This is a genomic window from Actinoplanes hulinensis (genome assembly GCF_019429605.1).
Classification (GTDB): domain Bacteria; phylum Actinomycetota; class Actinomycetes; order Mycobacteriales; family Micromonosporaceae; genus Actinoplanes; species Actinoplanes campanulatus.
Genome location: NZ_JAHXZI010000001.1, coordinates 293466 through 349727 on the forward strand (window position 1 = coordinate 293466; position 56262 = coordinate 349727).

Consider the following 56262-nt stretch of genomic DNA (forward strand, 5'->3'; position numbering starts at 1 on the left):
GAGGAACCCATGTTCAGCAACCCCCGTCCGGGCGAGGAGCCCACGTGCGACTGCGGTGCCCGGCTCGACGCCGAACACCCCGAGCGGTGCCGGAAGTGCTCCGCCCGGAATCGGTGGCAGCGGCGCCGGGCCAACGCGGCAAGGCGCAACGGTCCCGGCCGCAAGGGGCGCCGCACGACGGACCGGCGGCGGCCCGCGTGATCGTCTCCGTCTCGGCCGTCCTGCTGCTCGGCGTCTTCGTCTATCTGCTCTGGCGGTACGCCCGCCTGCCGCTCTGGCAGGCCGCGATCTGTGCCCTGTTCGGCTACCTGCTCGCGGCCTCGTCACTCGGCCCCGGCATCGCCGACGGACTCCAGAGCCTCGCCCGCTTCATCTCCGGACTTCACCTCTAGGAAGGGGAATCCATGACGACCACCCGCCATCGCGACGGTTGGGTGATGGTCGGCATGGCGGTCGCCGCCGCCTCGGCGGCGACCGCCAGCTTCACCGGCCTGCGCGGACTGGCACTCGCGGCCGGCTGGCCCGAGCGGCTCGCCTGGTTGCTGCCGCTCACCATCGACGCGTACGCGATGACGTCCACCCGGGTCTGGCTCGCTCCGGGCCGATCGCGCAGCGGTCGCGGCTACGCGCAGGCCAACGCCATCGGCGCGATCGGCGCGAGCATCATCGGCAACGCCGTCTACCACATGCTCACGGTCGGGCTGCTGACCGTGAGCTGGCCCATCGTCGTCTCGGTCGGCGCGGTCCCGGCCGCGGTCCTCGGACTCACCGCGCACCTGCACGCCCTCCGCTCGGTCCACCCGGAGGAGGCGAACCGGCCGCGTGAGGACGGTGCACGGTCCGGGACCCGGGACGGGACCGAGGACGGGGCAGGAAATCAGTCCGCCCCCGTCCCGGAGACCCTTGCCCGGACCGGTCCCGAGTCCGGTCGCCGGTCCCGGCGCCGTGCGAAACCTCGGACCGACGACCAGCTCATGGCCGCCGCCCGAGAAGCCGACGCCCGCTACCGCGCCGGTCACGACGGTCACCCCATCACCAGGGACGCGCTCCGCACCGCCCTGCGCATCGCCGGCCCCCGGGCGACCGAACTCCGCCGACGGCTCACGGCCGAGTCGAGTGAGCCGACCCCAGCCGCGACATCCGACCGAAAGGAGGCGCAACCCGCCACATGACCACACACCCCGAAAGCCCGCGACCCGTCCTCGACGAGGAGACCATCTGGACCCACCTGCACACCGCGCTCAACAGCCGAACCCCGCTCGACGTCTGGACCGCCGTCGCCGACGTTCCCGTCCTGCTCGCCGAGGTCGAACGGCTCCGTCGACTGCTGGCCTGGACCCGGATCGAGCACGCGAACCTGTTCGCCGCTGCCCGAGCCACCCTTGCGGCGCACCGCGACGGCGAGGACGACGCGCTCTACTACGTGCGCGACGAGGTAACCGCGCAACGAGACACGCTGATCACGGCAGGCCCTCAATGAGGGCCTACGGCCGACGGCACCGGCGCTGGCGCCGTCACGGGCAACCGCTCCTTCTGGTCGACGACCGGCCCGGCCTGATCGACGTGCTCGCCGCACTCGGCCGGTGCGCATATCGGTACCGCTCCGAACTGGCCCCGCTCACCCTCGCCGCCGCCCTCGACCTGACCGCCCTGTGGCTGCACGCCGCACACTCGCGCGGCTGGGGTTGGGCGCTCGTGGTCACCGGTGCGGCGGCACTGCTCGCCTTCCTGCGCGGTGTGCCATGGGGCGCGACCCGGTCCGAGGAACGCACCTACGCCACGGTCGTGACCGTCGTCGGCGGTGGATGGCTCACCGCCGCCACCGCCCTCGGCCCGGGGCAGCGGCCTATACAGATCCTCCTGTTGGTCGCGACGGTGACCGGCGGCATCCCGTGGTGGGCGCATCGGCGGCGGCGAGCCCGGGTCCGCGTGGACCGCACCATCCAGGCTTGGCCCGACCTGGCCGAACAGATCGGCCTCGCGGGTTCCCGGGTGCTGTCGGCGGTGGTCGACGTGTGGGGCTGGCGAGCCAGGATGACACTGCGCGCCGGGCAGACCGTCGCGGATGTCATCGCCCACGTCCCCGCGATCGAATCCGGGCTCGGCACCCGGCCCGGCGCGGTCCGCGTCGAACCGGACCCGGCACACGCCGGCCGCTTCGTCATGCGGGTGCTGGCCGAGGACCCGCACGCCAACGCCGTGCCGTGGCCCGGCCCGGCCGCCGGATCGGTCAGCGATCCGATCCGGCTTGGCGTCTTCGAGGACGCGACTGATGTTCGGGTCCCGATGCTGCGGCGGCACGTGCTCATCGGCGGCATCGCCGGGGCCGGCAAGAGCGGCATCCTCAACGTCATCATCGGCAACCTGGTCGCCTGCCCGGACGTCGTTCTCTGGGGCATCGACCTCAAGGGCGGCATGGAACTACGCCCGTGGGCGCCCTGCCTGGCCAGGCTCGCCACCACCCCGACTGAGGCGGCGGCGATGCTGCGAGACGCCGTCCAGGTGCTCGAAGCGCGAGCCCGCGCGATGGGCGACAGCTCCGCACGGCTCTGGCTCCCCACCGAGCGAGCCCCCGCTCTGGTCATCGTGATCGACGAGTACGCGGAACTCGCTGACCACGCACCCGCCGCCGTCGAGAGCGCCGACTCGGTCGCCCGGCGCGGCCGCGCGGTCGCCGTTACCCTGCTGGCCGCCACCCAACGCCCGACCCAGCAGGCCATGGGCAAGGGCGCCGTCCGCTCCCAGATGGACGTCCGGCTGTGCCTACGCGTCCGTGAACGCCGGGACACTGACCTGATTCTCGGCCAGGGCATGCTCACGGCCGGCTGGCACGCGCACACCCTCGACGCACCCGGCAAGTTCCTCGTCTCGGCCGAAGGGTTCGGCCAGCCGCGCCGAGCCCGCGCCTACCTGGTCACCGACGAGAACGTCCGCGCCTGCGCCGAGCGCTACGCCCCTGAACGCCCCGACCTGGACCAGCTCTCCGCCGACGCAATCGAAACGGGCGCCGACGACGTCCTCGACCCCGACCTCCTCCCCGGCACCGACCCGGAGGACACGTTCTGGGCGGCCCTGGCCGATGCCCCTGATCAGGGACTCTCCGTCCCGCAACTCATGCAGCTCACCGGAATGAGGCGCACATGGATCTACGACCGACTTCAGGTTCACGCCACCGCCGACCGCGTCGTCCAGGTCAACCGGGGACGCTGGCGAGCCGCCGATGCGTAGTGCGGAACGTCCGCGCGGACGTCCGTACCCCCGCGCGCGTCTGCGCACCGATTCGCGCGGACGGACGACGGACGGACATCCGCCCGGATGACGAGACCGGCACCCCGATCCGAGCGCCGCCGCCCACGGCGGCAGATACGCCGCATCAGCATCGACCCTGACGTCCTGGCCCGCGTGCTCGCCGTGATCGCCGAGGACGTCGTCCGCAAGTCACCACCACACCAGGATTGAGGAGGAAATACATGGCCTCGCGTCGCAAGCGGGCATTCAGCTACCTGCGCGTGTCCTCGGCCGGGCAGGTCAACACCGACTACGACCCGGAAGGCATCTCCCTGCCGGCCCAAAGGTCGGCCATCCAGCGCCGTGCCGCCGAACTGGACGCGGAGATCGTCACCGAGTTCGTCGAGCCCGGCCGCTCCGCTACGACCGTCGACCGCAGGCCGGTCTTCCAGGAGATGATGGCCCGGCTCAAAGCTGAGAAGGGCGTCGACTACGTGCTCGTCTACGCCCGCTCCCGGCTGCACCGCAACTCGATCGATGCCGCCATCACCAAACGCGACCTCCGCAAGGCGGGCGTCACCCTCATCTCGGTCATGGACTACACCGAGGACTCGGCGATCGGCGACCTGGTCGCCACGGTGCTCGACGGCGTCAACGAGTACCAGTCCCGGGCCTCGGGAGCCGACATCGCGTACAAGATGGGTCAGAAGATCGTTCGAGGTGGCTCGGTGGGCCGGGCGCCGATCGGCTACCTCAACGTCCGGGAGAAGTTCGAGGGACGAGAGGTACGCACGGTCGCCGTCGACCCGGTGCGCGGCCCACTGGTCCGGATGGCGTTCGAGCTGTACGCGACCGGTAAGTACGGGTTCCATGCGCTGATCGCGGCCCTGAGCGACGCCGGTCTGCGCACCCGGCCGACCAAGCGGTACCCGGCGGGAACCCCGCTCTCGCTGAACTCGCTCGGCAACCTGCTCCGCGACCGGTACTACCTCGGCTACGTGGCCTACCGGGAGGTCGAATACCAGGGGCGGCACGAACCGCTGGTCGCACCGGAGGTCTTCGACCGGGTGCAGCACATGCTCGAAACTCGCCGCGCCGGTGGGGTCCGCGAGCGCAACCACAACCACTACCTCAAGGGCGTCGTCTGGTGTCATCGCTGCCATCGGCGGCTCATGATCATGCGGGGCAAGAGTCACACCGGTGACCTGCACTTCTACTACTTCTGCCGGGGCCGGCAGCAGCACGCCTGCGACCTGCCCTACCTGCCCGTCGCCCGGGTGGAGACGGCGGTCCTCGACAACTACGCGACGATCATGCTGCCCGCCGAACTACGCGAACAGCTCACCGGAAGGATCGCCGACGTGCTGTCCGAGTCGGCCGGTATGAGCGCCGAACTACGCGGCCGGGTGAAGGAGCGACGCGCCCTCCTCGACCGGCAGGAGGATCAGTTCCTCGATCTGGTCGGTGACCCGGACTGGCCACAGGAGAAGATCGGGGCTCGGCTCCGGAAGATCCGCGACGAGCGGGACCGGCTCGCCCGGCAACTCGACGACTCGGACGCTCCGCGGCTCGACGAGGCTGCCGAGACGATGCTGTACCTGCTCGGTCTGCTCGGCGACCCGCGCGAGTTGTACCGCCGTGCCGGGCAGCGCGGGCGCCGTGTACTCAATCAGGCGTTCTTCGCCCGGATGTACTGCGACAGCGACGAGGCCGGGCCGTATGTCGCGGCCGACGAACTCTCGGATCTGGTGTTGCCGCTGGTCAACAAGGCGAGAAACGAAAGCGGCACCGCCCGGTTGAGCGGTGCCGCCGTGGGTTCAAGTAAGAACCCTCTTGTGGAGGTGCCGGGAATCGAACCCGGGTCCTTCGTTGCTTTGTCAGGGCTTCTCCGAGCGCAGCTCACTACGTCCCTACTCGGCCCTCCGACTCACGTGAGCAAGTTCGGACGACGGGCCCAGTCACTGATTGATCTCACCGCAAGGTCCCCGTGACCGGGACCTATTGGCCAGCCTCCTAGCTGATGCCGGCAGCTGGGACGGAGGCGCTCCCAGACCGACAGACCACGCTACTTGCCTCAGGCGGCGAGAGCGTACTGGTCAGCGTCAAACTTTTCGTTGGCGCTTATAGGTTTCCGACGACCGATTCTCGAGACGACGTCGGCTTCCTCGGCTCGCTTCCCCTGTCTCCACGTACGAAGTCGAAACCAGTCACCCCCATGTCCATGTCACAGCGTCGCAATCTTAGCTCACCCGGCAACTGCCGCCACCGATGGCACAGGTGACCGGCTTCACCAGGTCGTTCAGATCCTTCTCGGCCTGGAATCCGACGCTGACCGAGGACCCGCCGGCGAGCGACTTGCCGCGCAGGGTGACGGTGTTCCCGCTGATGCCGGCCGTGGCGTTCCAGGCGCCGCGCAGTTCGATCCCGCTGCCGGAAGGGTAGGACAGCGTGACGGTCCAGTCCCGCGCCGACGTGCCGTTGTTGGTGACCCGCAGCGCGGCGATGAAGCCGTCACGCCAGGAGGCGCTGGTGGAGTAGGTGACCGACAGGTCGGCTGCGGCCGGGGAGGAGCTGGTGCGCGACGGCGACGGGCTGGGCCGTCCGGTGCTCTTCGACGGTGAGGGCTTGGCCGAGGTGGCGGCCGACCGGGACGGGGACGGCGACAGCGACGCCGACGCCGAGGGCGACGCCGAGGCCGACCGCGACACGGACGGCGAGGGGGACGGCGCGGTCGACACCGGCGACGACTCGGTCACGGGGCTGCTGGCGGGCAGCGAGCCCTCGGCCGCCTGGAGATCGGCGGTCGGCAGGACCAGCAGCGGATCACCCGGGTCGGCGGAGCCACCCGAGCGGAACGCGATCCAGCCGACCAGGGCCAGCAGGACGGCGGCGGCCAGACCGAGGACCGATCGGGCCAGGATGAACTGACGTGCGGCGTGCTTCGACAACGGGCGGGTCTCCCTCGGGATAGGGGAAGATCAGCGACAGGTGATGATCAGCGGTGGATGATCAATAGGCCGGGCCGCGCAGAATACCCCGTCAGTCCATGCCCTTCGCACGGCGGCCCATCGCCCGGTTGATCTCCCGCTGGGCGTCCCGGCTGGCCATGTCCTGACGCTTGTCGTAGCTCTTCTTGCCCTTCGCCACCCCGAGTTCGACTTTCGCGTACCCGTTGTGGAAATAGACCGCGAGTGGCACCAGGGTGACGCCGTCGTCGCGCATCTTTCCCAGCATCTTGTGGATCTCTTCGCGGTGCAGCAGCAGCTTCCGGGGGCGCCGGGGCTCGTGGTTGGTCCAGGTGCCCTGCGTGTACTCCGGGATGTGCATGCCGTGCAGGTAGATCTCACCCTCCCGCTCGTGGCCGAACGCGTCGACCAGCGAGGCGCGCCCGGCGCGCAGCGATTTCACCTCGGTGCCGGTGAGGACCATGCCGGCCTCGTAGGTGTCCAGGATGGTGTAGTCGTGATACGCCTTGCGGTTGGAGGCGACGAGCTTGCGGCCCTGTTCGCGTGGCATGACCGCGGACCTCCCGTTTGTATGAACCCGAACGGAAAGAGTACCCGGGCTTCAGCACAGGCAGCCGGGCAGGTAATAGAGCGGATTGCGGGGCGCGCCACCGAATCGCGTCTCGAAGTGCAGGTGCGCCCCGGTGGAGGCGCCGGTGCTGCCCACCCGGCCGATGATCTCGCCACGACGGACGTACTCGCCCACCGAGACATAGATTTTGGACTGGTGTGCGTAGCACGTGGTGAACCCGTGCCCGTTCATCCGTCCGTGGTTGATGCACGTGTACCGGCCGTAGCCGCCGTTCCAGCCGGCCTGGATGACGCGTCCGGACGCGGCGGCCCGGATCGGGCTGCCCGAGCCGGCCGCGAAGTCGGCGCCGGCATGCAGTTGCCACACCCGGTAGTAGGGGTCGTAACGGTTGCCGTAGTCGCTGCTCTTCCAGCCGTGGACGGGCATCAGCAGGCGGCCGCCGGAATAGCGGCTGCCGACGCCGGACCGGTTCTCCCAGCCGCGCATGGCGGCGCGGACCCGGTTCTCCGCACGCACCGCGGCCCGGTACTGGGCCAGCACTCCTGCGCGTTGTGTCTCGGCGGCGCGCAGCGCGGCCCGCCGGGCCAGCACCAGCTCGTTGACTTCCTGCTGGGCGCGGAGTGCGGAGGCCTGCGCGCTCCGCGCCGCCCGGAGCCGGTCGGCGGCGGCGGCCTCGGCGGCCTCGGCGGTCCGCTTCGCGGCGCCGGCCCGGTCCTGCGCGATCCGGGCGGTCCGGCGGGCCGCGGTGAGCGTACGGACCTCCCCCTGCTCCTGGTGCATGAGGTGTTCGACCAGTCCGAGGCGGTCCATCAGATCCTGCGGCCCGGTCGCCCCGGCGAGCAGGTTGAGCCGGTTGAAGGTGCTGCCCATGTAGCTGGCGCGGGCGATCTCCTCGACCCGTTCGCGGGCGGCGTCGACCCGGCTGGCGGCAGCCGTGTACTCGCCGGCGACCCGCTGATGACCGGCCCGGGCGGTGTCGGCCTGCCGCCGGGCGGTGTCCGCCTCGACCCTGGTCGCGATCACCACGCCGCGCGCGGTGGCCACCCGTTGCTGAGCGGCCGGCAGAGCGGCGGTGGCGCGGGCCAGGCTGCTCGCAGCGGACCGGGCATGGGCGCCGGCGCTCTCCAGGAGCGCCTCGGCACGGCGGACGGCACGGGCCGCGTCGTCGGCCGGATCGGCCGCGGCGGGCACCGGCACCGCCAGCATGAACCCGAACAGGGCGAAGAGGCAGAGGCAGGCGGCGATCAGGCGATCAGGTCGGCAATACCCCACGGCGCCACGCTACCCCGACCAATCATCCGCAAAGCCCCAAATCGCCCGATAGCCGCAACCCTGGACAGGGCTGCGGCTATCGGGACTTACACGTACTTGTGCGGCGTCAGACCTTGAGGTAGAAGCGCAGGGTCACCCAGGCGGTAACCGCGCTGAACAGCGAGGCGACACCGGCCAGCAGCGGCAGCATCAGCCACACGTTGCCGTTGGGGATCGGCGTGAGGATCGTGGCCAGCGCCTGAAGCTTGGTGTCCAGCACGATGATCTTGCTGACGAAGAGCGCCACGAAGCCGAGGATCGAGCCGATCAGGCCGGCGACCACCGCCTCCAGCACGAACGGCGACTGGATGAACCAGTTCGACGCGCCGACCAGTTTCATGACCGCGACCTCGCGCCGCTTGCTGTACGCCGCCACCTGGATGGTGTTACCCACCAGCAGGAGCGCCGCGACCGCCATGAAGCCGGCCACCACCAGCGCCATCACCTGGATCGAGTTGAAGACCTTGAAGACCTTGTCGAGCAACTCGCGCTGGTCGATGATCTGCCGGATGCCGGGCTTGCCCTCGACCGCCTTGGCGAACTCGGCGTACTTCTCCGGGTTGCTCAGCTTGACCCGGTACGACTCCGGCAGGCTGTTCGAGCCGACCGCGTTCACGAAGTCGGGCGTGTCGGCCCAGAGCTTCTGGAAACGCTTGAGAGCGTCTTCCTTGCTCTCGTAGGTCTTGGAGATCACCAGCGAGCTGCTGTCGATGGCCTCGTCGATCGCCAGCTTCTGAGGCTCGGTAACGTCGTCGGTCAGGAAGATCGAGACCTCGATGTTGCCGTAGTAATACTCCTTCATCTGGTCGACCTGCATATACAGCAGCACGCTGGCGCCCAGCATGGTCAACGAGACCGACATGGTGATGATCATGGCGATCGTCATCGTGACGTTCCGCCACAGGCCCACCAGGACCTCGTTGAGGATGTACTTCACGCGCATCGGGGGGATCCTTCCAGGACTCCGCGTGTCACTGCTTCAGCTTTCCGTACGTGGGCGGAGCAAGGCCTACCCGTAAACACCGCGCGCCTGGTCCCGGACGATCCGTCCGCTCTCGATCTCGATGACGCGGCGGCGCATCTGGTTGACGATGTTGGAGTCGTGCGTGACCATCACGACGGTCGTACCGGTCCGGTTGATCCGGTCCAGCAGACGCATGATCTCGATCGAGGTGTCCGGGTCGAGGTTACCCGTGGGCTCGTCGGCCAGCAGGATCAGCGGACGGTTCACGAAGGCACGGGCCACCGCGACACGCTGCTGCTCACCACCGGAGAGCTCATGCGGGTACCGGTGCTCCTTGCCGCCGAGGCCGACCAGCTCCAGGACCTCGGGCACGACGCGCCGGGCGACGGCCTTGGTCTTGCCGATCACCTCAAGGGCGAAGGCGACGTTCTCGTACGCCGTGCGGTTGGGCAGCAGCCGGAAGTCCTGGAAGACGCAGCCGATCGAGCGGCGGAAGTGGGGAACCTTCCAGGACCGCAGAGTGGTCACGTCCTTCTGATTCACCACCACCTTGCCACGGGTCGGGGAGACCTCGTGCAGCAGCAGCTTGATGATCGTCGACTTACCGGAACCGGAGGGGCCGATGAAGAAGACGAACTCACCCTTCTCGATCCCGACGCTGACATTGTCCAACGACGGCCGAGACGCCTTTGGGTACGTCTTCGTCACGTTCTCGAGCAGAATCACGGGACTGGAGTCTACGCGGTGTAACGAAATCGCCAACCCCACCGGGGTCGGGAATATTCACGAGCTGCGGTAACACCGGGAACGGGCACAACCCGGCCTGACCCAGCGTTCAGGTCAGGTTGCGCACGGTCACGGATCAGCCTATGAGGCGAGCTGGTTCTGCTTCCGCCAACGGATGCCCGCCTCGATGAAGCCGTCCACTTCGCCGTCGAAGACCGACGAAGGGTTGCCGGTCTCGAACTCGGTGCGCAGATCTTTCACCATCTGGTACGGGTGCAGAACGTACGAACGCATCTGATCGCCCCATGATCCGGTGGTGTCCAGCTTCAGGCCGGCCATCTTGGCCTCCTCCTCCTGGCGCTTCCGCTCCAGCAGCCGGGCCTGGAGAACGCGCATCGCGGCCGCCTTGTTCTGCAGCTGCGACTTCTCGTTCTGGCAGGAGGCCACGATGCCGGTGGGGATGTGGGTCAGCCGGACCGCCGAGTCGGTCGTGTTGACGCTCTGCCCGCCGGGACCGGAGGACCGGTACACGTCGACCCGGATCTCGTTCTCCGGGATGTCGACGAACTCGGTCTGCTCGACCACCGGCATCACCTCGACGCTGGCGAAGCTGGTCTGCCGGCGGCCCTGGTTGTCGAACGGGCTGATCCGCACCAGGCGGTGGGTGCCGGACTCCACGCCCAGGGTGCCGTAGGCGTACGGCACCTTGACGGCGAAGGTGGCCGACTTGAGGCCGGCCTCCTCGGCGTACGACGTGTCGTAGACCTCGGTGGGGTAGCCGTGCCGTTCCGCCCAGCGCAGGTACATCCGCATCAGCATCTCGGCGAAGTCGGCCGCGTCCACCCCGCCGGCGCCGGCCCGGATCGCCACCACGGCCTCACGGGCGTCGTACTCACCGGAGAGCAGAGTGCGGACCTCCATCTCCTCGATCGCCTTGTTGAGGGTGGCGACCTCGGTGCCCACCTCGGCGATCGAGTCGGCGTCACCCTCGGCCTCGGCCAGCTCCAGCAGCACCCCGGCGTCGTCGAGACGGGAACGCAGGCGCTCCAGCTTGGAGAGCTCGCCCGAGATGTACGCCAGGCGGCTGTTCACCTCCTGAGCACGGGCCTGGTCGTCCCAGAGGTCCGGCGCGGAGGCCTGCTCCTCGAGGTCCGCCTTGTCCCGGCGCAACTTGTCGACGTCCAGGACGTTCTCGATGTTGCGCAGGGTCGCGTCGAGGGACTTCAGTTGCTCGGGAAAGTCGGCAGCGGTCACGACACTCAAGACTACGCCGCCCGGCCAGAATGCTGGCCGGGGCGGGTCCGTTCATTCGGTCGGGACGGCTTTGAGCCAGGTGAGCGCGGCCTTGTGGTAGGCGACCGCGAACTCCAGGGCGGCCGCGCCGTACTGGTCACCGTTCTTCTTCGCCTCCTTGGCCTGCTCCTTCGCCATCCCCATGGCCTCGGCGTGGTACTGGTTCGCGGACGTGTAGAGCTCCTGCAACTGGTCGCCGGAGTGCTGCTGACCGAAGGCGACCCGCAGAGCGACCGGGTTGCGCAGCGCGTCCCGGCCCGGGCTCTCGGCGAGCCACCTACTGAAGGCGCGCTTGCCGGAGGCGGTGATGGCGTAGGGCTGACTGGATCGGGGACCCGGCTTACCGAGGCGGACGTACCCCATTTCAGCCAGTACGGGCAATTCGCGGTAGACCTGGCTGCGCGTCATCGACCAGTAGGGCCCGAGGCGGCGTTCGGCAGCCGCCATCAGCTGACCGCCGGTCATCGCCCCCTCGTGGAGGAGACCGAGGAGGGCAGCCGCCGTCGGATTGATTTGGAAGTCGGGCATGCCTTCTAAGCTGCCACTTTGTCGCGCCGCCGTCCAGGATTTAGCCTGATCCGTCCAGTTTGCGCCTCCACAAACGACTGTCCCGCACAGACAGTCCGACAACGAGTGAGCGGTCCTGGCGATTCCGCCTCCAAATACCCGTTGACCAGGTAATATGGTGCACCCAAACGGTCAGACGGCGTGTTGCGGGCATGATTCCGGCAAAAAGGCGGATACTGCCGTGCTAAACCAGACAATCCGATCCAACCGCCTCATTCATCACCCTGAAGCGGGTCTGTGGGCGCATCCCTGGTGCGGATGACGCCACCGGGTCGGGGGTCGAACGTCTCCTTGACGCTCCGAGGGGGTGCCCACCGGAGCAGGTTGCCGGCGTCGCATCTCGCCGACGGCCGCTCAGGTGTGTGCAGCTTCGCCGGTTACCCTGAGCCCCATGACTGACCGCCAGACCGCCGCCCCGGAGACCGTCGAGGAATCCCGGCTCACCGTGGCGCTGCTCGCGGCCGCCGCCCTGGCCTGGACCGGCGCGATGCTCTGGTCGGCCCGGGCCACCATCACCGGCCGGGCGGATGCCGCGATGGAGGTGACCTCCACGGCGTACGCGCTGCCCGGCGCGGTCACCGCCGACCTGGTCGCCGGCTCGGCCGTGGCGCTGCTGGTGCTCACCCTGATCAGCGCGCGCCGGCCGCTCGGTCCGACCGCCCGGTTCGCCGTGGCGACCGGCACCGGCCTGGTGGTCGGGCTGCTCAGTGCCATCCCGATCATCACGATCAACACGGCCGGCACGATCTACGCGGTCGTCGGGGGCACGGTGGCCGCGGCCGCGACGATCGGTGGCGCCCTGGCCGGCCTGCGGATCCCGTCGGTGATCGCCGCGGCCGGGGCGGGCTCGGTCGGCGTCTTCCTGGTCGGGTTCGTGCTGAACCTTTTCCAGTCCCCGGTGCTCGACGCCTTCGGGGCCGACGACACCGCGTCGTCGGCGCAGGCGGCACAGTGGTTCTCCTACAGCCAAGCGGCGCTGAGCGGTCTGGCGGCCGGCCTCATCGCGTACTTCATGCTCCGCCGCCGCGCCGGGCTGCGCTGGCCGCTCTACGCGCTGGCCGGCGCCGGCCCCGGGCTGCTGCTGGTGATCGGCGAGCTGCTGGCCCGCACCGCCGGCGCCGAGGTGCTCGAGCTGGCCGGCAAGGTCAGTGAGCTGGAGCAGACGGTGCAGCAGATGCTCAGCTCGGCCCGGCTCAACAACGGGCTCATCGTCGTCTTCGTCGGCGCGCTCACCGCCATCTTCGCGGTCGGCCGGACCCTCGGCCCGGCCCGCGACTCCGACGACGACGAGCCTCAGGCCAGTTCGTCCAGCTCGGAGACGGCGTACCACTCCAACTCGTGATCCTCGGCGCCGTCGACGGTGAACTGGGCGTCCGAGTCACCGGCCAGCGCCTCGTCGACCACCTCGGCGGCGGCCGCCACCGCCTCGACCGCCTCCGTCCCGTCGACGTGGATGCTCGCGAGCTCGGCCAGGCTCACCGGTTGCGGGAGCCGGACCGTGCTCGACCCCAGCTCGGTGTCCTCGCTGGTCAGACCGGCGGCCGGGACGTCGGCCGAGACCACCACCCGGCGGCGCGGCGCTGACGGATCCTGCCGCAGCAGTCGCAGGGCATCCTGGGCGGCACGGGTGAAGGCGACGTACTCCAGCTCCTCCTCGTCGCCCTCCGCGTACCACTCCCGGAGCGCGGGCGTCACCGCGTGCGCGATCAGCGTCTGATCGCCGAGCCGCCCACCGGCCCGCAGGACGGTGAGCATCGGCAGCGTGGCCGGCACGTAAACCCGGACCAGGTCGGTGATCGGCACCGTCATTCCTCCTGCACTCGGCGGTCGGGCGAGCACAGTACACCGTCATCTCGGCCCGGACATGTCCCATTCCATCAGGAGTCTCCGGATCGGGTTCGCACCGGGTCCGCCGGACGCCATCGGTGGCAAACTGAGGCCGTCGAAAGGAGGAGCCGTGCCGGAGCCCCGTTTCCTGCTGCTGTCCGACGTGGCCACCGAACTGAACGTCTCGGACTCGCAGGTCTATCACATGGTCCGCAGCGGCGAACTGCCCGCGATCAAGATCGGTGGGCGCGGTCAGTGGCGCGTCGAGCGCTCCCAGCTGGAGAAATACATCCAGGAGAGGTACGCGGAAACCGCCGTGTGGGTGCGTGACAACCCCCTGGCCGACCGTGAGGCGGAATGAGCGGTCGGCGGCTTTTGCGCCTCTTCCCGGATCGATGATCGACCGTTGACCGGCCGAAGGCACCTGGACGAGACTTCAGCTCATCGAATGCAAACGGAGGCAAACGCAAGGATTGGCGGTGGCGATGCGATCGACGGTCGAAATGGCGCCCACGGGAAGCCGTCCGGCGATTCGGCTGCGCCCGGTTCCCCGGTCCGACCCACCTTTCGACGACGAGTCCGCGCCCCAGGTGTGGGCGCCGTCCCGGCAACCGGCTCTGGAGTGGCCGGCCAACGCGCAGCGGGCACCCCTGGGGCCACCGCCGGCGGCCCCCGCCGTGGCCGGAGCCTCCGGTGACGCGAGGCTCGCGGCCCGGCGGTTCGTGCACCTCTGCGTCGAGGTCCTCAACGGGTTCCGGCCAGCCGCACACCTGCGCCGGATGGCACTGCCCGCAGAGGCCGCCGACGTGGTGGCGAAGGGCCTGGCCGGGGCGCGCCGGGCCGCCGAGCTGCGCCGGGTGGGCAGGCCGCGCACCCGGCCACCACGCCGCCACGCCCCGGTCGCGGTGCTGCGGTTGCGGCTGTGCGAGCCGCGGCCCGGCGCTGTCGAGGCCGCGGTGACCCTGGTCACCGGCGAGCGGACCTGGGCGATCGCCTTCCGGATGGAGCTGCACCAGCAGACCTGGGCCGCCACCGCGCTCCTGATCATCTGACGGCGCCCACACTCCCGGGGCGACCGTCAGCAACCGAAGCGGCGGTCGTCCCGGGTCTCACCATGCCTGTCCGCGCCCACCCGCCCCTCCCCGCCTCGCCATCTTTACCGAGCCCAGCCGCTGTGCGAGCGGACGCGGGCGGGCGCAGGCCGGCGCGGGTGGGCGCGGCGGACAGGAACGCGGAACGGCCCGCGTGGGCCGGCCGGAGCCGGGCCACGCGGGCCGTTCGGGAGTGGATCAGGCCGTGCCGGGCCCGCCGTGGCAGCGCTTGTACTTCTTGCCCGAGCCGCAGTAGCAGGGGGCGTTGCGCGAGGGACCGTTCGACTCCGACTGGGAGGCCGAGGACCGGCTCGGCGAGCCGGCGCCGGTGTGCGCCGGGCTGGCCGGGACGGGCGATCCGCCGGGACCGATCTGGACCGGCGCCGACTCCTGCTGGATCACCGGGCGGCCGGCGCCCGCCTCACCGTCGATGGCCGGTGCGGTGTACTGGAGGTTCTGCGGGCGTTTGGAGCCGCCGAGACCCTTGGCGTGCACCTCGACCCGCTCGGAACCGCCGTCCCCCTCCGGCTCCTCGCCGGCCCTGGGCAGCTCGTAGGCCTGGCTCGGGTCGACGGTGACGGTGGGCTGCTCCTCGACCTGGACCTCCAGGTTGAAGACGAAGCCGACCGCCTCCTCCTTGATGCCCTCCATCATCTGGTTGAACATGTCGAAGCCCTCGCGCTGGTACTCCACCACGGGGTCGCGCTGGGCGTAGGCCCGCAGGCTGATGCCCTCCTGGAGGTAGTCCATCTCGTAGAGGTGCTCACGCCACTTCCGGTCGATGACCGCGAGCAGCACCTGGCGCTCCAGCTCACGCAGCGCCTCGGCGCCGAGCTCCTCCTCGCGGGAACGGTAGGCACCCTGCGCGTCCTGCTTGAGCTGTTCGACCAGGAACTCCTGGTCGATCGAGCCCTTCTCGCCGCCGGACTCCTCGACGATGTCGTCGATGGTGACGGTGACCGGGTAGAGCCGCTTGAGGTTGGTCCAGAGCTGGTCCAGGTCCCAGTCCTCGGCGTAGCCGTCGGCGGTGGCCACCGTGACGATGTCGGCGATCACGTCGTCGATCATGTGGGTGACCTGCTCGTGCATGTCCTCGCCGTCGAGCACGCGCTTGCGCTCGGCGTAGATGACCTGCCGCTGCTTGTTCATCACCTCGTCGTACTTGAGGACGTTCTTGCGGATCTCCGCGTTCTGCGCCTCGATCTGGGTCTGCGCGTTGCGGATCTGCTTGCTCACCATCTTCGACTCGATGGGAACGTCCTCGGGGATGTTGAACCGCTCCATGACCGCCTCGACGGCGCCGGCCCGGAACCGCTTCATCAGGTCGTCCTGGAGGGACAGGTAGAACCGGGACTCACCCGGGTCGCCCTGCCGGCCGGACCGGCCGCGGAGCTGGTTGTCGATGCGGCGGGAGTCGTGACGCTCGGTGCCGAGCACGTAGAGCCCACCGGCGGCCTGCACCTCGGCGGCCTCCCGCTCGGTGGCCTCCTTGACGAGCGGGAGCACCTCTTCGAGGGCCTTCGCGTACTCCTCCGGGTTCTCCACCGGGTCGAGGCCGCGCTGGTGCAGCTCGGCCGCGGCGGTGAAGTCCGGGTTGCCGCCGAGCAGGATGTCGGTGCCACGACCGGCCATGTTGGTCGCCACGGTGACCGCGCCCTTCCGGCCGGCCTGGGCGATGATCGTCGCCTCCTGGGCGTGGAACTTCGCGTTCAGCACGCTGTGCGGGATGCCCTTGCGGCGCAGCAGCTGGGAGAGGATCTCCGAGTTCTCCACCGAGACGGTGCCGACGAGGACCGGCTGGCCGGTGGCGTGCCGCTCGGCGATGTCCTCGATGACCGCGTTGAACTTGGCCTTCTCGGTCTTGTAGATGACGTCCGGGTGGTCGATCCGGATCATCGGGCGGTGCGTCGGGATGCTGACGACGCCGACCTTGTAGACGCTGTTGAACTCGCCGGCCTCGGTCTGCGCGGTACCGGTCATGCCGCCGAGCTTCTCGTAGAGGCGGAAGTAGTTCTGCAGGGTGACGGTCGCCAGGGTCTGGTTCTCCTGCTTGACCTCCACCCCCTCCTTCGCCTCGATGGCCTGGTGCATGCCCTCGTTGTAGCGGCGGCCGTGCAGGATGCGGCCGGTGAACTCGTCGACGATCAGGACCTCGCCGTCGGGGCTGACGATGTAGTCCTTGTCGCGCTTGTACAGCTCCTTGGCCTTGATGGCGTTGTTCAGGTAGCCGACCAGCGGAGTGTTCACCGACTCGTACAGGTTGTCGATGCCGATCCGGTCCTCGACCTTGGCGACGCCGCGCTCGGTGATCGCGATGGTGCGCTTGGCGTGGTCGACCTCGTAGTCGCCCTCGCCGTCCTTGCCCGACTGGAGGCGCGCGACGATCTGGGCGAACTCTCCGTACCACCGGGCGGAGTGCTCGGCCGGGCCGGAGATGATCAGCGGGGTCCGGGCCTCGTCGATCAGGATGGAGTCGACCTCGTCGACGATCGCGAAGTTGTGCCCGCGCTGCACCAGCTCGGTCTTCGACCACGCCATGTTGTCGCGCAGGTAGTCGAAGCCGAACTCGTTGTTGGTGCCGTACGTGATGTCACACTCGTAGGCTGCGCGGTGCTCGGCGGACGGACGGTTCGGCAGGATGACGCCGACGGTCAGGCCGAGGAACACGTGCACCCGGCCGACCCACTCGGCGTCACGCTGAGCGAGGTAGTCGTTCACCGTGATGATGTGCACGCCCTGGCCGCTCAACGCGTTGAGGTAGGCCGGGAACACGCCGGTCAGGGTCTTGCCCTCACCGGTCTTCATCTCCGGGATGTTGCCGAAGTGCAGCGCGGCGCCGCCCATCAACTGGACGTCGTACGCCCGCTGGCCGAGCACCCGTTTGGCGCCCTCCCGGGCCACCGCGAAGGCCTCGGGAAGCAGCGAGTCGAGCGACTCGCCCTCCTGATAGCGCTCCTGGAACTGCTGGGTGCATTCGCGCAACTCGTCATCGGTCAGGTCGACATAGTCGTCCTCGATCGAGTTGACCGCTTCCGCGATCGCCTTGAGCCGTCGCACCATGCGGCCTTCGCCGGCGCGAAGAATCTTTTCCAATATCGACACGGGTCAACGCTCCCCTAGACAGTCTGCTGAACCATCGTAGGCACCTTCTCCGTGGACCTGTGACCCGAGCCTCCCGTGAAACTCACAAAAGGGGCGAAATACGCCATGAAGTTCGCTGACAGCGCATCCTCCGACTCATTTGCAAGCTGTTTGGCGCCCGGGCGCGTCCCGGACGAGGATGTCCCCGTGGATCAGAACAGCGAAGTGCGGCTCGAGGACGCGGGCGACGGGGCGTACGAGATCGTCGGCACCCGGTCCGGTGACCGCCTCGGCCGGGTCGTCCTGACCGGGGAGCGGGTGACCGTCGAGGTCGTGCCAACGGCCCGGCGGCGTGGCGTGGCGACGACCGCGCTGCGCGAGGTGAGCCGGCTCGCCCTGCGCGACCGGGAGCGGCTGGAGTTGCTGATCCCGTGGGACAACCCGATCGCCCTGCGGCTCGCGCTGGCCGCCGGCTACACCCGGGAGGGGATCCGCCGGGGCACGCCCGAGCTGCTGGTCTACTCCCGTCTGGCGAGCGACAGCGGGGAGCCGGCACCGCGCCTGCTGCCCGACCTGCCCGGGGGCGAGCTGTCCGACGGTGTGATCACGCTGCGCCCGCTCGGCGAGGGCGACATCGGCTTCTACACCGAGCTGCACAGCGTGCCGGACGTGGTGGCGACAAGCGTGCCGGCCGAACCCAAGCCGGCCGACGAGATCCACCGGCGCTGCTCACGAGCCGCCACGCAGTGGCTCACCGGGAGCCGGGCCGATCTCGTCATCGTGGACACCGCGACAGGTCTCCCGGCCGGCGAGATCGATCTGTACTACCAGGAACCGCCGCTGGCCCAGGCGATGATCGGATACAGCACGCTTCCGGCGTACCGGAAAAGGGGTTTGACCACCCGCGCGGCGCAGTTGCTCGCGCTCTGGGTCTTCGCCGAGACGGACATCGTCCGTCTCGTGGCCGGCGCGCTCCCGGCGAACATCGGCTCGCAGCGGGTGCTGGAGAAGGCCGGCTTCACGCGCGAGGCCTACCAGCGACAGCGTCTGCCCGGGCCGGACGGTGGCCGGCTCGACGACGTGCAGTACGTACTCCTCGCCGGAGACCTGCTCGCACAGGCCTCCGGCGCGGGAACCTCACATGCCTAGGCTGAGGATGCCGTAGTCGTATCCGCGGCGTCTGTACACCACACTGGGCCGCCCGCTCTCCTTGTCATGGAACAGATAGAAGTCGTGCCCGACGAGCTCCATCTGGAAGAGGGCGTCGTCAACGGTCATCGGCTCGGCCGAGTGCTCTTTCTCCCGCACGATGCGCCACGGCTGATTGTCCTCGTGCTCGGAGGGCTCGTTGTCGAGCTCCGGCTCGGTGAGCGTGGCGGTCCGTCCAGCGGTCAGATCGGTGGGGAGGTTCGCGGTGGCCGCGGCGACGGAGACCGGCGCGTGCCGTCCGCGATGCACTCGGCGGCGGTCGGCGGAGCGGCGCAGCCGGGCGTCCAACTTGTTGATCGCACAGTCCAGGGCAGCGTAGAAGTCCTGTGCCTGCGCCTCGGCGCGAACCACCGGCCCCTTCGTCCTGACGGTGATCTCGACCCGCTGGCAGATGTCGGACTGTCGCGGATTGCGTTCGTGGAAGAGCTCCACGTCCGCCCTCATCAGCTTCTGGTCGTAACGTTCGACCTTGCTCAGCTTGTCGGCGACATGCTCTCGATAATGGTCGGGAACCTCTACGTTGCGGCCCTTGACGACAATGTCCACTCGTGACCTCCCCCAACGTTGTGCTTGGCGGGCGCCGAACCACGGCGCATCGAGCTGCTCGGTGAAGACGCCGCGTGACGAGAACCGACGCGGCCTACGTGAGTGAGACGACTCCTTTCCGGTGCGGCGAACAAGCCCTGACTCGGCGCTCCCGGTGGCGGGTAAGTTGATCCACTTACCCTCGTCACCTAGACGCTAACCTGCCTGTGGCCGTCAGTCACCCCTCGTTCGGGATACCGGATGGCTGACATTCGCCTCTATCGGCAACCCGGACGCCGATCACAGCCGAATTCGCGGGGAAAACGTGCGCAACTCTGTCGCTGCGAGCACCGCGGCACCTGTGACCTGCATGTCCGCCTCCTCAAGCCGGCGTGCCACCGCGGCCAGTGTGGCCCCTGTGGTGACGATGTCATCCGCCACCACAAGAGTGCCTCGCGAACGGCCGTCGCGCCGCAGAACGCCGATCCGGGGGATCATTCGCAGCGAATTTACAGCTACTGTCGCCCGTTCGTGCGCATCCAGTGACGTTGAGTCAGGGCGCGGCAGGGCGCGCAGCGGCTGCACCACGTTCACGAGATAGCCGGCCGACCGCAACCTGCGGGCCGCATGGCCGGCCAACCGGGCCATGTGATCGCCGTGCCGCTCCCGCCGGGCCGCCGCGGTGGACGGGACCGGAACGAGGACCACCGGCCGATCGCGGGGCGCGAGCGCGGCCACCGCCCCGGCCAGCAGCGTGCCCAGGGGCCGGGCGAGCCGGTGCCGGCCCTTCTCCTTGTACGCCAGGAGCGCGCCCCGCATCGCCCCCGTATAGGTCCCGACCGCCATGCACCGTGGGAAGCCGCCCGGCGGTGGCACCGGTTCGGCCGCGCGCGGGCGCAGGCCCTCCAGTTCGGTCACACAGCCGCCGCAGACCCCGTAGGTGAGGCGCACCCGCTCCGCCCCGCAGCCCGCGCAGGCGGTCGGCAGCACCAGATCCGCGAGGTCCGCCAGCAGCATGTCAGTCGAGGAAGAACGGCGCCCCGGGCACCGCACCCGGCCGCGGCTCACTGCTCGGGCCGGCCAGGCTACCGGCCTTGAGCTGCACCGACGTGGACAGGCCCTCCCACGCGTCGGTGCCGGTCGAGTACATCAACGTGGAACCGGTGGGCCGGTTGGACTCCGGATTGGCGGGGTACGTCGTCAGGTAGCTCACCGGGTTCGTGCCGATGTCGGCCAAACGGTCCGACTGGAGAGCCGCGTCGATCGAGATGTCCTCGATCGCGATCCGCTTGCTGCTGCGGTCGGTGCCCGCCACCGTGAGCCAGCCCTCGCTGGTGAAGTCCACCGCGGTCACCGACTCGAGCGGCGGGTCCAGCTCCTGGATGCCGCTGAGGGCCAGGCCGTCGCCGCTGATGGTCAGCACCGCCCGGTAGAGGCGGCCACCGATGGCCAGCGCCACCCGGCGCCCGTCCGGAGCGACCGTGATCGCGCTGACCCGCCCGGTCCCACCGGGCCAGGTGACCTGGAGCGCCTGACCGCCCTGCGCCCGGAACCGCCACAGCCTGCCGTCCGCGATGACCAGTCCGGCGGCCCCGTCGGTCCCGCCCTCCGGGGTGATCGCCCAAACCGGGTGACCGATGCCCCCGGGCAGCCCGGTGATCTCACGCAGCGTGGCGACCTGCCCGGCCGGGGCGAATCCCACCCTCAGCCGCTCGTTCTTTCCGGAGCCGGTGACCAGGGCCGCGTACACGTGCGACCCGGTGGTGGTGACCGCCGCGCGGCTGACGTCCTTGTTGTTGTCGGCGTTCAGGCCGGGCACGGTGTCCGGGGTCGGCCGGTCCGGCTCCACGAGACGCCGGACGGTGCGGTCGTACACCACGTACCGGTCCGGGTTGGGGACCAGCCGGTGTGCCGGATTGCTGGACAGGTAGTCGGTGCCGGAGTAGCTACGGACCTCCTGGTGACCGATCCTCAACTTCAGGAACTCGAACGGCAGGCGCCGCAGCGACCACTGCAACTGCCGCCGCAGGCGATCCACGGCCGCCTCGGCATCCTGGGTGGGCACCGCCTGCGCGCTCAGGGTGATCGCCAGCTCGTTCTTCTCGATCGCGGGCACCTTGCCCTCGGTGCGGGTGCCCTCCGGCAGCGGCTTCACGGCGTCCTGGAGCCACGGGGCCGGGCCGCCGATCAGCCAGCCCAGGATGATCGTCGGCTCCTGCTCGATCGGCACGTCACCGACGAGGTAGCGGACGTCCGGGACCAGGCCGGTGTACTCGGTGTTCCAGAAATAGATCGTGCGCTCTTCGTAGAAGTTGTCCAGCCCGCGGGTGCTGAGCAGCAGGAACGGCGGCGCCTCGACCATGAAGAGGCCGTCGCCGGTGACCTCGGTCAGGGTGAACTCGTAGGTGCCGGTGGTCGGCTCGGCGGGCGGCTCGATCAGACCGTTCTTGCCGAGGGTGCCGAGCAGCTCGTACTCGACCTTGACCTTGTCCTGGTCCTTGGTGAGCAGCGGGGTGTCGATCGTGCGGATCACCCGGGGCGCGGCCGGGGGTTTGAACTCCTTCGCCGTCGTCGACATGAACTGCTTCACCCGGTCCAGCGCGGTGTCGTAGTCCCCCGCCGCGGCCTGGAGGTAATTGGTGACGAACTGGGCCCGGTCGCTGGTCGACTCGCGGGTGAGCCGGCTGCGCAGGCTGCCGTCACCGGAGGAGATGCCGGTGGACGGGCCCGGGCCGAGATCGGTGACGTCCGAGCCGTCCGGAATCCCGCAGCCGCCCAGCAGCACGAGGACCAGCGTCGTACCCGCGATCATGCGGCGCAGCATCAGCCCACCTCCGCGGTCTGGTCACAGGGACTCGACGGCAACTCCGCGGTCCGGTCACGGGGGATCAACGGCAGCGGCGCCGCGACCAGCCGGTCGCCGGAGCGCACCGGCAGGGTGAGCCGGAACTGGGCGCCCTCGCCGGGCGAACCCCACGCCTCCAGCCAGCCACCGTGCAACCGCGCGTCCTCGACGCTGATCGACAGGCCGAGCCCGGTGCCGCCGGTCTGCCGGGCCCGGGACGGGTCGGCCCGCCAGAACCGGTTGAAGACCAGCCGCTCCTCCCCCGGCTTCAGCCCGATCCCGTGGTCGCGGACGGTGACGGCCACGGCCGCGTCGTCGGTCGCCATGGTGATCCGCACCGGCTTCGCCTCCCCGTGCTCGACCGCATTGCCCACCAGGTTGCGCAGCACCCGCTCGACCCGGCGCGGATCCACCTCGGCGATCACCGGGGTGTCCGGCAGGCGCAGCTCCAGCTCGACGCCGGCCCGCTCGGCCAGCCCGGCGAGCCGCTCGGCCACCCGCTCGACGATCGGAACCAGATCGGTGTGCTCGGCGTCCAGCGCGGCGAACCCGGCGTCGAAACGGCTGATCTCCAGCAGGTCGGTGAGCAGCTCCTCGAACCGGTCCAGCTCGGCCTGCAACAGCTCGGCGCTGCGCGCCACCGCCGGGTCGAAATCCTCACGCTCAGAGAAGATCAGGTCCGCGGCCATCCGGACGGTCGTCAGCGGTGTCCGCAGCTCGTGCGACACGTCCGAGGTGAACCGCCGCTGCAACCGGGACATCTCCTCCAGCCGGACGATCTGCCGTTGCAGGTTCGCCGCCATCTGGTTGAACGCGGCGGCCAGCAGGGCCAGGTCGTCCTCGCCGTCCACCTTCATCCGCTGGTCGAGCAGGCCGGCCGAGAGGCGCTGGGCGGTCCGTGCGGCCACCCGGACCGGGGTCACCACGAGCCGGGTGACCAGGCCGGCCACCACGCCGAGCAGAATCACCAGGGCCAGGCCGGTGGCCAGCACGATGGTCCGGATCAGGTTGGCGTCCTGGTCCTCGGTGGTCAGCGGAACCATGTAGTAGAGCTCGACGTGACCGAACCGGGTGGGCACCGGAGACCCGTACACCAGGTATTTCGTGACCTGGCCGTTGATCTCGGCGGTCCGGATCTGGCGGGCCTGCTTGCCGGACCCGGCGGAAACCTTGTCGATCATGTCGCGGGTGATCAGGTCGCTGGTGCCAACGGTCGGCGGCACGGTGACCGCCTGGAGATCCGGGTAGTTCTCCGCCCGGATCGAGACGATCGACGAACCCGGCGAGCCGGTCTTCCCGTCGAAAAGCTCGTCGGCCAGATCGTTCAGCGCGTTCGGCAGCTCCGGGTCCCGCGCCTGCGGATAGAGCGTAAGCTGCTTCAGCGCGTAGTCGACCTTGCCGTCCATCGCTGTCTGGGCCTCGTCCTCGGCGCGGCTCAGCAGGATGTCGGTGCTGCTGTTCGCGATGAAGGCGCCGAAGGTGCCGACCAGCAGGCTGGAGGCGACCAGGGTCAGCGCCACCACCCGCAACTGGAGCGAACGGCGCCAGGCCCGGCGGGCCGGCGCCGTGTAACGCTCCAGGTGGCGGGCCAGGACACGCCAGTAGCGCCGCACCACTCGCAGGGCGCGGCGCACGGGCATGGGGAGCCAGGTGGGAGCACGCATCGCGGCAAGGTTATCCCCCCGCCGACGATCAGCCGGTGCCCGCCTTGTAGCCGACGCCGCGGACTGTGAGGATGATCTCCGGCCGCTCCGGGTCCGGCTCTATCTTGGCGCGCAACCGCTGGACGTGCACGTTGACCAGGCGGGTGTCGGCCGCGTGCCGGTAACCCCAGACCTGCTCGAGCAGGACCTCGCGGGTGAAGACCTGACGCGGCTTGCGGGCCAGGGCCACCAGGAGGTCGAACTCGAGCGGCGTCAGCTTCACCTCCTCGCCGTCCCGGGACACGGTGTGTGCCGGCACGTCGATGGTGATCTGGTTACCGGGCGGGCCGATGGTGAGCATCTCCGGCGCGGCGTCCTCGCCACGGCGCAGGCGGGCCCGCATCCGGGCGACCAGTTCCTTGGGCTTGAACGGCTTCACCACGTAGTCGTCGGCGCCCGACTCCAGGCCCAGCACGACGTCGACGGTGTCGCTCTTCGCCGTCAGCATCACGATCGGGATGCCCGACTCGGCGCGGATGGCGCGCGCCACGTCGATGCCGCTCATGCCGGGCAGCATCAGATCGAGCAGAACGATATCCGGGCGATTCTCCCGGAAAGCGGCCAGGGCACGTTCACCGTCCGCCACGAAGGAGGGTAGGAATCCTTCGCTGCGCAGGACGATGCCGAGCATCTCGGCCAACGCGGGATCGTCATCGACGACCAGTACCCGGGCTCTCATGCGGTCCAATATTGCACTGTCCTCCCGGTCTTCGCGCTACCTGGGGGGCGATCTTGCCCGGGAAGCCTGTCCATGCCAGAGAAAACGGGCGGTCCCGGTCCGGGACCGCCCGTCGCGCGCGATCGATGATCAGGAAATCCCGATCACGCGCCGGGCCGGTCGAACTCTCCCGCTCGGACCCCGGCGATGAAGCCGGTCCAGCCCGCGTTGCCGAAGCTCAGCACCGGTCCGGTGGCATCCTTCGAGTCACGCACCAGCACCGCGGCGGGCACCTCGGCGACTTCGACGCAGTGCCCGGCAGCGCCACTGCGGCTGCTCTTACGCCAGGTGAGCGTGGTGTCCTGCATGATCATCTCCTTCCGTGGAATGCAAGTCCATTGGACCCCACGCCGGGAGATCACCGCGCCAAACGATCCCTCGTCTCAGCGATGACCGTTCGGCTGTCTTCTGGCGACAAAGAGCGTTCCTGCAGGTCATCGAAGGCATCCTGGTAGACGTCGATCTCTTCGGGCTTCACCCGGAAGAGGCCGCCGGTCAGCCCTTCGATGTGCACGACCGGGGCCCGGGTGCCGGTCGCGAACTCCAGCACCATGAACGACTCGCTCAGCCCGGCGTGCGCGCCCGCCTGGAACGGCAGGATCATCAACTCCACCCCGGGGCGGCTGCTCGCCTCGTACAGCCGGGCCAGCTGACGGCGCTGCACCTCCAGCCCGCCGACCTGGCGCAGCAGCACACCCTCGTCGATGACGATCCGCAGGCTGGGCGGCGGCACCCGGGTCAGCGTCGACTGCCGGGCCATCCGCAACGCGAGACGGCGCTGGATCACGGCCGAGTCGTCGATGTCGACGCCGGCCTCGATCACGGCACGGGCGTACTCGTCGGTCTGGAGCAGGCCGGGCACCATCTGGGTCTCCCACTCGGAGATCCGCACGGCCTCGGCCTCCAGGGCCAGGTACTCGTCGTAGGGGTCCGGGACCGACGACCGGTACGGCGTCCACCAGGCCCGCGCCCGCCCCCGACGGGCCAGGTCCCGCAGCCGGCTGCGGTCCTCCACCGCCACCCCGTACAGGGTGAGGAGCCGGTCCAGGTCCGGTTCGCTGATCCCGGTGTGCGCCGTCTCGATCCGGCTGAGTTTCGACTCCGACCAGCCGAGCGCGGTCGCCACGTCGACCGCGCGGCGCTCACCGCGGAGCCGGCGCAGTTCCCCGCCGAGCTCCCGGCGCGCTGTCGATGTCGGCCTCGCCACGGAGCCACCATATCGACGGATCGGGTCCCCATTGCAACTTGCATGGCCACCAATGCACTTGCAGCGCCCGGGGCCTCGTGAAGTAATGGGAGGCGAAGGCCGGACCCGGTGGCGGCAACCGCCGGGGAAGAGTCCCCGTCCGGCGGGCGGGGGCTCCGGCAACACCGGTTTCCGCTTCGGCGGACCGCTCGTTCGCCAGGCCCCGTCAGCATCGCGCTGAGCGCGTCTCCCCCGCAGGACATGCACCCCGAACGGGGGACCCTCTCCGGGGACCGTTCGCTATCCCCGGCCGGGATAGCGAACGGGGCGACAGGCTTGAGCCCGCCGCCCCGTTCATCCCCCCGGTTTGGTACCGCGCGCGTCCGTGGGACCCCCCGATCACCAATGACGCTGCGTGCTTCTAGATTCACACTCTGCAACCATGATGTCAAGGAATTTCGAGAAATTTCGGGCGTGAAAGTGACGGAGTGCGACGGGAGAGCGGACAGATCGCCCCCATCGACGCGGCCGGGCCGAGAACGGGCGAGTCGGATCCACGACATGCGTGGCAGGCCGGAAGCCCGCGGGCCGGCGCCCGCGTACGCGACATGGCCGCGGCGCGGCAGGGCCGGTAGCGCGCGAACCGGCGCCCGCGTACGCGACATGGCCGCGGCGGGAAGCGCGCGGGCGGCATCCGCGACAGGGCCGAAGCGGCCCGCCCGGTGGACGGGGGGGCCGCGACGGCGTGGTCGAGCGGGAGACCCGCGCGGGTCAGGCCGGGACGGCGGCCACGAAGATCGTGCCGAGGCCGGCGGCGGTGAGCGGGCCCGTGTCGGCCGGCGCGTAGGCGGCCGTGCCCGGGTGGAGGGTGACCGGGATGCCGTGCTCCTCGCCGACGTGGACGTCCCCCTCGGCGCCCAGCAGGATGCGGGGCCCGCTTCCGGGGATGCGGGCCGGCGGGCGGTCGGCCGTGAGGGTGATCCGGTACAGCTCGAAGTCGGGGACCGGCACACGCCATGCCGTCACGCCCGGGGCGAGATCGTGGGGGTGCAGCAGCGGATCGTCCAGGACCTCGAAGCGGAGGACCCGCAGCAGCTCCGCCACGTCGACCCGTTTCGGGGTGAGCCCGCCGCGAAGGACGTTGTCGCTGGCGGCCATCAGCTCGACGCCCAGGCCGTTCAGGTAGGCGTGCAGGTTGCCGGCGGGCATCCAGATGGCCTCACCGGGGGCCAGGCGCACCAGGTTGAGCAGCAGGGCCACCAGCACGCCGGGGTCGCCGGGGTAGTGGTCGGCCAGCTTCACGGCCAGGCGGTGCGAGTCGGCGTGCGGGTGGTCGGCGGGGTGGGCGGCGATCGCCGTGACCACGTCGTCGATCAGCGCCTTGCGGTCGTCCTCCGGCCAGGTGAGCAGCAGGCGGACGGCCTCCGAGAGGTCACCGGAGCGCAGCGCCGTGACGACCGGGTCGAGGCGGGGCAGGGCGAAGCCGGCGATCACGTCGGCGGCCGTCGCCGGCGGGCGGAACCCGCACAGTGCCTCGAACGGGGTGAGCGCCACCAGGATCTCGGGCTTGTGGTGGGCGTCGGTGTAGTTCTTCGGCGCCTCCGGGTCGGCCTCCTGGCGGGCGAACGCCTCCTTCGCGTACGCCGCGCCGGGGTGGGCCTGGAGAGAGAGCGGTGCGGCAGCGGCCAGGACCTTCATCAGGTACGGCAGGCGCGGCCCGAACCGCCCCGCCACGTCCTCCCCCAGTTGGCCGGCCGGGTCGCCGGCGATGAGGCCGTCGAGGTGGACCGGTCCGGCGGGGCCGGGCACGGTGGACGGGTCACCGGGATGCGCGCCGAGCCACAGCTCCGCCTCCGGCTCCGCGGTGGGAGCGGGGCGGCCCTGCAACCCGGCGATCGCGGTCCGGGAGCCCCAGGCGTACGGCCGGATGACGCCGGTCAGCGGGTACACGGTCATCAGATGCCCTCCGGAAGCAGGTTCGAGAGCTCCTTCATCTCGCTGATCGCCGGGACCGCCATCGGGTCGAGACCGTGGGCCAGCGCCAGGTACAGCGACGCGAAGTCGGGCACCGCGACCAGCGACGCCAGCCGTTCCAGGCTGGAACCGCCCTCGGCGGTGAGCACGTCGCAGCGGACGCCCCGCCGGTCGGCCAGCGTCTGGATGGCGTCGGCCCGGCGCTCCTCGACGGCGACCGGCTCGTCGGCGTCGTCCTCCGGGTTGAGCCCGCCGTCGCGGAAGACCACCAGCCGGAGCCGGGTCAGCTCGTCGGCGTCGTCGTCCGGGTCGGCGAAGATGTCCCGCGACGTCTCGGCCAGACCGCCGAAGACGCCGTCAAGCAGGCCCACCCGGCCCCGGCCGGCCTCACCGAGCGCGCCGGCCATCACCGGGTACCGGGCATTGGCGGCCAGGGTGTCGGCGAACCGGCGGGCCGCGACCGTGGCCAGCGGGGAGGAACCCCAGACGATCGGCACCGAGCCGGCCAGCCCGAGGGCCAGCTCCTTGGCCGGGTTGACGAACGAGTCGGCGCCGGGACGGCAGCGCTCGGCGTCGGCGTCCAGCCGGGTGGCGGTCTCGGCGATGTCCGCTTCGGCCAGCTTGGCGATGCCGAGCGCCCGGCCGGCGAACAGCACCGGGATGGTCAGACCCCACAGGGTGGCCCGGGCCGGGGCCCGGCGCGGCACGCCGATGAAGGGGGCGCGGGCCCGCTCGGCCATCGCCTCCAGGTCGGACCCGGGGTTGCCGATGGCGACCAGGCGGGCGCCCCGGCGGGCCGCCGCCTCGGCCGCGGCGAGGGCCTCCGGGCTGCGGCCGGAGGCGGACACGGCGATCACCACGTCGGCCGCGCCGACCCAGCCGGGCACGCCCGCGCTGCGGTGGCCGATGATCGGCACCGGGCAGCGCGGGCCGGCGACGGTGGACAGGATGCTGCCGGTGAGCCCGGCGGTGCCGATGCCGGCGACCACCACGGCCCGCGGCCGGCCCTCGTCGGCGAGCATGCTCAGGTCGACCTCGGCGGCGAGCGCCGCGGCCTCTCGCACCTGCGCGCCGGCCGAGGCGGTGGCCCGCAGCATGCCGCCGGGGTCGTTGCCGAGCATCGACTTCTCGTCGTTGAGCAGCGACTCGTCGGCGACGCGATGGCCGTTGACCCCGGCGGAGCCGCTCATTGGGCCGGCCATCAGTCCGTCTCCTGGTCAGCGGGCTTCTCGACGGAATCCTCGGCCAGCGGGCCGGCCGAGCGGGCGGCCGGCCGGTCCTCCGAGGAGGAACCGGGCAGCCGCGCCTCGTCCAGCAGCAGGATCGGGATGTCGTCGCGGATCTCGAAGATCCGGCCACACTCGGTGCACGTCAGCGTCTGCGCGCCCGCGTCGTGCTCGAGGGGCGCGTGATGGGTGTCCGGGCAGGCCAGAATCTCCAGCAACTGCTGATCGAGCGCCACCGAGTAACTCCTAATCGCCGCGTTGAACTCCGTTCGTGGCGATCCTATCCACGAACGATGGCGAGCACCGCGTCGCGCAGCTTCGCCATCCGATCCGCGTCGGGCGCCTCCACGTTCAGGCGCAGCAGTGGCTCCGTGTTGGACGCCCGCAGGTTGAACCAGGCGCCGTCGCCGAGCTGGAAGGTCTTCCCGTCGAGGTCGTCCACCCGGGCGTCCGGGAACGCGGCCCGCACCTCGGCGATCTTGGCGGAGGCGTCGGCCACCGTGGAGTTGATCTCACCGGAGGCGGCGTACCGCTCGTACTCGGCGGCGAACTCGGAGAGCGGCAGGTCCTGCCCACCGAACGCGGCCAGCACGTGCATGGCGGCCAGCATGCCGGTGTCGGCGAACCAGAAGTCGCGGAAGTAGTAGTGCGCCGAGTGCTCGCCGCCGAAGACCGCGTTGGTGGCGGCCATCTCGGCCTTGATGAACGAGTGGCCGACCCGGCTGCGGACCGGCTTGCCACCGTTCTCGACGATGATCTCCGGCACCGCGGCCGAGGTGATCAGGTTGTGGATGATCGTGCTGCCCGGGAACTTGGCCAGCTCACGGGCGGCGACCAGCGCGGTGATCGCGGACGGCGAGACCGCGTCGCCCTTCTCGTCGACGACGAAGCAGCGGTCGGCGTCGCCGTCGAAGGCGAGGCCGATGTCGGCGCCCTGCTCGCGGACCGCGTTCTGGAGGTCCACCAGGTTCTTCGGGTCCAGCGGGTTCGCCTCGTGGTTGGGGAACGAGCCGTCCAGCTCGAAGAAGAGCGGCTCGATGGTCAGCGGCAGCGCCGGGAGCACCTGGTCGCCGAGGACGGCCGGGACGGTGTAGCCGCCCATGCCGTTGCCCGCGTCCACGATGACCTTGAGCGGCCGGATGCCGGACAGGTCGACCAGCGAGCGCAGGTGCGCGGCGTAGTCGGCGAGCACGTTGCGCTGATCCACCCGGGACGGTCCGTCGGCCTCCGCGTTCAGGTCGGCGAGCAGCTGCTGGGCGCGCTGGCGGACGACCGCCAGGCCGCTGTCCTGGCCGACCGGGCGGGCGCCGGAGCGGCACAGCTTGATCCCGTTGTACTGCGCGGGGTTGTGGCTGGCGGTGAACATCGCGCCGGGCAGGCTCAGCGCGCCGGACGCGTAGTAGAGCTGGTCGGTCGACGCGAGCCCGATGTTGACCACGGCGACGCCGGCGGCGTTCGCGCCCCGGGCGAAGGCGGCGGCCAGACCGGGCCCGGACTCGCGCATGTCGTGACCGATCACGATCTGGTCCGGCTCGTCACCGGACTCCCGCAACATCTCGACGAACGCCGTGCCGATCGCTCGGGCCACCGTCTCGTTGAACTGGTCCGGGACGGTACCCCGTACGTCGTACGCCTTGATGATCTGCGACAGATCAGACACCACTACACCCCTTGCGCCAATATCCCCTTTGGGCCCGAGGGTATCGGAGCGCCTCGCGGGTCAAGGTCTCAACCGCGCGGCCGTACGGTTAACGGAGGAGATCTCTACACGCACGATCGGCGGCTCGCGTCGTCTCGGGCAGCCGGAACCGGGGCGCGAGTGCGAGTGTCAGCGCGCAGGCCCGATCCAGGTTGATCCGGTGTCCGACCGAGACGAAGACCGGTTTCACCCCGGTCTGGGTCCGCAGCACCGCACCGACCGTCTCCCCTGCGTCGACCAGCGGCGACCGCGCGCCCCGCTGTTCACCGACCGGGTCCCAGTCTCCCACCAACCGGGTCTTTCCGACGCCGAACGCCGGGAGATCGGTGAGGACGCCGAGGTGCGCGGCCAGCCCGAAGCGGCGCGGGTGGGCCAGCCCGTGCCCGTCGCAGATCAGCACCTCCGGCGGGACGGTCAGCCGGCCGAGCGCCTCCAGCAGCGCGGGCACCTCCCGGAAGGCGAACAGCCCGGGGACGTACGGGAACGCCGCCCGCCCCCGGACCACGGCCGTGTCCACCACCGTGAGATCGGCGACCCGCAGCACCACGACCGCGGCGGCGAGCCGGTCGTCCCCCTCGGCGTAGGCCACGTCCAGGCCGGCGACGGTGGTGGGCGCCTCCGGCCCGGCGCTGAGCACCACCCGGGAACGCAGGCTGTCCTGCACGGCGAGGGCTTCTTCTTCGGTACGGGGCCAGGGCTGCACGACCGGGAGCATAGAGACTGTTGTCACTTGCCGTGACGCGGGTCACGATGGGGCAGGAGGTGCTGCTGGTGAACCCGTGGCTTGCCCTGACCCCCGGAGACGACCCGGCCGAACGGATCCGTCAGGTCGGCCGCGCCCATGAACGGTTCCTGGCCGGTGAACAGCGCCCACCCACGATGCGCCCGGTGGTGGCCGAGTCGTGGGCGCGCTCGGCGGCGCACATCCGGGCCGACACCACCGCGCCGATCGACCTGGCCGACGACGACCTGGAGGCGTACCGGTCGGCGCATCCGCTGTCCCGGGTCATGCCGATCTTCCGGGACCTGCTGGGCGGCCTGGCCGAGGACGGCGACCACATCCTGGCGGTCTGCGACGAGCACGGCCGCCTGCTCTGGGTCGAGGGGCATCCGTCCACCCTGCGCGGCGCCGCGTCGATGAACTTCGTGCCGGGGGCGCGCTGGGACGAGGCGCACGCCGGCACCAACGCGCCGGGCACCGCGCTCGCCGTCGACCACGCGCTCCAGATCTTCGCGACCGAGCATTTCAGTCATCCGGCGCAGCGGTGGACGTGCGCGGCCGCCCCGGTCCACGACCCCGGCACCGGACGGCTGCTCGGGGCCATCGACGTGACCGGCGGCGACCATCTCGCCAATCCGCACAGCCTCGCCCTGGTCCGGGCCACCGCGCTGGCCGCCGAGGCGTACCTCCGTGGGGTGGGCCCGTTGCCGCAGCGGCCGCAGGTCGCGGCTCTCGGGCGGGACGAGGCCCGGCTCGCGGTCGGCGGGAAGCCGGTCCGGCTCGGCCGACGGCACTCCGAGCTGCTGGTCCTGCTCACCGTGCACCCGGAGGGGCGCACCGGCGACCAGCTCGGCTTCGACCTGTACGGCGACGGCGTGAGCCCGGTGACGGTCCGCGCCGAGCTGTCCCGCCTGCGCCGCATCCTCGGCCCGGAGCTGCTCGACTCCCGGCCCTACCGGCTGCGCGCGGGAGTGGAGACCGACCTCGGCACGGTGGCCCGCCTGCTGGACGCCGGGCGGACCGCGGAGGCGATGGACGCCTACCCCGGCCCGCTGCTGCCCGCCTCGGACGCGCCCGGCATCGTCCGGTTGCGACGGCGGCTGGACGACCGGCTCCGTGCCGCGATCCTGGGCAGCGCGGACCGGCGCCTGGTGCAGACCTGGCTGAACCGGCCGTGGGGCGGCGACGACCTGGAGATGTGGCAGGCCTACGCGGGGCTGATGCCGCGGGATCCGGTGGCCGCCCGGCGGGTCGCGGCACTGACCCGGGAATACGCGTGCAACGTTTCTGCAACGTGGCCGTAACTAGCGTCCGCCTCAACAGAGGAGGCGAGACCGTGACCATCTACACCCCGCCCGGTTCCGAAGGCGCCATCGTCAGCTACCAGTCGCGCTATGACCACTACATCGGCGGCGAGTACGTCCCGCCCGCCAAGGGCCGGTACTTCACCAACCCGTCCCCGGTGACCGGGCAGGACTTCTGCGAGATCGCCCGGGGCACCGAGGAGGACGTGGAGAAGGCCCTGGACGCGGCACACGCCGCCGCCCCGGCCTGGGGCCGCACCTCGCCCACCGAGCGCTCGGTGATCCTCAACCGGATCGCCGACCGGATGGAACAGAACCTGGAGAAGCTCGCCGTCGCCGAGAGCTGGGAGAACGGCAAGCCGGTACGCGAGACGCTGGCCGCCGACCTGCCCCTGGCCATCGACCACTTCCGCTACTTCGCCGGCGTCATCCGCGCCCAGGAGGGCACCGCCGGCGAGCTGGACGAGGACACCGTCGCCTACCACTTCCACGAGCCGCTCGGTGTGGTCGCGCAGATCATCCCGTGGAACTTCCCGATCCTGATGGCGGTCTGGAAGCTGGCCCCCGCCCTGGCCGCCGGCAACGCGGTGGTCCTCAAGCCGGCCGAGCAGACGCCCGCCTCGATCCACTACCTGTTCTCGCTGATCGGCGACCTGATCCCGCCGGGCGTGGTGAACATCGTCAACGGCTTCGGTGTGGAGGCCGGCAAGCCGCTGGCCAGCTCGAACCGGGTCGCCAAGGTGGCGTTCACCGGCGAGACCACCACCGGTCGCCTGATCATGCAGTACGCCTCGGAGAACCTGATCCCGGTCACCCTGGAGCTCGGCGGCAAGAGCCCGAACATCTTCTTCGACGACGTCTCCCGGGCCGACGACGACTTCTTCGACAAGGCGCTCGAGGGCTTCGCGATGTTCGCCCTCAACCAGGGCGAGGTGTGCACCTGCCCGTCCCGGGCGCTGATCCAGCAGGGTCACTACTCGGACTTCCTGGCCGCCGGCGTGAAGCGGGTGGAGAACCTCAAGCAGGGCAACCCGCTCGACACCGACACCCAGGTCGGGGCGCAGGCCTCCAACGACCAGCTGGAGAAGATCCTGTCGTACCTGGACATCGGCCGGCAGGAGGGCGCGCGTGCCCTGGTCGGTGGCGCGAAGGCGGAGATGCCCGGCGATCTGGCCGGCGGGTACTACGTCCAGCCGACGATCTTCGAGGGCCGCAACAGCATGCGGATCTTCCAGGAGGAGATCTTCGGTCCGGTGGTGTCGGTCACGCCGTTCGGAGACTTCGACGACGCCATCAAGGTCGCCAACGACACCCTGTACGGCCTCGGCGCCGGCGTGTGGACGCGGGACGGGAACCAGGCGTACCGGGCCGGGCGGGCGATCAAGGCCGGCCGGGTGTGGACCAACTGCTACCACCTCTACCCGGCGCACGCCGCGTTCGGCGGGTACAAGCAGTCCGGCATCGGCCGGGAGAACCACCGGATGATGCTGGACCACTACCAGCAGACGAAGAACCTCCTGGTGAGTTACTCCCCCAAGGCTCTCGGCTTCTTCTAGGAGATGACCGCCACCCGAGTGGATGTCACTCCCGCGGCTGCCGTCCTGATGCGGCAGCTGCGGGAGCGGCACGGCCCGTTGATGTTCCACCAGTCCGGCGGCTGCTGCGACGGCAGCTCGCCGATGTGCTACCTGGAGGGTGAGTTCCGAACCGGCCGGTCCGACGTGCTGCTGGAGTCTCTGGCGATCGAGGGGGTGCCGGAGCCGATCACGTTCTGGATGTCGGCCAGCCAGTTCGAACTGTGGAAACACACACATCTGACGGTGGACGTGGTCCCCGGTCGCGGTTCCGGCTTCTCGCTGGAGGCGCCGGAGGGCGTACGGTTCCTGATCCGCTCGCGGCTTCTGACCGAAGCGGAGCTGGCGGAACTGAGCTGAAGATCAAGTCAAGGGCGGGGCCTCGGCTCCGCCCTTTTCGCGTGCGCGATGATACTCCGGCCAAAATCGACGTGGTCCGCTTTTGGTACGAAAGATGGGGACGGACTGGCGGCCGGCCGATATCCGAGGCATCGTCGTCAGGCTCGCAACCGACCTGGGGAGGTCTCTTTGATACGGCTGTCGCACACCCGGAAGGCCCTCATGATCAGCACCGTGCTGATCATGACCGGTCTGCTCGGCCAGGCGACCGCGGCGACGACGACCGCACAGGTGGACCCCGCGCCGATTGTCTCAGCCAGCCCCACGCCGTCCGTCACCGCGCCCAGCCCCGCGCCCTCGTTCTCGCCCTCGCCGACGCCGACACCCACCCCGTCGAAGAACTCGCCCCGCGTCGAGAACACCGCCGTCGACACCAAACCCAAGGGCCGGACCGGCCCGGCCGGCAGCATCATGACCACCGGCACCAAGGGCGTTGCGCTCACCTTCGACGACGGCCCTGACCCCGACTACACGCCCCAACTGCTCAAGCTCCTCGCCAAGCAGCAGGTCAAGGCGACGTTCTGCCTGGTCGGCACGCAGGCGCGGCGCCACCCCGACCTGGTCGAGGCGATCGCCGCGGGTGGTCACAGCCTCTGCAACCACTCCTGGAACCACGATCTCAGACTGGGCAAGAAGTCCCATGCCGCCATCCGCGCGGACCTGGAGCGCACCAACGCCGCCATCCGCGCCGCGGTCCCCGGCGCCGAGATCCGCTACATGCGCGCGCCCGGCGGCAACTTCACCCCGGCCATGGTCAAGGTCTCCGCACAGCTCGGCATGCGCTCGATCTACTGGAAGGTCGACCCCCGCGACTGGGACCAGCCCGAGACCGAGTCCCGCGACGCCCACCGCAAGCGCATCATCCGCATCGTCCAGCAGCGCACCCGCGCCGGCGCGATCGTCCTCTCCCACGACTACGCCCAGCCGGACACCATCGACGCCTACCGTGTCCTGCTCCCCTGGCTGCACAAGCGCTTCCAGCTGGTTCCGCTGACCTGACCCGTCCGGCTGGACGTCAGGGCTGTTTCGGAGGGGTTGAGGCAGCTCTGGAGCCAGCCGGGTTCGAGGGTGACCACTCACGCACGTCGCGCGGGGCGGGGAGCGTTCTGGACGCGCCAGCGGCCAGCGAGCCGGGCCGCGCCCTCGGCGGGAGCGGCGGTCCGTACCCACCACCGAGATGCGACATCGCCTTTGATCTTCGGCGGGGTCAGTGGGAGGGGGGAATCACTCTCAGGTGGCCGCGGCGGCCGGTCTGGGGAGCGTGATCGGTGTCGTCCGGGCGCGGCGGGACCGGGCGGGCGGCTTCGCGGACGGCCTCGGCGAGGGCGACGAGGTCGTCGGTGGTGGGGGGTGGGGGCGCGAAGTCGCCGTCGTGGCGGACGAGTTCCCAGCCTCGCGGGGCGGTGAGGCTGCGGGCGTGCGTCTCGCAGAGGTCGTACGTGTGGGGTTCGGCGAAGGCCGCGAGCGGGCCAACGACGGCCGTCGAGTCGCCGTAGACGTAGGTCAGGGTGGCGACCGCCTGTCGGGGACAGCCGTTCCGGGAGCAGCGCCGTGGTGACCTCACGGCGGCAACTTATCTCCCCGCTCGCGATTCTGGGGAATGTTGCCCCGCGACACGCCGACCCGGACCGCATCACGATTCGGCCATGGTCGTTAGACACGCCGCCCCGTTGGGGCGAATTAACGGCACGGACACACGATGAGCACGGGCTGACCGCTCCTGCCGCCCCGGTGGGGATACGCTGGCCGCGTGACCACCAGCCCTGAACGCCGCCGGACGGATGGCAAGGCGACGCGCGGTTCCGGCCCGGGTCATCCGGCCCGGCGCGACCGGCACGGGCGCGGGCTCCGCGGCCGTCTGGTGCCGGCGACCGTGCCTCTGGCCCGCACCAAGGCGGAGATCTTCGACGACCTGGTGCTGGACACGGTCGAGAGCCTGGAGCGCCGTTACGCCAAGGAGCTGGCCGGCGTCGAGTTCGCGGTCGAGGACGTGCCGCCGGAGCTGAACGTGTACGACTCGGATGTGCTCGAGGACGGCGAGGTGCCTCTGGCCCGGCTGCTGCCCGGGCGCCCGGGACGGCACGAACTTCCCCCGCGGATCGTGCTCTACCGGCGCCCGCTGGAGTTCCGGGCGATGGATCGCGAGGACCTCGCCGACCTCGTCCACGATGTGATCATCGAGCAGGTAGCCAACCTGCTCGGAGTGGATCCGGACGAACTGACCTGAGTCCGGTCAGGCCACGCGCCGCTTCAGCTTGCGACGTTCACGTTCGGACAGTCCACCCCAGATCCCGAAGCGTTCGTCGTGACCGAGTGCGTACTCCAGACACTCGGCCTTGACATCACAGCGGCCGCAGATGCGCTTCGCCTCGCGCGTCGAACCGCCCTTCTCCGGGAAGAAGGCCTCGGGATCGGTCTGCGAACACAGCGCCCGTTCCTGCCACTCGGGCGCGTCCCCGAGCAGGTCTACCCCTTCAACCTGCGCTTCCATCGGCGTGCCTCCAAAATTCCGCGCCGGCGCGAAACCGGCGCTGACCCCCCACGCACGCGGCGTGTTTTTGCGGGTTCGACGCCTTTGTGCCACATCGTCCCCGCAACCCCACCAAAATTACACGCGTGTAAGACGTGCGTCGTCAAGCCGAACCTGCTAAATGGGCCCGTTTCCCCGACGCTTGAGAACGGTTCATGGCCCCGTTCCTGCCCTATCTCTCCAGGGCATTGGAAGGTAACGCGAGGCCGGGCCTTCGCGTCCAATTTAACCCGATTTGTAACCTGTGGACAGGGGGGTCCCCAGGACGGGTCCGCCGAATGGATCAAACTGTCACCTGCGGCCGTACACCGTGGTCCGTTCCACCGCCGGGCGACCGGCCGACGCGGCCAGTTCTTTCAACTCCGCGACCGTACGAGCCGAGCCGTGTTCCGAACCGGCCATTCGTGAAATTGTTTCCTCCATCAGAGTTCCACCGAGGTCATTACAGCCACTGTTGAGCATCACCCGGGTACCCTCGTCGCCGAGTTTCACCCACGAGCACTGGATGTTGTCGATCCGGCCGTGCAGCAGCACCCGGGCCATGGCGTGCACCACCCGGTTCTCCCGCCAGGTCGGGCCGGGACGGGCGATGCCGGCCAGGTAGATCGGGGCGTTCGTGTGCACGAACGGCAGCGCCACGAACTCGGTGAAGCCACCGGTGACGTCCTGGATGCCGGCCAGCACCCGGAAGTGGCCGAGCCACTGGCGCGGGTGGTCGACGTGGCCGTACATCATGGTCGAACTGGAACGGATGCCCACCTGGTGCGCCGTGGTGACCACCTCGGCCCAGGTCGCGGTGGGCAGCTTGCCCTTGGTGAGGACCCAGCGCACGTCGTCGTCCAGGATCTCGGCGGCGGTGCCGGGGATGGTGCCGAGACCCGCGTCCCGCAGATCGGTGAGCCACTCCCGCAGCGAGACGCCCGCCTTGGCCGAGGCGGTGACGATCTCCATGGGCGAGTACGCGTGCACATGCATGCCGGGGACCCGCTGCTTGACGGCGCGAACCAGATCGGCGTACGCCGTGACCGGCATCTTCGGGTCGATGCCGCCCTGCATGCACACCTCGGAGGCGCCGTCCCGCCACGCCTCCTCGGCCCGGTCGGCGACCTGCTCCACCGACAGGCGGTAGGCGTCCGCGTCCTTCTCCCGCTGGGCGAACGCACAGAACCGGCAGCCCACGTAGCAGACGTTCGAGAAGTTGATGTTGCGGTTCACCACGTACGTGATGTCGTCGCCGTTGACCTCGCGGCGCAGGCCGTCGGCGATCCGGGCCAACTCGTCCAGGGCCGGGCCGTCGGCGTTGAACAGCGCCATGGCCTTGTCCTCGTGCTTCTCCAGCAGGAGCGCGCCCGGGTCGGTCTCGGCCAGCCGGAGCGCCGCCACCACGTCGGTCGGCATGGTCGCCGGCGCGCTCTTGACGTGCGCGGCGACCTCGTCCCAGTCGCCGTAGACGTCGTCGAAGTCGGTGCGCCGGTCGCCGGTGCGGCCGTCGGTGTCGATGCTCTTGTGGAGGTCGGTGCGGCCGGTCCCGAAGGCGTCGTCCGGCTCCTGCCAGGGCGAGCCGGCCGGGATCGCGCCCTCCTTCGCCAGGCCGCTCTCCTGGGCCAGCGCCGTGACGTGCGCCTTCACCCGCGGATCCAGCCAGCCCTCGTCACCCCGGCGGACGTACTCCGGGTAGATCGTGAGGCGCTCCCGAAGCTCGAATCCCGATTTTTCGGACATTTCGGCTAGTAGGTTGATCTGGGGCCACGGGCGCTCGGGGTTCACGTGGTCCGGCGTCACCGGGGAGACCCCGCCCCAGTCGTCGATGCCGGCGCGCAGCAGCAGGGAGAACTCGTCGTCGATCAGGTTCGGCGGGGCCTGGATGCGGGCGCGCGGGCCCATGATGATCCGGGCGACGGCCACCGTGGCGGCCAGTTCGCGCAACTCGGCGTCCGGCATCCCGCGCATCGCCGTGTCCGGCTTGGCCCGGAAATTCTGGACGATGACCTCCTGGATGTGCCCGAACTCCCGGGCCGCGCGACGGATCGCGAAGAGCGACTCGACCCGCTCGGTGACGGTCTCGCCGATGCCGATCAGGATGCCGGTGGTGAACGGGACACCGACCCGGCCGGCGTCGTCGAGCACCCGGAGCCGGACCGCCGGCTCCTTGTCCGGCGAGCCGAAGTGCGGGCCACCCTTCTCCGACCAGAGCCGGGTGGCGGTGGTCTCCAGCATCATGCCCATGCTCGGCGCCACCGGCTTGAGCCGCTGCAACTCGGCCCAGCTCATCACCCCGGGGTTGAGGTGCGGCAGCAGACCGGTCTCCTCCAGCACGGCGATCGCGCAGGCGCGCACGTAGTCGAGGGTGGAGTCGTAACCCCGCTCGTCGAGCCACTGCCGGGCCGCCGGCCAGCGCTCCTCGGGCCGGTCACCGAGGGTGAACAGCGCCTCCTTGCAGCCCTGTGCGGCGCCCTGCCGGGCGATCTCCAGCACCTCGTCGCGCTCCAGGAACGCGGCTGGGAGCTTGTGCGGCACGGTGGCGAAGGTGCAGTAGTGACATCGGTCGCGGCAGAGCCGGGTCAGCGGGATGAAGACCTTGCGCGAATACGTCACGACGCCCGGCCGCCCGGCCTCCCGCAGACCGGCGTCCCGGATGCCGCCGGCGATCGCCAGCAACTCGTCGAAACGGTCTCCGGTGGCCGCGAGCAGCGCGGTCGCCTCATCGATGTCGATCGCCTTGCCGTCGGCGGCGCGGCGCAGTGCGCGGCGGATGCTCGCCGGTGTCGGTACGGGTTCCACGTTGACCTCTACCACGCAGAGCAGCCTAGGCCCGAATCGTTTCGACCGCCGCCGCTGCTCCCGGACCGGGGCGTGTCGTGAAACACCCCCGGACCGGGAACAAAGTCACTGACGGGGCGGATCCTGGTCGGCCGGGCCGAAGCCGGGACGATCGTCCGGCAGCACCTCGGTGCGGTCGGCCGGGGGCGGCGGCACCGCCTGGGTCGGCTCGGCGAACGGGACCGGGGGCGGCGGCACCGCCTGGGTCGGCTCGGCGAACGGGGCCACCGGAGGCGGCGGTGTGGGGGCGCCGCTCACCGGGGGCTGACCCCACCCCGGCGGCGGCGGAGGCGTCGGCTGACCCCACCCCGGCGGCGGGGGCGTCGGCTGACCCCAGCCCGGCGGCGGGGCGGGCTGACCGGGGTACTGGCCGTGGCCGTACCCGGGCGGGGGGACGGTCCCGGGGGGCGGGTAGGCCCCGTAGGGCTGACCGTACGGCTGGCCGTAGACACCGGGCTGCGGCTGGGGCCTCGGCACGTAGTAGAGGCCCTGCCAGAGGCGCAGCACCGCGTACGCCGCGACGCCGAGCAACCCGAGGTAGGCGACCCGGTAGAGCAGCGCCGTGAAGGCGGTTCCGGCGTCCAGGTCGGCGAGCCCGCTCACCCCGAAGAGGACTCCGAAGATCACCCCGAAGACGGCCGCCACCACGTACTCGATGCCCGCGATGATGGTGATCAGCCGGGCCTGCGGGTGGACCGGCCGGACACCGGCCGCGAGGAGCACCGCCCCGAGTGGGAAGAACACCGTCTCCAGGTTCACGAAGCTGCCGAAGCTGTACCGGGTGCTGGCGAGGAAGTCGTCGCCGAACATGCCCAGGAACGCCACGAACAGGAACACTGCGGGGGCGGCGACCAGGGCGTACGCCGCCAGGTCGCGCACGGGCAGCAGGAACTGCCCGATGGGTTTCTCGCCGGCCGGTCCCGGCTGCGGAGGTGTGGTCACGATTGCTCCCGGTGCGTGGATCGAGGTCGGCCCAGAGTAAACCGATACCCGCCACCCGGTGGGATGACGCGTGTGCGGGAGGATGAGGCCATGCGGATCGTGGTCCTGACCGGGGGCATCGGCGGTGCCCGTTTCCTTCTCGGCGTGCGCGCGCACGCCCGCGCCATCGGCGCCGACGTCACGGCGGTCGTCAACGTCGGCGACGACGTGCGCATGCACGGCCTCCAGATCTGTCCCGACCTGGACAGCGTCATGTACACGCTGGGCGGCGCCGCCGACCCGGAGCGCGGCTGGGGCCGGGTCGGCGAGACCTGGGTGGTCAAGGAGGAGCTGGCGAAGTACGGGGTGGAGCCGTCCTGGTTCGGCCTCGGCGACAAGGACACCGCCACCCACCTGGTGCGCACCACCATGCTGAACGCCGGGTACCCGCTCTCCGCGGTCACCGCGGCGCTGTGCGAGCGCTGGCAGCCGGGCATCACCGTGCTGCCGGCCTCGGACGACCGGCTGGAGACGCACGTGGTCGTGGACGTCGACGGCGAGCGGAAGGCGATCCACTTCCAGGAGTGGTGGGTGCGCTACCGCGGCGAGCTGCCGACGCACCGATTCGTCTTCCGCGGCGCCGAGTCGGCGAAACCGGCCGCCGGGGTGCTCGACGCGATCGCGGCCGCCGACGTGGTGCTGATCGCGCCCAGCAATCCGGTGGTCAGCATCGCGCCGATCCTCGCCGTACCCCCTCTGAGGGAGGCCGTGGCGAACGGCCCGGCGCCGGTCGTCGGGGTGTCGCCGATCATCGGTGGCGCGCCGGTCCGGGGCATGGCCGACCGGTGCCTGGCCACCCTGGAGGTCGAGGTGAGCGCCGGCGCGGTCGGCCGGATGTACGGTCCACGCGCCGAGGGCGGCCTGCTGGACGGCTGGCTGGTCGACGAGTCGGACGCCGGCGCCGAGGTGCCGGGTGTCCGCACCCGTGCCGTGCCGCTGTGGATGCGCGACGAGGTGGCCACCGCCCGGATGGTGGAGGACGCGCTGGAGCTGGGCGGTGTCTCATGAGCGAGCTTGCGAGCGAATCATTCAGCTCAGTCTCGAAAATGGCGGCGCCGGAGCGACGCGGAGGTGCCGGCATGAGTGACGGCCTGGAGATCCTGCCGGTCCGCGGCATCGGGGACGTGACCGCGGGCGACGACCTCGCCGAACTGATCACGGGGGCGGCCCCGTGGCTCGCCGACGGTGACGTCCTCGTGGTGACCAGCAAGATCGTGTCGAAGGCGGAGGGCCGCCTGGTCGAGGTCCCGGCCGACGGGCCCGAGCGCGACGAGGCCCGGCAGCGGGTGCTGGCCGGCGAGACCGCCCGGGTGGTGGCCCGCCGGGGCAACACCACCATCGTGCAGACCCACCACGGTTTCGTGATGGCCGCCGCCGGCATCGACGCGTCGAACGTCGACAAGACCCACCTGGTGCTGCTGCCCGAGGACCCGGACGCCTCGGCCCGCCGGTTGCGTGCCGACCTGCGGAAACGCGGCCTGGACGTCGCCGTGGTCGTCTCCGACACGATGGGGCGTGCCTGGCGCAACGGGCTCACCGACGTGGCCCTCGGCGCCGCGGGCATCGACGCGCTGCTCGACCACCGCGGGCAGCTCGACCCCTACGGCAACGAGCTGAGCCTCACCCAGATGGCGGTGATCGACGAGCTGTCCGCGGCCGCCGAGCTGGTCAAAGGCAAGTGCGACCAGGTGCCGGTCGCGGTGGTTCGTGGTTTCGGCCGCCTGACGGCGGACGACGGGCCCGGCGCGAAGGTCCTGATCCGGGACTCCGCCGAGGACATGTTCGGATCGGGTACGGCGGAGGCGCGCGCCGAGGGCCTGGCGGAAGCGGCACGAATGCCGGTGGACGCGCCCCGCATCGAGCCGGTGGACGGCCCGGACCGCGACAGGACTTCGCGTATCGCCCGGGAGCTGATCAACGAGAGTCCGCTTCGGCTGGTGAGGGTCGAGTTCCCGGCCGGTGAGGAGGGCCGGCTGAGGTTGTCCCCTCCGGGTTCCGGTCCGGCGGACCTGGTCCGGCTCGGCGCCGAGGCGCAGCGTCTCCGGGCCGCGTTCGCCGCCGCGGGTCTGGCCACCGCCATCGAGGTGGACGATCTCGGCGAGGTCACCCTGACCTATGGAGTTCCCGCATGACCGACCTCTACGAGAACGCCGTCGACGTGCTGTCCACCTGGAACGCCACCTCCGACGCCGCCGAGGCGAACCGCAAGCGCACCCTCGACCTGCTCGCCGACGGCCCGGTCGCGATGACCCGTGCCCACCGGGACGGCCACGTCACCGCCAGCGCCCTGATCGTCGACGACTCTCGGCGTGTGCTGCTCTGCCTGCACGGCCGTCTCGGCCTCTGGATGCAGTTGGGCGGCCACTGCGAGGAGGGCGACCCGACGCTGGCCGCCGCGGCGTTCCGGGAGGCGGGAGAGGAGTCCGGCATCCCCGGGCTGGTCCTCGACCCGGTGCCGATCGACATCGACATCCACGAGGTCCGCTGCGGCTCCCACGAGGGCGCACCGGCCACCCCGTCGGTCCATTACGACGTTCGATTCCTGCTGCGGGCCCCGGCCGGCGCGGTCGAGCGGATAAGTGACGAGTCGTCAGATCTAGCGTGGTTCCACCCCGAGGCTCTACCGTCACCTCTGGCCGACGGCACGATCCAGCAGATCGCCCCCGCGTTGGCCCGCCTGACGTGAAGCGCGCCGCTGAGTTGGAGACATGCGTAACCCCTCGAGGCCGGTCATCCCCGCCCTGGCCACCATCCTGGCGCTGACCGCATGCGCCGAGCCCGGCACGGTACCCACCCCGGCCGCTGCCGAGGCTCCGGCTCCCGCCTGCCTGACCAGCGATCTGGAGGCCACGGTCACCCTCCGGACAGCCACCGGCACCAGCCCGGAACGCACCGCCCTGGTCACCCTGATCAACGTCGCGGGCCAGGACTGCACCGTGGACGGCTGGCTGACGGTCACCCTGGCGACCGCCGGCCGCCGGGTCCTGCCGGTCCCCACCACGAAGCTGGACGAGCCGGCGCCGGCCCACGAGTTCGTGGTCCGACCCCATCAGGCCGCCTACGCCGGCCTCCGGTGGACCTCGTGCGCCCGCACCGAGGAGGACTGCCACGCCGGCGGCACGTTGCGCTACGACATGGGCCAGAGCAAGGACGGCCCGGCGGCCGTCCTTGCCGACTTCCCCACCTCGCGGCGCAACGGCATCACCATGAACGAGCTCCGGATCGGCTCGCTACAGCAGTTCAGCGACCGGGCCCTCGACTGGTGACCCAGCGCCTGTTCCGGAACAGGCGCTAGATGTAGCCGTGCTGGCCCAGCTCCTTGAGCTGGTCGACGAGCTGCTTGACCTCCTGCGCCCGTTCCCGCGGGCACACCAGGACGGCGTCCGGCGTGTCCACGATGACCAGGTCCCGGACCCCCATGGCGGCCACGAGACGGCCCGACGACGGGACCACGACCAGGCTCTCGGTCTCGCGCAGCAGCACGGTGTGCCGCTCGGCGAGATCGTGCCCGACCACCACGTTGCCGGCCTGGTCCGCGGTGAGCACCTCACCGAGGGTGTGGAAGTCACCGACGTCGTTCCACCCGAAGTCGCCGGGCACGGTGCCTACCCGGCCGGCCGCGGCAGCGCCCTCCATCACCGCGTAGTCCACCGAGATCTTGGGCAGCGTCGGCCAGACGTCACCCATCACCTCTTCCTGCTCGGCGGTGCCCCACGCCTGCGCGATCCGGCTGATGCCCGCGGCCAGCTGCGGCTGCTGCCGGTGCAGCTCGGCCAGGAAGGACTCGACCCGCCAGACGAACATCCCGGCGTTCCACAGGTAGTTGCCGGACTTCACGTAGCCCTCGGCCACGTCGTACGTCGGCTTCTCCTTGAACTCCTCGACCTTGAGCAGCGGGCCGTCGCCGACCCGGCCACCGCACTGGAGGTAGCCGTACCCCGTCTCGGGGCGGGTCGGCGTGATCCCGAGGGTCATCAGCAGCCCCTCCCGCGCGCCGGCCATCGCCGACCGGATCACGTCGGAGAACGCCTCCGTGTCGGCGATCAGGTGATCGGACGCGAAGGAGCCCATGATCGCTTCCGGATCGCGGCGGGCGATGACCGCGGCGGCCAGGGCGATCGCGGCACACGAGTCCCGCGGGGACGGCTCGACCAGAACGTTTTCCTCGGGCATGGCGGAAAGCTGCCGGGACACGGCCGCCGCGTGCGCCACACCGGTCACCACGAAGACCCGATCGGGGGAGGCAAGACTGTCCAACCGGGCCACCGTCGCCTGAAGAAGGGACGCCTCCGTACCGGTCAGGGGGTGCAGAAATTTGGGATGACCGGCGCGGGACAGTGGCCAGAGACGGGTTCCGGTTCCGCCAGCAAGAACCACTCCGTACAACACAGCCTGTTCGTCGCTCATGCGCGGAGAGTTTAGTAGATGATCAAGTGGCAACCCGATTCCACGTTGCCACGTGTACCTCCGCACTTGACATCCAGGTGAACTCTTTCGCACGGTCGGAGCCCGCCTTCGCCAACGTCCGGCGACGCTGCTCGTCGTGCAGCAGGTCGGCGAGGTCCTCGGCGATCCGCTCCGGCGTCTCCGTCGTGTAGGCGACAGCGTCACCGCCGACCTCCGGAAGCGACAGCCGGGGCGTGGTGAGCACCGGGGTGCCGCAGGCCATCGCCTCCAGGATCGGCAGGCCGAACCCCTCCCCGAACGAGGGATAGCAGGCCACCAGGGCGCCGCCGAGGAAGCCAGGCAGGTCCGCATACCTCAGATAGCCTGGTCGAAGCAGCCGCAGATGCGCCGGGACCTCGGCCACCGCACGGTCGATGTCGTCGTCGTGCCCCTGGCCGCCGGCGATCACCAGGGCCGGCGGGTGGGGCCAGTCGGCGACCGCCCGGGCCCAGCCACGGATCAGGTTCGGCACGTTCTTCCGCGGCTCCTTGGCGCCGAGGAACGCCACATAGCCCGAGTCACCCAGGCCGAGACGGGCCCGGACCCGCGCCTTCTCGTCGTCGGTCGGCGCGTGGAAGGCCCCCTGGTCCACCCCGTGGTACGCCACATCGATCCGGGTCGGGTCCGCGTCCAGCAGGCGGATCAGCTCGTCCCGGGTGGCCTTGCTCGGCACGATCACCCGGGCGGCCCGGCGCAGCGATGTCTTGATCGCGCTGCGGAAGAAGGTCCGCTTGGTGTTGTCGTAGTGCTCCGGCTCGGTGAAGAACGTCGCGTCGTGCACCGTCACGGTCACCGGGCAGCCGGTGCGCAGCGGGCAGGTGTAGAACGGCGAGTGCAGCACCTGCGCACCGACCTGCTGGGCGAGCAGCGGCAGACCGGTCTGCTCCCAGGCGAGGCGGGCCGGCCGGTGCACGATCGCGGCCGGGCCGGGGATCACCTCGGCGGAGGGCAACATCCGGCGGTAACGCTCCGCATCGGAACGCTGTGCCACGACGGCGAGGTCCACTCGGTCGGAACCGACCTGCCCGAGCGCTCCGAGCAGACCGTCGACATATCTGCCGACACCGCCCCGGTCCGCGGGGACACTGGTGGCGTCGACGAGCACTCGCGGGGGGCGACCGGGGGTCACGAGGCATCTCCTTGGCGTCTCTGACGTACCGATGCGGCGATGGAACTACCGACGATTCGAGGGTACGCCTGGAACGCGCCGCGGACGTGTCCACGACACCGTCGATCGCCGTAGTCAATCGGCGGCATCACGGACCGTAACCGGCCGACGCGAGTCCGGGTCGTAAGGTGTGTGGTGATGAAAACGACGATCCCGCAGGCGTTCACGGAGGCGGTCCGGCGCGATCCGGCCGCGCCGCTGCTGACCTGGTATGACGACGCCACCGGCGACCGCACCGAGCTGTCCGGGGCGACCCTGGACAACTGGGTGTCGAAGACCGCGAACCTGCTGGTCGACGGGGTCGGCCTGGGCCACGGCGACGCGGTGGCCCTGATCCTGCCGCCGCACTGGCAGACCGCGGCGCTGCTGCTCGGCGTGTCGGCCGCCGGCCTGGCCGTCGACCTGGGCGGCGACCCGCAACCGGTGGAGGCGCTCTTCACCACCCCGGAGCTGGTGGACCGGGCCGCGAGCTGGACCTCGCTCGACCGCTGGGCCACCGGCCTGCTGCCGCTGGCCATGCCGCTGCGCACCCCGCCGCCCGGGTATGCCGACTACGTCACCGAGGTCCGCAACCACGGCGACCACTTCCGTGGCGCGCCGGTCGCCCCGGCCGACCGGGCCCTGGCCGGCCCGGTCGAGCTGAGCCACCACGAGGTGATCGGCATGGCCGCCGACCGGGCCGCCGAACTCGGCATCACCTCCGGCGACCGGGTGCTGATCGACGTCACGCTCTACCCCGACCCGGCCGACTGGCTGCTGGCCCCGCTGGTGGCCGACGCCTCGATCGTCCTCTGCGCCAACCTGGACGTGTCGAAGGCCGGGGCGCGGGCCGCCACCGAGAAGGTCACTGTGACGCTGGCCTGACCCGCTCCCGGGCCAGGTCGGCGAAGGCGTTCAGCGAGTCGGGGTTGGCCAGGGCACCCTTGGCCGCCGCCGACTCCACCGGGGTGCCGGTGAGGATCCGCTTCACCGGCACCTCCAGCTTCTTGCCGGAGAGGGTGCGCGGCAGGGCACGCACCTGGTAGGCGGCGTCGGGCACATGCCGGGGCGACAGCGCCCCGCGCAGCTCCCGCGCGATCCGCCCGCGCAGGGCGTCGTCGAGTTCCGAACCCTCGGTGAGCACGACGAAGAGCAGCAGCTCGCCGTTCGGGTCGCCGGGCTTGTCCAGGTGTACGACCAGCGAGTCGGCGATCTCCGGCAGGCCCTCCACCACCGAGTAGAACTCGGCGGTGCCCAGGCGCACACCACCCCGGTTGAGGGTGGCGTCCGACCGGCCGGTGATCACGCAGCTGCCGTCCGGGTCGATGGTGATCCAGTCGCCGTGCCGCCAGACGCCCGGGAACACGTCGAAGTACGCCTCCCGGTAGCGGGAGCCGTCCGGGTCGTTCCAGAACCCGACCGGCATGCTCGGCATCGGTGCGGTGATCACCAGCTCACCCAGGCCGCCGATGACCGGCTTGCCCTCCGGGTCGAACGCCTCCACCCGGGCGCCGAGGCTGCGGCAGGTGATCACACCGGCCCGTACCGGCAGCAGCGGCGCCCCGCCGACGAAACCGGTGCACACGTCGGTGCCGCCGGACAGCGAGGTCAGCTGCACCTCACGGCTGACCGCCTCGTAGACCCAGCCCCAGCCCTCCGGCGGCAGCGGCGCCCCGGTGGAGCCGAGCCCCTTGAGCCGCTTGCCCGGGGTGATCCCGGCTTTGCGGCAGGCCAGCAGGAACGGCGCCGACGTGCCGAAATAGGTGATCCCGGCGGTGTCGACCAGGTCCCACAGGGTGTCCAGCGAGGGCCAGCCCGGATTGCCGTCGAAGAGCACGATCGCCGCGCCCACGGCCGGACCGCTGGCCAGGTAGTTCCACATCATCCAGCCGGTGGTGGTGAACCAGAAGAACCGGTCGGACGGGCCCAGGTCGTGGTGCAGCGCCAGGATCTTCAGGTGCTCCAGGAGGATGCCGCCGTGACCGTGCACGATGGGCTTGGGCAGCCCGGTGGTGCCGGAGCTGTAGAGCACGTAGAGCGGGTGGTCGAAGGGCACCGGCTCGAACTCCAGCGGATCGTCGCCGCCGAGATCGCCCCAGTCGCCACCGTCGTTCAGGTATCCGATGGTGATGACGTGCTCGATCGACGGGATCGCCGCCCGGATCGCGGCGATCTCCGGGTGGCGGTCGACGTCCTTGTCGCCGTACCGGTAGCCGTCCGTCGCGACCAGCACCTTCGGCTCGATCTGGCTCCAGCGGTCGATCACGCTGCGGGCGCCGAACTCCGGCGCGCAGGACGAGAAGACCGCGCCCAGGCTGGCGGTCGCCAGCATCAGCACGTAGGTCTCCGGGATGTTCGGGGCATAGGCCGCGACCCGGTCACCCTTGCCGACCCCACGGGCCTTCAGCCCGGCCCGGACCCTCCGCACCTCCTCGCGCAGCTCCCGGCTGGTCAGGGTGACCGGCTCACGGCTCTGGGAGTACGCGATGACGACCGGATCGTCCTCGTCCCGCCCCGGCATCCGCAGCACGTTCTCGGTGTAGTTGAGCGTGGCGCCGGGGAACCAGCGGGCGCCCGGCATGGCCGTGCCGTCCAGCACCGCGGTCGCCGGCTCGTGCGCCACCACCTCGAAGTACTCCCAGATGGAGCCCCAGAAGGCGGTCAGATCGGTGACGGACCACTCCCACAGCGCCGCGTAGTCGGCGAACGAGAGGCCCCGCTCCCGCTCCAGCCACTCCAGAAAACGCCCGATCCGGGACGTCTCCCGGATGTCCGCCGGCGGCTCCCAGAGAAGTGTGCCGGCCGTCACCACACCTGTCGTCATCACCACACCTTAACGGTGGATCAATCGACTCCCGGCCGGTGCTCGGCGCGGGCCTTCTGGATCGCCGCACGGCGGGCCAGGCGGTGGTCCCGGCGGATCATCGCCTCGGTGAACCGGCGTTTCTCGGCGTCGTCGTCGGGCACCACCGGCGGCACCGAACGCGGGTGCCCGGCCGCGTCCACGGCCACGAACACCAGGTAGGCCGTCGCCACCGGCAACGGGACCGCGCCGACCGCGTCCCAGCGCTCCGCGGCCAGTTTCACGCCCACCTCCATCGAGGAGGTTCCGGTCCAGTTGACCTGGGCGTACGCGTGCACGAGATCACCCACCCGAACCGGCTCGAGGAAGACGATCTCGTCGATCGCCGCGGTCACCGCGGTGCCCCCGCTGTGCCGCGCCGCGGCCGCGCCCGCCACGTCGTCCACGAACTTCATCAATACGCCGCCGTGCACGGTGCCGTAGAGGTTCACGTCGACCGCGGTCATGATCCGGCTCAGGGTGACCCGGGAGAGCGCCGTCGGCCGTCCGGAGAGCTGTTCTTCCATGGCCGGTACGTTACGGCGGCGTTCGCGGTTCCTTGCCGCGCCCGGGTACCGTGCCGGATCATGCGCCACCTCAGGTCGATCTTCTATGCGCTCGTGCTGGCCCCCAGCGTCTGGGTGCTGTCCGGCGTCGGTTTCACACACGACCTGAGCAGCCGAGGGCGGGAACTGTTCGCGGCCGAGTCGATCTCCGGCCTGCTGCTGCTGATCTTCGCCGGCATCCTCTACGCCATCCTGGCGTTCGCCCCGGTCTCGCCGGCCGGCCCGGTTCTGGCCGGCGCCGCCTACCTGGGCGTGACGATCTGGGCGTGGCAGTCGCCGGCGTCCTACGCGGCACTGTGGGCGCCGGAGGTCTCCAAAGAGGGCTTCGACCTGAGCCGCCCCGGGTACGGTCTGGCCGCCCTCCTCGCCGTGCCGCTGCTCGGGACCGCGCTGAGCGCCCGCCGCTGGGCCCGCTACGAGCCGCCGGTCCTGCCGATCATCGGCGAGATCGGCCGCTTCCGGGGCGCCGCGAAGGTGGCCGGCATCCCGGTCTCCATCGCCGAGACCACGGTGATCCGGGTCGGCACGCCGGCCGACCGCGCCGAGGTCGTGACCGCCGCCGACCGCACCGTCACCATGCCGGCGGTCCCCGCCTCCACTCCCGCCGCCCGCCCGGCGCCCGCGCCCGCTCCGGCTCCCGCTGCCGGCCCGGCGGCCCCGGTCACCGCCTCAGAGCCGACCGTCGCGATCCGTCTGCCGGAGGCCGAGCCGACCACCGTCCTCGCCGCGCCTTCCGAGGAGCCGGCGGTCACCTCCACCTCTCCTGCCGAGGCCGAGAAACACGATCCCGCCGAGGCCGAGAAGCACGATCCTGCCGCGGCCGACAAGGACGACGCGACGTTCGTGCTACAACGGCCGGCGGACGACCGTACCCAGCCGTTGTCGGTCGCGCAGACCTCGCGGCCGGAGACGGCGGCCGACGCCGACGCGACCCGGCCCCTGGTGCTACCGGCGGCCGAGGCCGACGACGCCACCCTTCCGCACGGCCTGGCGGTCGACGCCGGGAAGAGCGAGACGAACGGCGACGAGCCGACCCGCCCGCACGGCCTGGCGATCGACGCCAGGAAGAGCGAGACGAACGGCGACGAGCCGACCCGCCCGCACGGCCTGGCGATCGACGCCAGGAAGAGCGAGACGAACGGCGACGAGCCGACCCGCCCGCACGGCCTGGTGACGCCGCCCGGCGATGTGACCGAGCCGCTGCGGCTGCCCACCGAGCCCACCGCGCTGATCCCGGCCCAGCGGCAGCCGCCGGAGATCGAATCCTGAGCAACGAAAGGGCGCTCTCGCCGTAGAGCCGGTCAGGGCAGGCGTCACCCCGGCCAGCCAGGACGGGCAGCCGCACACGCTCGAGCTCCGAATACAGGGGTAGCCGCACACCCAAGACGCCGCGTGTGCGCCCACCAGGGCCACAGGCCACGTGGGAGTCCACGGCACGGCGACCGTGCGCACCCCCGGGCCCCCGCGCGGCCGGCTGATCAGTGTCGCGGAAGCGGGGCGGCAAGCCGGGGCGGCGGCACATGAGTGGGTACCGGTCATGGCGGGCCCGCCCGGCCACCGATCTCAGCCCGGCGGGCGCGGCACAGGGTGGAGTGGCAGCGAGCGCGCGTCGAACGGACGGGACGATCCGAATTCGGCGGCGACGATGTCACCCGTACCGAAAAATTCTCCAGACCGTCTCGGTGCGCCTGGCGAAGAGGGCGGCCGGCGCCGCAAGCCAGACGGTGACATAGGCGCTCTCGGTCGGCGTGTCGCCGCCGGCCTGGACCAGCGCGGCGAGGACGGCCGCGACCGCGCCGCCGAGGGTCTTCACGTTGTCGCTGGTGAGCTCGAAGAGGACGAGCAGGCCGACGACCGCGGAGACCCGGCTCCGGTCGAGGACCGCCGTCACGCCGCGCCTTCCTGGAGCCGGGCGGCGGCCAGGGAGGCGAGCAGGACGGCGGTCTCGGTGACCGCGCGGTCGTCGAAGACTGCCTGCGGGGCGTGGTTCATCGGTGCGGTGGCCGGGTCGGTGCCGGGTGGCACGGCGCCGAGCGTGAGGTACGCCCCGGGCACCTGGTCGAGGACGAAGGAGAAGTCCTCGGACGCGGCCAACGGACGGGGCGCCACGAACACCCGCTGTTCGCCGACGGCGGCCCGGGCGGTGCGCAGGGCGAAGTCGGCCTCGCCCGGGTCGTTCACGGTGACCGGGTAGTCCTCCCGGTAGTCGATCTCGACGCGGACCCCGTGCGCGTCGGCGACACCGCGCAGCGTCCGCTCGATGCCGGCCCGGATCGCCCGGTGGGTGGCGGCCGAGAAGCTGCGAACGGTGATCTCGAGGGTGCCGCTCTCCGGGATGATGTTGGCGGCCGACCCGGCGTGGATCGAGCCCACCGTGACGACGGCCGGGTCGAAGGCGTCGACGGTCCGGGTGACCACGGTCTGGAGGGCGGTGACCATCGCGCAGAGCGCGGGCACCGGGTCGACGGCCAGATGCGGGGAGGATCCGTGCCCGCCCCGGCCGGTGACGGTCACGGTGACCGTGTCGGAGGCGGCCAGCATGGTGCCCGCCCTGGTGGCGATCAGGCCGAGCGGGAGGGCGGTGGCGGCCACGTGGACGGCGTAGGCGGCGACGACCCGGCTGCCGGCGGCGTCCAGCACCCCCTCGTCGATCATGATCTTGGCGCCGCCCTGGCCCTCCTCGCCGGGCTGGAACATGAGGACCACGTCCCCGGCCAGTTCCTCGCGCCGCCCGGCCAGCAGGTGGGCGGCGCCGACCAGGCCGGCGGTGTGGACGTCGTGCCCGCAGGCGTGCATCCGCCCAGGGATCTCGGAGGCGTACGCGACCCCGCTCTCCTCCTGGACCGGCAGCGCGTCCATGTCCCCGCGGAGCAGGACCGCCGGGCCGGGCCGTCCGCCGCGCAGCACCGCGGTGACCGAACTGAGCCCTCTACCGCGGGTGATCTCCAGGGGCAGACCCTCCAGCGCGGCCAGGACCTTGGCCTGGGTACGTGGCAGGTCGAGGCCGAGCTCGGGTTCGCGGTGCAGCGCGTGGCGCAGGCTGATCAGTCGGTCCGCCAGGGGAAGGGCGTCGGGCGAGGAGAACATGGCGGTATGGTCGGCAGAATGACCGTGGTTGAGGCTGGATTGCAGAGATCCGCCGTTCATGGCCCCTGATACGCCGGAAAAGTTCACGCTCGACGAGCTGGACTACCAGTTGGTGACGGCGTTGCAGTTGGCGCCACGGGCCGACTGGCAGCGGATCGGCGCGGCGCTGGGTGTGGACGGGACGACCGCGGCCCGCCGCTGGAACCGCCTGTACGGCTCCGGCCACGCCTGGATCAGCTGTCTCCCGGCGCAGCTCGCGATCACCTCCGCGGTGTTCGCGATCATCGAGGTGGACTGTGTGGCCGGCCGCCTGCCCGAGGTGGCCGAGAGCCTGGCCGGTGACGTGAACATCGTGACGCTGGAGCACGTGACCGGCGCGCGGGACCTGCTGATCCAGGCCGCCTTCTCCGATCACGTACAGCTCGGCCGCTACCTGAGCCTGCGGCTCGGGATGCTGCCCGGGGTGGCGTCGACGCGCACCCAGATCGCGGTGACCGTGCACACCGAGGGCAGCCGGTGGCGGCTGGACCGGCTGAGTGAGCCGGCCCGCCGGGCGCTGACCGGGGCGAGTCCTCGGCAGCACTGGTCCGGGCGGCGGTTCAGCGACGAGGATCTGGCGCTCGTCCAGGCGCTCAGCACGGATCCGCGGCAGCCGGCGGTGCGGCTCGCCGAGCGGACCGGACTGAGCCCGACGACGGTACGGCGACGGCTGGACCGGATGGACGCGGAGCGGTCGATCGGCTACCGCTGTGAGGTGGCCCGGTACGTCTCCGGCTACCCGATCTCGGTGTCGCTGTGGTGCACGCTGCCGCCGGCCGAGACTCCACGGGTGGTGAGCAGGCTGTCCGGGATGCGGGAGACCCGGTTCTGCGCCACCCTGTCCGGTTCGGCGAACCTGCTGGTGGTGGTGTGGCTGCGGTCGGTGCAGGAGATCGCGGCGTTCGAGGCGCGGCTGGCCGTGCAGGCGCCGGAGCTGACGATCACCGACCGGGCGGTGGCGCTGTGGGTGATGAAACTGGGCGGCCACCTGCTGGATCCGCTCGGACGGAACCTGCGCGCCGTACCCCTCGGATTCTGGTCCGACCCGGTGTCCGACGCTGCCGAAGGCGAGCTCCTGGCCCGCCTTCGGCAGACCGGTATCAGTTGAGGGTCCACCTCTGGTTGGCGCCGGTGGCGCAGGTCCAGATCTGGAGGCGGGCGCCGTCGGCGGAGGTGTTGCCGGTGACGTCCAGGCACTTGCCGGAGTACGTGTTGACCAGCCGTTGCGAGCTGTCCAGCGTCCACTTCTGCGAGGTGCCGGTGTGGCAGTCCCAGAGGTGCGCGACGGTGCCGTCGGCGTTGCTCGGTCCGCTGATGTCCAGGCACTTGCCGAGCGACCGGAGCGTGCCGTCACCCGGCCGGGACCACTGCTGGGCCGCGGTGCCGTTGCAGCCGTAGAGCTGGATCGCGGTGCCGTTGGCGGTGGCGGCGCCGGCCACGTCGACGCACTTGCCGCCCAACCCGGTGATGGTCCCGCCGGGCGTCTGGCTCGCGGTTCCGGCCCAGGTGAAGGTCGCGGTGGTACGGGCCGGCAGCGTGTACACGAAGGACTGCCCGCCCCAGTTCACCCGCACCGACTGGCTGCTCGTGCCGCCGTTGTGCGCGATCAGGGCCTTGCCGCCGTCCGGGTTGCGCCACGCCACGTTCTGCACGGCGGTGTTGTTCGAGGCGATCCGGACCGCGCCCGGCTTGACGAACTTGGTGAGGTGCCCGGTCGTGTAGTACTCGACGGTGTAGTCGACCTGACCGGCCCGCGAGCCGCCCTCCTGCACGGTGATCAGCCCGGTGCAGGTGCCGCAGCCGCCGTTGTGCGGGCCCATGTTCTGGTTCAGCGCGAGGCTCCACTTGACCAGGCTGCTGCTGTAGTTCCGGGCGTAGTTGACGATGTCGGCCAGGTCCTCGTTGTGCTGGTTGGTGATCCAGGTGCCGCCGGAGTGCTCGGTGCTGAACTGCTTCACGGCCGGGTACTGGTCGTGGACCTGGGTGCCGACCGCCGGGTCGCCGAAGTAGCCGTGCCAGGCGATGCCACCGAAGAGCGGATCATTGCGCACGCCCGTGTCGGCCAGGATCGCCGCCCCGAAGTTCGCGTAGTCGCCGTAGTTCCAGTCGTGGATCAGCACCTTCGTGGTGATGCCGGCCGCACGGAACGCCGGGTAGACGTGGTTCTTGGTGAACTCCACCAGGCCGGACGGGTTCCAGCTCATGCCCGGGTAGTTCATCGCCGTCGGGTTCGCGGCCTGGCAGCAGTTCGGCTCGTTCTGCACCGAGATGTAGTTGATCGGCACTCCGGCCGCCTGGTAGCTCTGGATGTACTTGACCAGGTACTGGGCGTACGTGGGGTAGTGCTCCCACTTGAGCCAGCCCATCTGGTCCATCCGGCCGTTGTCCTTCATCCAGCCGGGCGCGCTCCACGGGACGCCCTTCACCCGCAGCGCGGGGTTCAGTTGCCTCGCCTGCTGGGTCAGGAGACGGACGTTCGTGTCGTACCCGTTGGTGTTGAAGTCGTTGAGGTCGCAGCAGGTGTCGTCGAGCGAGACGTTGCCGGGCCGGGACAGGTCGGAGGCGCCGATCGGGTTGCGGACGAAGGAGAGCCCGATGCCCTGGCTCGGGCTGAACAGCTTCGTCATCACGGCGTCCCGGGTGGCCGCGCTGACCGGGCCGCCGCGCAGCAGGTGGGCGGTGGTGTCGGTGATCGACGCGCCGCCGCCCTCGAAGGTCTGGTACGTGGTGCCCTCGTCGATCGTGATGGTCTGGTTCGCGCTGCCGCCGGCCGGGCCGAACGCGATGGCGGCCTGCTGCTGGAGGCCGCGGGTGACGACGCGGCCGGCGCTGTCCGAGGTGGTGGTGAGGTGGACGTTCACCGTCTCACCGGCGGCGTGGGCGGGGGTTGCGCTCATCGTCACGCCGAGAGCCGCGATGAGCAGCGCACTTCGCACGCGCATGAGGACTCCTGTTCCGTGGGGGAAGGTAACAGGAAGGAAACCTCTGTTAATTCGGAACGGTCAATGAGATGGAGTTCCGGATCGGGGTACGGCGGTTCCGGAACCGTGAAACACGTCAGGAACGGGCCCGGTGGAGTCACGGATCACGAGTTCG

At 70.7% G+C, this 56262-nt stretch carries 55 protein-coding genes, 1 other RNA gene and 1 pseudogene (1 of these 57 cut by a window edge); 22 read left to right on the plus strand and 35 right to left on the minus strand.

From position 1 onward, the window contains the following. Positions 1-95: 95 nt before the first annotated feature. The 6 genes and pseudogenes from KZ829_RS01445 to KZ829_RS44775 form a co-directional block, all read left to right on the plus strand. Entirely contained in the window at positions 96-392 is a 297-nt protein-coding gene (locus tag KZ829_RS01445) for a hypothetical protein (RefSeq protein WP_246634890.1), read from the plus strand. Between the two features lie 12 nt (positions 393-404). Continuing rightward, positions 405-1172, plus strand: coding sequence for a DUF2637 domain-containing protein (locus KZ829_RS01450; protein WP_220142060.1), 768 nt, complete (start codon positions 405-407; stop codon positions 1170-1172). Then, complete coding sequence (locus KZ829_RS01455; protein ID WP_220142061.1) at positions 1169-1480, plus strand: hypothetical protein; 312 nt, start codon at positions 1169-1171, stop codon at positions 1478-1480. Before KZ829_RS01450 ends, KZ829_RS01455 begins: the two co-directional genes overlap by 4 nt. Then, positions 1477-3228 carry an FtsK/SpoIIIE domain-containing protein gene (locus tag KZ829_RS01460; RefSeq protein WP_220142062.1) on the plus strand — a complete coding sequence of 584 codons (1752 nt, stop codon included), beginning with the start codon at positions 1477-1479 and terminating at the stop codon, positions 3226-3228. Before KZ829_RS01455 ends, KZ829_RS01460 begins: the two co-directional genes overlap by 4 nt. A gap of 87 nt (positions 3229-3315) precedes the next feature. After that, positions 3316-3459, plus strand: coding sequence for a hypothetical protein (locus tag KZ829_RS01465; protein ID WP_220142063.1), 144 nt, complete (start codon positions 3316-3318; stop codon positions 3457-3459). Between the two features lie 11 nt (positions 3460-3470). Then, a pseudogene (locus tag KZ829_RS44775) lies at positions 3471-4517 on the plus strand (recombinase family protein); the annotation flags it as partial. 105 nt (positions 4518-4622) lie between these two features. On the opposite strand, the gene KZ829_RS01480 reads toward KZ829_RS44775, so the two are convergent. The 9 genes from KZ829_RS01480 to KZ829_RS01520 all read right to left on the minus strand — a co-directional run bounded on the left by KZ829_RS01480 (position 4623) and on the right by KZ829_RS01520 (position 11587). Next, a complete protein-coding gene (locus KZ829_RS01480; RefSeq protein ID WP_220142064.1) occupies positions 4623-4772 on the minus strand; it encodes a hypothetical protein in 150 nt (49 codons plus the stop codon). 289 nt (positions 4773-5061) lie between these two features. After that, positions 5062-5443: a transfer-messenger RNA gene (gene ssrA, locus KZ829_RS01485) on the minus strand. 25 nt (positions 5444-5468) lie between these two features. Continuing rightward, positions 5469-6176, minus strand: a complete 708-nt coding sequence (locus KZ829_RS01490; protein WP_220142065.1) for a cellulose binding domain-containing protein — start codon at positions 6174-6176, stop codon at positions 5469-5471. A gap of 91 nt (positions 6177-6267) precedes the next feature. Continuing rightward, positions 6268-6744: an SsrA-binding protein SmpB gene (smpB, locus tag KZ829_RS01495; RefSeq protein WP_183224948.1), complete on the minus strand. Its 477-nt coding sequence runs from the start codon at positions 6742-6744 to the stop codon at positions 6268-6270. A 51-nt stretch (positions 6745-6795) separates the two neighbouring features. Continuing rightward, the gene (locus KZ829_RS01500) at positions 6796-8037 is read right to left on the minus strand and encodes a M23 family metallopeptidase (protein ID WP_308285297.1); all 1242 of its coding nucleotides are present in this window, start codon (positions 8035-8037) and stop codon (positions 6796-6798) included. A 106-nt stretch (positions 8038-8143) separates the two neighbouring features. Beyond that, complete coding sequence (gene ftsX, locus KZ829_RS01505) at positions 8144-9019, minus strand: permease-like cell division protein FtsX (protein WP_183224949.1); 876 nt, start codon at positions 9017-9019, stop codon at positions 8144-8146. Between the two features lie 66 nt (positions 9020-9085). After that, positions 9086-9766, minus strand: a complete 681-nt coding sequence (ftsE, locus tag KZ829_RS01510; RefSeq protein ID WP_183224950.1) for a cell division ATP-binding protein FtsE — start codon at positions 9764-9766, stop codon at positions 9086-9088. A 141-nt stretch (positions 9767-9907) separates the two neighbouring features. Further along, on the minus strand, positions 9908-11020 hold the full coding sequence (gene prfB / locus KZ829_RS01515) for a peptide chain release factor 2 (RefSeq protein WP_220142066.1): 1113 nt from the start codon (positions 11018-11020) through the stop codon (positions 9908-9910). 51 nt (positions 11021-11071) lie between these two features. After that, a complete protein-coding gene (locus KZ829_RS01520; protein ID WP_220142067.1) occupies positions 11072-11587 on the minus strand; it encodes a PadR family transcriptional regulator in 516 nt (171 codons plus the stop codon). A 430-nt stretch (positions 11588-12017) separates the two neighbouring features. On the opposite strand from KZ829_RS01520, the gene KZ829_RS01525 reads away from it, so the two are divergent. Then, positions 12018-12968 carry a hypothetical protein gene (locus tag KZ829_RS01525; protein WP_220142068.1) on the plus strand — a complete coding sequence of 317 codons (951 nt, stop codon included), beginning with the start codon at positions 12018-12020 and terminating at the stop codon, positions 12966-12968. Here KZ829_RS01525 and KZ829_RS01530 read toward each other — a convergent pair. Continuing rightward, complete coding sequence (locus KZ829_RS01530) at positions 12920-13435, minus strand: DUF6912 family protein (RefSeq protein WP_220142069.1); 516 nt, start codon at positions 13433-13435, stop codon at positions 12920-12922. The genes KZ829_RS01525 and KZ829_RS01530 overlap by 49 nt on opposite strands. Positions 13436-13583: 148 nt before the next feature. On the opposite strand from KZ829_RS01530, the gene KZ829_RS01535 reads away from it, so the two are divergent. Together KZ829_RS01535 and KZ829_RS01540 are read left to right on the plus strand one after the other, a co-directional pair. Further along, complete coding sequence (locus KZ829_RS01535) at positions 13584-13814, plus strand: helix-turn-helix transcriptional regulator (protein WP_183224955.1); 231 nt, start codon at positions 13584-13586, stop codon at positions 13812-13814. A 124-nt stretch (positions 13815-13938) separates the two neighbouring features. Continuing rightward, positions 13939-14505 (plus strand): Rv3235 family protein, encoded by a 567-nt coding sequence (locus KZ829_RS01540; RefSeq protein ID WP_246634982.1) that lies wholly within the window; start codon positions 13939-13941, stop codon positions 14503-14505. A 237-nt stretch (positions 14506-14742) separates the two neighbouring features. Here KZ829_RS01540 and secA read toward each other — a convergent pair whose 3' ends face one another. Next, on the minus strand, positions 14743-17646 hold the full coding sequence (secA, locus tag KZ829_RS01545) for a preprotein translocase subunit SecA (RefSeq protein ID WP_220142070.1): 2904 nt from the start codon (positions 17644-17646) through the stop codon (positions 14743-14745). Positions 17647-17832: 186 nt separating this feature from the next. Between secA and KZ829_RS01550 the strand changes: the two genes are divergently transcribed. Continuing rightward, a complete protein-coding gene (locus KZ829_RS01550; protein ID WP_308285298.1) occupies positions 17833-18774 on the plus strand; it encodes a GNAT family N-acetyltransferase in 942 nt (313 codons plus the stop codon). Here the strand turns inward: KZ829_RS01550 and hpf are convergent. The 12 genes from hpf to nfi all read right to left on the minus strand — a co-directional run bounded on the left by hpf (position 18763) and on the right by nfi (position 31425). Continuing rightward, on the minus strand, positions 18763-19380 hold the full coding sequence (gene hpf, locus KZ829_RS01555; protein ID WP_220142072.1) for a ribosome hibernation-promoting factor, HPF/YfiA family: 618 nt from the start codon (positions 19378-19380) through the stop codon (positions 18763-18765). The genes KZ829_RS01550 and hpf overlap by 12 nt on opposite strands. A 279-nt stretch (positions 19381-19659) precedes the next feature. Continuing rightward, positions 19660-20376: a ComF family protein gene (locus KZ829_RS01560; protein ID WP_220142073.1), complete on the minus strand. Its 717-nt coding sequence runs from the start codon at positions 20374-20376 to the stop codon at positions 19660-19662. Position 20377: 1 nt separating this feature from the next. Further along, positions 20378-22183, minus strand: a complete 1806-nt coding sequence (locus KZ829_RS01565; RefSeq protein WP_220142074.1) for an LpqB family beta-propeller domain-containing protein — start codon at positions 22181-22183, stop codon at positions 20378-20380. Beyond that, positions 22183-23868, minus strand: a complete 1686-nt coding sequence (gene mtrB / locus KZ829_RS01570) for an MtrAB system histidine kinase MtrB (RefSeq protein ID WP_246634893.1) — start codon at positions 23866-23868, stop codon at positions 22183-22185. The genes KZ829_RS01565 and mtrB overlap by 1 nt, the downstream gene beginning before the upstream one ends. Before the next feature lie 28 nt (positions 23869-23896). Continuing rightward, positions 23897-24586: an MtrAB system response regulator MtrA gene (mtrA, locus tag KZ829_RS01575; RefSeq protein ID WP_014688036.1), complete on the minus strand. Its 690-nt coding sequence runs from the start codon at positions 24584-24586 to the stop codon at positions 23897-23899. A 143-nt stretch (positions 24587-24729) separates the two neighbouring features. Next, on the minus strand, positions 24730-24933 hold the full coding sequence (locus tag KZ829_RS01580) for a DUF397 domain-containing protein (protein ID WP_183224962.1): 204 nt from the start codon (positions 24931-24933) through the stop codon (positions 24730-24732). 50 nt (positions 24934-24983) lie between these two features. Further along, entirely contained in the window at positions 24984-25832 is an 849-nt protein-coding gene (locus KZ829_RS01585; RefSeq protein WP_220142075.1) for a helix-turn-helix domain-containing protein, read from the minus strand. Between the two features lie 750 nt (positions 25833-26582). Continuing rightward, the gene (gene manA, locus KZ829_RS01590; RefSeq protein ID WP_246634894.1) at positions 26583-27767 is read right to left on the minus strand and encodes a mannose-6-phosphate isomerase, class I; all 1185 of its coding nucleotides are present in this window, start codon (positions 27765-27767) and stop codon (positions 26583-26585) included. Then, entirely contained in the window at positions 27767-28987 is a 1221-nt protein-coding gene (locus KZ829_RS01595; RefSeq protein WP_246634895.1) for an SIS domain-containing protein, read from the minus strand. The genes manA and KZ829_RS01595 overlap by 1 nt, the downstream gene beginning before the upstream one ends. Next, positions 28987-29247 carry a Trm112 family protein gene (locus KZ829_RS44785; protein ID WP_183224964.1) on the minus strand — a complete coding sequence of 87 codons (261 nt, stop codon included), beginning with the start codon at positions 29245-29247 and terminating at the stop codon, positions 28987-28989. Before KZ829_RS44785 ends, KZ829_RS01595 begins: the two co-directional genes overlap by 1 nt. A 44-nt stretch (positions 29248-29291) precedes the next feature. Next, positions 29292-30671, minus strand: coding sequence for a phosphomannomutase/phosphoglucomutase (locus tag KZ829_RS01605; protein ID WP_220142076.1), 1380 nt, complete (start codon positions 30669-30671; stop codon positions 29292-29294). Between the two features lie 88 nt (positions 30672-30759). Next, positions 30760-31425: a deoxyribonuclease V gene (gene nfi, locus KZ829_RS01610; RefSeq protein WP_220142077.1), complete on the minus strand. Its 666-nt coding sequence runs from the start codon at positions 31423-31425 to the stop codon at positions 30760-30762. Positions 31426-31478: 53 nt separating this feature from the next. Between nfi and KZ829_RS01615 the strand changes: the two genes are divergently transcribed. The 4 genes from KZ829_RS01615 to KZ829_RS01630 all read left to right on the plus strand — a co-directional run bounded on the left by KZ829_RS01615 (position 31479) and on the right by KZ829_RS01630 (position 35707). Continuing rightward, positions 31479-32735 carry a GAF domain-containing protein gene (locus KZ829_RS01615; RefSeq protein ID WP_246634986.1) on the plus strand — a complete coding sequence of 419 codons (1257 nt, stop codon included), beginning with the start codon at positions 31479-31481 and terminating at the stop codon, positions 32733-32735. A gap of 32 nt (positions 32736-32767) precedes the next feature. Further along, positions 32768-34291: an acetaldehyde dehydrogenase ExaC gene (exaC, locus tag KZ829_RS01620; RefSeq protein ID WP_183224967.1), complete on the plus strand. Its 1524-nt coding sequence runs from the start codon at positions 32768-32770 to the stop codon at positions 34289-34291. Between the two features lie 3 nt (positions 34292-34294). Next, on the plus strand, positions 34295-34669 hold the full coding sequence (locus KZ829_RS01625) for a DUF779 domain-containing protein (protein ID WP_188121152.1): 375 nt from the start codon (positions 34295-34297) through the stop codon (positions 34667-34669). A gap of 201 nt (positions 34670-34870) precedes the next feature. Beyond that, entirely contained in the window at positions 34871-35707 is an 837-nt protein-coding gene (locus KZ829_RS01630; protein ID WP_220142078.1) for a polysaccharide deacetylase family protein, read from the plus strand. A 208-nt stretch (positions 35708-35915) separates the two neighbouring features. Here the strand turns inward: KZ829_RS01630 and KZ829_RS01635 are convergent, their stop codons facing one another. Beyond that, a complete protein-coding gene (locus KZ829_RS01635) occupies positions 35916-36272 on the minus strand; it encodes a DUF3499 domain-containing protein (RefSeq protein ID WP_220142079.1) in 357 nt (118 codons plus the stop codon). Between the two features lie 186 nt (positions 36273-36458). On the opposite strand from KZ829_RS01635, the gene KZ829_RS01640 reads away from it, so the two are divergent. Then, a complete protein-coding gene (locus tag KZ829_RS01640; RefSeq protein WP_372453819.1) occupies positions 36459-36935 on the plus strand; it encodes a metallopeptidase family protein in 477 nt (158 codons plus the stop codon). A gap of 6 nt (positions 36936-36941) precedes the next feature. On the opposite strand, the gene KZ829_RS01645 is transcribed toward KZ829_RS01640, so the two are convergent. From KZ829_RS01645 to KZ829_RS01655, 3 genes are all read right to left on the minus strand, one after another. Beyond that, complete coding sequence (locus KZ829_RS01645; RefSeq protein ID WP_015619224.1) at positions 36942-37199, minus strand: WhiB family transcriptional regulator; 258 nt, start codon at positions 37197-37199, stop codon at positions 36942-36944. Between the two features lie 330 nt (positions 37200-37529). Further along, positions 37530-40034, minus strand: coding sequence for a bifunctional FO biosynthesis protein CofGH (locus tag KZ829_RS01650; protein WP_308285300.1), 2505 nt, complete (start codon positions 40032-40034; stop codon positions 37530-37532). Between the two features lie 90 nt (positions 40035-40124). Beyond that, positions 40125-41000 carry a hypothetical protein gene (locus tag KZ829_RS01655; protein WP_220142080.1) on the minus strand — a complete coding sequence of 292 codons (876 nt, stop codon included), beginning with the start codon at positions 40998-41000 and terminating at the stop codon, positions 40125-40127. A 90-nt stretch (positions 41001-41090) separates the two neighbouring features. On the opposite strand from KZ829_RS01655, the gene cofD reads away from it, so the two are divergent. The 4 genes from cofD to KZ829_RS01675 all read left to right on the plus strand — a co-directional run bounded on the left by cofD (position 41091) and on the right by KZ829_RS01675 (position 44305). Continuing rightward, positions 41091-42047 (plus strand): 2-phospho-L-lactate transferase, encoded by a 957-nt coding sequence (cofD, locus tag KZ829_RS01660; RefSeq protein ID WP_220142081.1) that lies wholly within the window; start codon positions 41091-41093, stop codon positions 42045-42047. 71 nt (positions 42048-42118) lie between these two features. Continuing rightward, entirely contained in the window at positions 42119-43171 is a 1053-nt protein-coding gene (locus KZ829_RS01665) for a coenzyme F420-0:L-glutamate ligase (protein ID WP_220142082.1), read from the plus strand. Continuing rightward, the gene (locus tag KZ829_RS01670; protein WP_220142083.1) at positions 43168-43725 is read left to right on the plus strand and encodes an NUDIX hydrolase; all 558 of its coding nucleotides are present in this window, start codon (positions 43168-43170) and stop codon (positions 43723-43725) included. Before KZ829_RS01665 ends, KZ829_RS01670 begins: the two co-directional genes overlap by 4 nt. Before the next feature lie 22 nt (positions 43726-43747). Further along, entirely contained in the window at positions 43748-44305 is a 558-nt protein-coding gene (locus tag KZ829_RS01675; protein ID WP_220142084.1) for a DUF4232 domain-containing protein, read from the plus strand. A gap of 25 nt (positions 44306-44330) precedes the next feature. Here the strand turns inward: KZ829_RS01675 and KZ829_RS01680 are convergent, their stop codons facing one another. Continuing rightward, entirely contained in the window at positions 44331-45428 is a 1098-nt protein-coding gene (locus KZ829_RS01680; protein ID WP_220142415.1) for a mannose-1-phosphate guanylyltransferase, read from the minus strand. 40 nt (positions 45429-45468) lie between these two features. Further along, on the minus strand, positions 45469-46614 hold the full coding sequence (locus tag KZ829_RS01685) for a glycosyltransferase family 4 protein (RefSeq protein WP_220142085.1): 1146 nt from the start codon (positions 46612-46614) through the stop codon (positions 45469-45471). A gap of 177 nt (positions 46615-46791) precedes the next feature. Here KZ829_RS01685 and KZ829_RS01690 point away from each other — a divergent pair, with 177 nt between their 5' ends. Continuing rightward, the gene (locus KZ829_RS01690; RefSeq protein ID WP_220142086.1) at positions 46792-47517 is read left to right on the plus strand and encodes a TIGR03089 family protein; all 726 of its coding nucleotides are present in this window, start codon (positions 46792-46794) and stop codon (positions 47515-47517) included. On the opposite strand, the gene KZ829_RS01695 is transcribed toward KZ829_RS01690, so the two are convergent. Both KZ829_RS01695 and KZ829_RS01700 read right to left on the minus strand, forming a co-directional pair. Further along, the gene (locus KZ829_RS01695) at positions 47498-49456 is read right to left on the minus strand and encodes an acetoacetate--CoA ligase (protein WP_220142087.1); all 1959 of its coding nucleotides are present in this window, start codon (positions 49454-49456) and stop codon (positions 47498-47500) included. The genes KZ829_RS01690 and KZ829_RS01695 overlap by 20 nt on opposite strands. A 20-nt stretch (positions 49457-49476) precedes the next feature. After that, the gene (locus KZ829_RS01700; RefSeq protein ID WP_220142088.1) at positions 49477-50001 is read right to left on the minus strand and encodes an acyl-CoA thioesterase; all 525 of its coding nucleotides are present in this window, start codon (positions 49999-50001) and stop codon (positions 49477-49479) included. A 60-nt stretch (positions 50002-50061) separates the two neighbouring features. On the opposite strand from KZ829_RS01700, the gene KZ829_RS01705 reads away from it, so the two are divergent. Beyond that, on the plus strand, positions 50062-51309 hold the full coding sequence (locus KZ829_RS01705; RefSeq protein WP_220142089.1) for a hypothetical protein: 1248 nt from the start codon (positions 50062-50064) through the stop codon (positions 51307-51309). Between the two features lie 379 nt (positions 51310-51688). Here the strand turns inward: KZ829_RS01705 and KZ829_RS01710 are convergent, their stop codons facing one another. After that, positions 51689-51931, minus strand: coding sequence for a hypothetical protein (locus tag KZ829_RS01710; protein ID WP_220142090.1), 243 nt, complete (start codon positions 51929-51931; stop codon positions 51689-51691). Continuing rightward, entirely contained in the window at positions 51928-53127 is a 1200-nt protein-coding gene (locus KZ829_RS01715) for a M20 metallopeptidase family protein (protein WP_220142091.1), read from the minus strand. Before KZ829_RS01715 ends, KZ829_RS01710 begins: the two co-directional genes overlap by 4 nt. Before the next feature lie 58 nt (positions 53128-53185). Here KZ829_RS01715 and KZ829_RS01720 point away from each other — a divergent pair, with 58 nt between their 5' ends. Continuing rightward, on the plus strand, positions 53186-54274 hold the full coding sequence (locus KZ829_RS01720) for an Lrp/AsnC family transcriptional regulator (protein ID WP_220142092.1): 1089 nt from the start codon (positions 53186-53188) through the stop codon (positions 54272-54274). On the opposite strand, the gene KZ829_RS01725 is transcribed toward KZ829_RS01720, so the two are convergent. Then, positions 54267-56108 (minus strand): RICIN domain-containing protein, encoded by a 1842-nt coding sequence (locus tag KZ829_RS01725; protein WP_220142093.1) that lies wholly within the window; start codon positions 56106-56108, stop codon positions 54267-54269. The two genes, KZ829_RS01720 and KZ829_RS01725, sit on opposite strands and share 8 nt — an antisense overlap. 60 nt (positions 56109-56168) lie before the next feature. Further along, positions 56169-56262, minus strand: partial view of a LacI family DNA-binding transcriptional regulator gene (locus KZ829_RS01730; RefSeq protein ID WP_220142094.1) — the 3' end only. The gene runs 974 nt beyond the window's last position; 94 of the gene's 1068 nt are visible here — the last part of the coding sequence; the start codon falls outside the window, past its right edge; its stop codon occupies positions 56169-56171.

Coding starts and splice junctions, on each gene's coding strand:
- cofD (WP_220142081.1), top strand. CDS start 41,091: ATGCGGATCGTGGTCCTGACCGGGGGCATCGGCGGTGCCCGTTTCCTT.
- KZ829_RS01460 (WP_220142062.1), top strand. CDS start 1,477: ATGAGGGCCTACGGCCGACGGCACCGGCGCTGGCGCCGTCACGGGCAA.
- KZ829_RS01450 (WP_220142060.1), top strand. CDS start 405: ATGACGACCACCCGCCATCGCGACGGTTGGGTGATGGTCGGCATGGCG.
- KZ829_RS01690 (WP_220142086.1), top strand. CDS start 46,792: ATGAAAACGACGATCCCGCAGGCGTTCACGGAGGCGGTCCGGCGCGAT.
- manA (WP_246634894.1), bottom strand. CDS start 27,767: ATGACCGTGTACCCGCTGACCGGCGTCATCCGGCCGTACGCCTGGGGC.
- KZ829_RS01705 (WP_220142089.1), top strand. CDS start 50,062: ATGCGCCACCTCAGGTCGATCTTCTATGCGCTCGTGCTGGCCCCCAGC.
- KZ829_RS01455 (WP_220142061.1), top strand. CDS start 1,169: ATGACCACACACCCCGAAAGCCCGCGACCCGTCCTCGACGAGGAGACC.
- KZ829_RS01625 (WP_188121152.1), top strand. CDS start 34,295: ATGACCGCCACCCGAGTGGATGTCACTCCCGCGGCTGCCGTCCTGATG.
- KZ829_RS01670 (WP_220142083.1), top strand. CDS start 43,168: ATGACCGACCTCTACGAGAACGCCGTCGACGTGCTGTCCACCTGGAAC.
- KZ829_RS01695 (WP_220142087.1), bottom strand. CDS start 49,456: ATGACGACAGGTGTGGTGACGGCCGGCACACTTCTCTGGGAGCCGCCG.
- KZ829_RS01520 (WP_220142067.1), bottom strand. CDS start 11,587: ATGCCCGACTTCCAAATCAATCCGACGGCGGCTGCCCTCCTCGGTCTC.
- KZ829_RS01595 (WP_246634895.1), bottom strand. CDS start 28,987: ATGGCCGGCCCAATGAGCGGCTCCGCCGGGGTCAACGGCCATCGCGTC.
- KZ829_RS01540 (WP_246634982.1), top strand. CDS start 13,939: ATGCGATCGACGGTCGAAATGGCGCCCACGGGAAGCCGTCCGGCGATT.
- KZ829_RS01580 (WP_183224962.1), bottom strand. CDS start 24,933: ATGCAGGACACCACGCTCACCTGGCGTAAGAGCAGCCGCAGTGGCGCT.
- KZ829_RS01675 (WP_220142084.1), top strand. CDS start 43,748: ATGCGTAACCCCTCGAGGCCGGTCATCCCCGCCCTGGCCACCATCCTG.
- KZ829_RS01465 (WP_220142063.1), top strand. CDS start 3,316: ATGACGAGACCGGCACCCCGATCCGAGCGCCGCCGCCCACGGCGGCAG.
- nfi (WP_220142077.1), bottom strand. CDS start 31,425: ATGCTCCCGGTCGTGCAGCCCTGGCCCCGTACCGAAGAAGAAGCCCTC.
- KZ829_RS01725 (WP_220142093.1), bottom strand. CDS start 56,108: ATGCGCGTGCGAAGTGCGCTGCTCATCGCGGCTCTCGGCGTGACGATG.
- KZ829_RS01525 (WP_220142068.1), top strand. CDS start 12,018: ATGACTGACCGCCAGACCGCCGCCCCGGAGACCGTCGAGGAATCCCGG.
- KZ829_RS01530 (WP_220142069.1), bottom strand. CDS start 13,435: ATGACGGTGCCGATCACCGACCTGGTCCGGGTTTACGTGCCGGCCACG.
- mtrB (WP_246634893.1), bottom strand. CDS start 23,868: ATGCGTGCTCCCACCTGGCTCCCCATGCCCGTGCGCCGCGCCCTGCGA.
- KZ829_RS01720 (WP_220142092.1), top strand. CDS start 53,186: ATGGCCCCTGATACGCCGGAAAAGTTCACGCTCGACGAGCTGGACTAC.
- KZ829_RS01715 (WP_220142091.1), bottom strand. CDS start 53,127: ATGTTCTCCTCGCCCGACGCCCTTCCCCTGGCGGACCGACTGATCAGC.
- KZ829_RS01665 (WP_220142082.1), top strand. CDS start 42,119: ATGAGTGACGGCCTGGAGATCCTGCCGGTCCGCGGCATCGGGGACGTG.
- KZ829_RS01560 (WP_220142073.1), bottom strand. CDS start 20,376: ATGCTGCTGGCGGACCTCGCGGATCTGGTGCTGCCGACCGCCTGCGCG.
- KZ829_RS01645 (WP_015619224.1), bottom strand. CDS start 37,199: ATGGAAGCGCAGGTTGAAGGGGTAGACCTGCTCGGGGACGCGCCCGAG.
- KZ829_RS01565 (WP_220142074.1), bottom strand. CDS start 22,183: ATGCTGCGCCGCATGATCGCGGGTACGACGCTGGTCCTCGTGCTGCTG.
- KZ829_RS01700 (WP_220142088.1), bottom strand. CDS start 50,001: ATGGAAGAACAGCTCTCCGGACGGCCGACGGCGCTCTCCCGGGTCACC.
- mtrA (WP_014688036.1), bottom strand. CDS start 24,586: ATGAGAGCCCGGGTACTGGTCGTCGATGACGATCCCGCGTTGGCCGAG.
- ftsX (WP_183224949.1), bottom strand. CDS start 9,019: ATGCGCGTGAAGTACATCCTCAACGAGGTCCTGGTGGGCCTGTGGCGG.
- KZ829_RS01630 (WP_220142078.1), top strand. CDS start 34,871: ATGATCAGCACCGTGCTGATCATGACCGGTCTGCTCGGCCAGGCGACC.
- smpB (WP_183224948.1), bottom strand. CDS start 6,744: ATGCCACGCGAACAGGGCCGCAAGCTCGTCGCCTCCAACCGCAAGGCG.